The sequence below is a fragment of the Geitlerinema sp. PCC 9228 genome, assembly GCF_001870905.1.
Classification (GTDB): Bacteria; Cyanobacteriota; Cyanobacteriia; order Cyanobacteriales; family PCC-9228; genus PCC-9228.
On sequence record NZ_LNDC01000077.1, the window covers coordinates 1 to 46361 of the forward strand.

Sequence of the window (46361 nt, forward strand, 5' to 3'; positions counted from 1 at the left end):
GCTTCGCCACTGCGATCGCCGATTTCTTGTTTGATAGCTAAAGATTGCTGGTGGTACTCGATGGCTCGTTGGTACTGTCCTAGGGATTGGTAGGCAAGGCCCAGATTGTTCAAAGATTTGGCTTCGCCACTGCGATCGCCACCAAATGAGGGATTTGGCCCCTCGTTCTCTTGATTCTGAAAACCTGTCATTGTCGTCCTGGCAGTAATCTCCAAGTTGGCTGGGCTGGAACTGGGAACGATGCCGGTGGTTCCATGCCGGATGTCGTTACAAATTCCAGAAAGGTGGCTGTTTGCCCATGGGTAATGTGGGCGATTTTCATGGCTAGTATGCCACAAGAAATAGGAATTTGTCCAAAAAGCGAAGAAATGCGATCGCGATCGAATCTATGCAAAAAAGCGATCGCGCCCATCCCAAAAAAATTATGTAGTTCTTGCCAAATAACAATGACAGTTCGGCTTTTCTATCAAAGAAGCCGCCATACGATTCAACACGACCGCTGCCAACAAACCACCCCCTAACGCCCCTTCAATCGTGACATAGGGAATTTCCAACTGCATCAGCCGTCGTTTTGCTGCCGGCGCGTGGCTGAATCCCACCGGCAATCCCACCACCAAAGCCGGCTGGCAACCCCGATGTTCCACCGCCTCGCAAATTTTCACCAACACCGAGGGGGCGTATCCTACCACCCAAATATTGCCATCGATCGATTCTGCCAACCGTTCCTGCCAGTTGCTATCCTGCCAAAACCGTTCCTCCGCTTCGGCGGCATTGCAGATATGGGGGTCTTCAATTAACGTCGTCGATTCGCACCCCAAGTGAGCGAGGCGGGGTTTATCTAAGGTTTCCACCACGGGAGGTATATCACCCACAACGGTACATCCCGCACGCAAATGCGCGCGACCTGCCTTAATCGCATCCCTGCTCAAACGCACAAAAGCCGCCAAACTAACATCCCCGCAGGCGAGAACCAAATTCGATAAAATATCCACTTCAATTTCCGGGCGTTGGGATAAGTCGGGTAACAATCGCTGCAACGCCTCCCGAAAGTTCTCCGGATGGTTCGCTACCCCGGCATCCAAATGCTGCCAGAGTTCTTCGCTTAAAGATTGCGCCGTTTGGGTTTCTACTTCTAATAATTGCAGTTGGGCAAATGCCTCCGCTTGTTTTGATTCGCAAAAGCGATCGCGTCCAATCAAACCTTCCAGCGCCGTTGCCGTTTGCCGCAGCTTCACCAACTTTTGCACGACATTTTGGTACTGCTGCTGCAACCTTGCCACCAAAACATCCGCATCAGTGTCCTTTTCCTGACTGGCTAAAATTTCCTTAATATGGGCAAGCTGAAACCCTTGTTCCTTGAGAGCAACAATCCGCTGCAACCGCTTCACATCAGCTTCGCTGTAGAGACGATAGTTGCTGGCAGAGCGTTCCGGCGGCGGCAGCAAGCCAATTTGGTGGTAGTGCCGCACCATGCGCGGGGTAATCCCATGACCGACGGTTTGGGTAAGTTCTTTAATCGTCAGCATACCCAGCCAATTAACCAATACCTTGACTTTAACACCAATGTCAACGTTTAACCTAAAAAAAATAGTTCTATAGGGGTACATTCTATGGCAAATTTACTCTTCATCCACCGAAAGCAGTTGTATGCTTGGTGGCAAAGCTATCCCGATGCCTTTGCAGCCGTTACTTGTGCCGTTTTGACCTTTCTCGGCTGGCTATCTCTTAACAGCAACTGGGTTGGCGGCGGTATTTGGATTTTGCTGGCAGCCTACATCATTGGTGGCTACGAAAGCGCGCGGGAAGGCTTAACCACCCTCTGGCAGGAAAAGGAATTGGATGTGGATTTGCTGATGGTGGTGGCGGCGCTGGGGGCATCGATTTTGGGATTGTGGCAGCAGGAATACTATTTGTTGGTGGATGGTGCCATTTTAATTCTGATTTTTGCCATCAGCGGTGCCTTAGAAAATATTGCCATGCATCGCACGGAACGCAATATTCGCTCTCTCATGCAGCTAACTCCCGATACGGCAAGGATTTGGCAGCAAGGGCAAGAACAGATGGTTTCCACCGAACAGTTGCAAATCGGCGATCGCATTTTGGTCAAACCCGGCGAACTTATTCCCACTGATGGTATTATCCGACAAGGAAATAGTACCGCCAACCAGGCACCCATTACCGGAGAATCCATTCCAGTTGACAAAACCATCGATGACGAAGTATTTGCCGGCACCATCAACGGCAACGGGGCTTTGCTTGTAGAACTCCACAAGCCGCCAGAAAGCAGTTTGATTCAACGGGTCATTCGGCTAGTAGAACAAGCCAAAAGCACCGAACCCCCTTCGCAACAGTTTTTAGAAAGATTTGAACGGGGATACGCGCGAGTCATTGTGGTAGCTGGGATAATATTTGGAACGCTGCCGCCCTTTCTTTTGCAATGGAGTTGGGAAACCACTATCTATCGTTCCCTCACGTTTTTGGTGGTCGCCTCTCCCTGTGCGTTAATGGCAGCGATTATGCCTACCCTGCTGTCGGGGATTGCCCGAGGGGCGCGACAGGGGATTTTATTTAAAGATGGCGCGCAGTTAGAGCAAATTGGTCGAGTAAAAGCGATCGCATTTGACAAAACCGGTACCTTAACCACCGGCGTTCTTCAAGTCAGCAACTGCATCCCCGCCGCCGACACCACCCCAGAGCAACTTTTACAACTGGCTGCCTCCCTGGAAGCCTACTCCGAACATCCCATTGCCCAAGCCGTGGTGCAAGCAGCGAACCAGCAAAATCTTGAATTTTTAGAAGCCATTGACCTGCAAGCCAACGTCGGTTTGGGGGTTTCCGGTACGGTGGCAGGCACTCCCGTCAGGGCAGGCAAACTTTCTTTTGTCACGGAAGCCGTCAAAGCATCCATCGAACCTGTTTTATCTGAAAAGGCAGAAAAACTGGAAAAAGAAGGCAAAACCGTTATCTGGATTGCCCAAAACCAGCAAGTTATGGGACTTGTAGCGGTTGCCGACCAAGTACATCCCCAAGCAGCCCAGCTCCATGCTAACCTAAAAAAAATGGGCATTACCACCACCGCCATGCTCACAGGAGACAACGCCGCTACCGCCGAATCCGTCGCCAAAGCCGTAGGTGTCGCTCAAGTGTATGCCAATTTGCTACCGGAAGATAAGGTAAATGTCATTCAAAAATTGCAGCAACAGCATCGTTTTGTTGCCATGGTGGGAGATGGCATTAACGACGCACCAGCTTTAACCCAGGCTTCCGTAGGCATTGCTATGGGAGGCGCTGGCAGCGATGTGGTTTTGGAGACGGCGGATATTGTGTTGATGGCGAATCGATTGGAAAGGCTGGAACAGGCGATTTCCATTGGCAAAAGGTCGCAACGCATTGTTCGGCAAAACATTACCCTGGCGCTAACATCGATTGTTTTGTTAATTGTGGCTAACTTTTTCGGCGAACTGACGCTACCGGCTGGCGTGTTGGGTCACGAAGGTTCGACTTTATTGGTTACTCTGAATGGGATGCGCTTGTTGCGAGGATAAAGGAAAGGCAATTTTTATATCTTTCTAGCAATTTCTTCAGCAAACTTTCAGGGAAGTGCGGTACAAAGGTTAAAAATCCTGTAGGGGCAATTTGCAAATTGTCCCTGCGAAAAAACGTTATATTGGGATTTGGTTGTTGAATAATGGCTATCCAGCATGACACAAGACATGGAATTTTCCCCTACCAAATGGTGGCAAACGGGAATCATCTATCAAATTTATCCTCTGACCTTTGCAGATGGCAACGGCGATGGCAAAGGCGATTTGCAAGGAATTATCCAGAAATTGGATTATCTCAACGATGGCAATCCGGAAAGCAATCATTCCCTCGGGATTGATGCTATTTGGCTGTCTCCGATTCACGAATCTCCCATGGTGGATAATGGCTACGATGTCAGCGATTACTATCGGATTGCGCCTGTATTTGGTACGTTACAAGATTTTGAGGAGTTGCTGGCAGAAGCCCACAAACGAGGGATAAAAGTTATCATGGATCTGGTTATCAACCATACGTCTACGCAACACGATTGGTTTTTAGAATCCAGTTCCAGTCGAGACAATCCCAAAAGCGATTGGTATTTGTGGCAAGACCCAGCGCCAGGGGGTGGGGTTCCTAACAATTGGCTTTCTTATTTTGGTGGTAGCGGTTGGACTTTTCACGAAACCAGAGGGCAATATTATTACCATACATTTAATCAAAACCAACCCGATTTAAACTGGCAAAATCCAGAGGTCAGAAAAGCCATTTATGAGGTGATAGAATTTTGGCTGCAGAAAGGGGTAGATGGATTTCGGTTGGATGCTTCCAGCGTTTATAGCAAAGACCCCTATTTTCGTCCCAATCCGACAAAATTTGGAGCCAGCGATCGCAACGCTTATAACAACCAACACCACATTTACAATAAAAATTTACCGGAGAACCATCAAATTGTCAAGGAAATCAGAGAAATTTGCGATCGCTACAAAAATCGCGTTTTAATTGGCGAAACCTTTATCGACAACCAATTATTCGATTCTGCCAGCTTTTACGGTGTTAACAACGACGAACTCCATTTAGCCTTTAACTTTGAATTTCCTTTTAGCACTTGGTATCCCGGCTATTTGCAACGAGAAATTGAAAAAAAAGAACTCATCACCCCACCCCAAGCCTGGCCAACCTATTTTCTAGACAACCACGACATCCCCCGACATTTATCCCGTTGGGTAGAATGTAGTTTGTGCATTGACTCCCAAGAAATTGCCCTCGCCGCCGCTACAATTTTATTAACCGTACGCGGTACACCAGTTCTATATTATGGGGAAGAAATTGGCATGGTCAACAATGTCGATATCCCCGAAGAGAAAGCCCAAGATAAAGTTTTGGCACCGCACATCGGCGGCGAATTTTTACCTTCACGAGATGGCGCTAGAACGCCCATGCAGTGGGATACTTCTGCCCATGCTGGTTTTAGTTTTGGTCGGGATATCGAACCTTGGCTTCCCGTTCATAAAAATTATCCCCAGGTGAATGTTTCCACACAATGGCAAGACCCCAATTCTACCCTAAATTTCTACCGAAAATTAATTGAAATTCGCAAACATAGCGAGGCTTTAATTCGCGGTCGTTGGCGTTCTTTAATTCACTATCCCTACGAACATTTGGCATACGTGCGCGAAACCCGACAGGAACGCGTTTTGGTGGTCATTAATTTTTCCTACGAAAAAGACCTAACCACCGACGAACATATTGTTCCGAAAGTTTGGGAGGTTTTGCTCTCCAATCGGTTAGAATCCGGGCAAACGATTAAACTACCAAAGCGATTGGAACCTTTTGAAATTTTCATTGTCAAAGCCGATTTGTCGTAATTATGTTTTGTGCAAATGCTGTTGCAATTGTTCTACATTTCTTGGCATCGGCGTCGGCTTGCCCAAACTTTCCCAAACTTCCCACAATAGGGGAACCCCCAATTGTACTTCCCTGAGAAGGTCGCGCTGGGAAAATACATCCTCCGCCTTACCTTGCAGGATCAGCTTCCCCTGATGCACAATAAAAAACCAATCCGCCCACGCATAGGCTAAATCCAAATCGTGGGTTGCCATCAGCAATGTGGTACCATTTTGCCAAATGCGATCGAGTTCTTGCAGCAAATGGTGGGTTTGCAGTCCATCCAAATAAGCGGTGGGTTCGTCTAAAAGCAGCAAATTCGGGTGCAAGGCGATCGCACCCGCCAGGGCAACCCGCCGTTTTTGTCCCATGCTAAGGTGATGTAAGGGCGACTCCCATATTTCTTCTAAAGAAAAATCGGCAATAATTTGCCGCAGTCGCTGTTTTATATCCTTTTCCGGCAATCCCAAGTTGTACAAACCGTAAGAAATATCTTCGGTTACCGTACCCGCCACCAATTGTTCGTTGGGGTCTTGAAAAGCCAAACCAATCGATTTGCGCCAGCGGTTTAGAGAACGGCGATTGTAGCGCAAGCGCATTTGCGGCATGGCAATTTCCCCTTGTTGGGGTTTGTACAAACCATCCGCCAAAAATAAGAGGGTGGATTTGCCGGAACCGTTTTGACCGATGAGGGCGCTTTTTTTGCCCTGGGGAATGGATAAAGTGAGGTTGTCAATGGTGGGTTGGGTTTGCCCGGGATAGGTATAAGTAACGTTTTGAAACTGCAAAAACCAATCTGTCATTTCAGAAGATACCATGCTTCCAACGCTAGCAACCCACAACAACCCACTATCGATTCTAGGGCATATCGCCACGAATATGCCGTTGTTTCTGGGGAATATACCCGAAATTCGCCGGAAAATCCCCGCGCGGCTATGCTATATTGAAACTGACGGTAGCGCCCCAGGGTACGCGCCAGCAATTGCCCGGCTAGCAGGCTGACGCTTTTGAAGGTTCGCTGTCTGGTACGATAGCCGCCTCTGGCTTTTTGTGCTAAATGCAACTGGGCTGCTGTTTCTAGCAAGAGAAAAATAAAGCGATACATTAATAATAACAATTCTGTGACAATGGCAGGACAGTGCCAGCGGCGCAAAACTTGTAGCAAATGGGTAAAAGGAATGGTAAACAGTAGGAAAAATAAGCAGGAAGTACAGGCGGCGGAACGCCCGACCACATCAATGGTTTGTTGCAGGCTTTTGGGCGTGATTCCTAAGTGCCAAGAACCGATTTGCCAGGTTGCCCAAGATGGGGAAGTGGCGAAAATGTTGGTATTGGGGGAAATTTGAATTAGAAAGGCTGGCAAACTGGCGAATAAAAAAAAGGAGGCGATGCCTACCAGCAACAAATAGGTTTTGATGGGGATGCGGGCATATTGTACGATCCAAACCGCCATCCACAGTATAATGGCCAATTGTACTGGTAGATGCCCCAATAATGCTAGCAACCAAACCGCGATCGCGAAAATTAGCTTTTGTTCGGTAGCCAGCGATCGCAATCGGTTGTTATAAGCTAAAGTATCGATACGGAGGGTCATTACTCGGTAGGCTGGTTGTGATGGTTTTGCTGGTTTCTGGTTTGAGAACGCCCTTTATACAAACCAATGGCAAATCCCAAAATGCCAGAACCCACCGCCGCTTGCAAGGCAAACAGCATGGATTCGGTTTCGCCGCCAGGCGGGGTAATCACTGGGGAAAACCAAGGTTGGTAGTTTGGTTCTACTTCTGCAATGGCTGCTTCCGCTTTGCCATCTGCCCCGCCGAACTGGGAATCTTTGACGGCGACCAAGGGAATGACTGATAAGGCGACCACACCTGACAGCAGAAGCAAGTTTTTCCAGCCGGAATTTGTCGTTTGCATCATTTTTCTCCTCAATTCAAAACAACGTTGCTAGGAACTGGGATTTTGCAAGGCATGAAGGCTTTGTAAATCTTCTTGGTTGTATGCCTGCAACCAATTCCAAACCAATACTGTCAGCAATCCTTCGCTAATGGCTAGTGGAATTTGGGTGACGGCGAAAATGCCAGCAAATTTGATGAATGACCCCCAAATCCCAGTGGTTTCCTCGGGAAAAGCGATCGCTAGCTGCCCGGAAGTCACCACATAAGTGGATAAATCTCCCAAAGCCGCCGCCAAAAACAAAGCAATTCCTTGCTTGCCGCTAACGCGAACGGTCAAACGATAAATTCCATAAGCCACAAAAGGACCAACCACCGCCATCGACATGGCATTGGCACCTAACGTGGTAATCCCGCCGTGTGCCAGCAACAGAGCTTGGAATAACAAAACCAAAGTGCCCAACACCGACATACTGAGAGGACCAAACAAAACCGCCCCCAATCCCGTTCCCGTGGGATGGGAAGAACTCCCAGTCACCGAAGGTACTTTCAACGCCGACAGCACAAAACAAAAAGCCCCCGATAGCGCCAACAAGAGTTTTAATTCTGGGTTTTGGCGGGTAATTCGCGTAATGGAACGAATGCCCAAAATCAAAAATGGCAGGAACGCAACCCACCAAAAAATCGCCCAACCAGCTGGCAAAAAGCCTTCCATAATGTGCATGGCTCTGGCTGGTGCAGCAGAAACCATCACTAAAATACAGCTACAAGCCGCCATAACCGCGAGATGTATAAGCTTCGATTTGCTTCTCATCACTACGAACCTAGAAAGAACAACAAAAATAAGAAAGAAATCCCCGAACGAACCGCCAAAGTGCGGCCACTCCCTGAATTTCTGGAGTTTCTATGGCAATTGGGAATTTTTTAAAAAACGACTTTCCCAAGCGCAGTCAACTCAGCATCGATCGAGAAATCCAACGCCAGAACCTTCTGGAAACGCCCACTCGATGGTTTTCCACCTGCGTAGCGATGTTCCGCTAAATTGGTTTCTCCAAAATCTTGTTAAAAAGAAATTCTCTGCATTCTCTCGTTTCCCTGCCATCTCCAACTGGGAAGCGTGAGAATTCCTTTGTGAAAATATTCTTCTCGGACGAACTGAAAATCGAATTGCTTTCCAATTGCAATCAACCATCCGTACCTCGCAGATGCGTTTGCTAACTTTTGAGCTGGCGGGCATTCTGACTTAGGGAAACCAACATTTCCCATTACAGCTGCGGGACAGCGTCGGACTTGCACCGAACTTTCCCCTTTGCATCTAATGGCTGTTCCCCATTAGAACCAACTCGATTTATCGACTATACCACAGAACAGAAATTCTGTTTGCCCCCTCCCACGTAAAGATATATTACTCTATTTTTTAATATTGTATTTTCTCCCACACTCGATACGCTCCCTTCACCCGTGCCAAACGGCTTTCAACGCAAACTTGGGCAAAGCCAGCATCCGCTTCCAACGCCAGGGTTCCCGATACAGACGATATGCCCACTCTAAATGATTGTCGCGCAGCCAAGCAGGAGCGCGTTCTTTTACTCCTGCCCAAATATCAAAACTACCGCCAACCCCGATCCAAATGGCTTCTGGCAGCAAATGGCGGTATTGGGCAATCCAAAATTCCTGTCGGGGAACTCCCAACCCTACCAAGACCAATTGCGGTTGTTGCTGTAGCAAGGTTTGGCAAAATCGATCCATATCCTTTCTCCCTAGATAGCCGTGTTGGCAGCCAGCAATTTGAATTTGAGGAAAACGAGTTTGTAAGTTTTTGGCGGCGATATCGGCAACTCCTGGTTGACCGCCGAACAAAAACGCTCTATATTGTTGTTGCAATAATGCTTCTGCTAGGTCGATGCCGGGATAGCGTTGCACTTGCTTCCCTTTCCAGCGCAAGTATAAAACCACGCCAGCCCCGTCGGGAATTACCAAATCGGCAGCTTTGATGATATCTGCCAGTTTGGCGTTGGATTCTGCTTGCATACTCATTTCGGCGTTGAGGGTGACAATATGCCCTCCTTGCCCTTGGTAAATGCGATCGCGGATCCAAGCTAAATAATCTTTAGCCAGATGTACGGGATATCCCAAAACTGTTTGTTTTTCCAGTACCTGCGACATAGCCATCCAGCCAAGCACGGTTTCCCTTTCTTATTATTCATGAAAATTGCTGAAAGACAAGTAGGAAAGTAGCCAATCGACAAAATAGACCCATCAATGGGGCGAGGGGTTGCAAACGGCAGCGTTTGCGATCGCCCTATCAAAAATTTCTCAATTTGAGAGCTTTCCCATAGGGATCCTATCAGAATCAATTCTATATTTTTCTCGTATGTTCCCATGTTTCCACGAACCCACCTGGTGGTACAACTGGAAATATGCTATTGTTAAATGAAATTTAACTTCCTACCTCATGTGCCAGTACGCCATTCCATTTGAGACTTCGGATTGTACCGAAACTTTGGCAATCAAAATCCAACTATTGTTTACCGATCTACAACTGGGTTGCATTCGTATAAAAGGTATTATAATCTCGTCCCATGCCTATCAGTGCTCAACAAAGAAAAGTCAAGCTGGAACGTTACTACAACCTAATCCAGCAAACCATCCTTTCCCGCCAAAGTCCTCTCACGGGTTTGCTGCCCGCCAGTACCGCCATTAACAGCCACGGCGACTATACAGACGCTTGGGTGCGGGATAATGTCTACAGCATTCTGTGCGTGTGGGGATTGGCGCTGGCTTACCGCAAAATCGATGAAAATCAAGGCAGAACCTCCGAACTGGAACACAGTACGATTAAATTGATGCGGGGGTTGCTGTTTGCCATGATGCGGCAAGCCGATAAAGTGGAACAGTTCAAGCAAAATCAATCGCCCCCCTATTCGCTACACGCCAAATACGATACCGATACGGGAGATACGGCGGTTGGCGACGATGAGTGGGGGCATTTGCAACTGGATGCTACGTCTATCTTTTTGTTAATGTTAGCGCAAATGACGGCATCGGGGTTGCAAATTGTTTATACCATCGATGAGGTGAATTTTATTCAAAATCTGGTGTATTATATTGGGCGTACTTATAGAACACCGGATTATGGTATTTGGGAGCGGGGAAATAAAATTAATAAGGGCAATGCGGAGTTAAATGCTTCTTCGGTGGGGATGGCCAAAGCTGCTTTGGAAGCGTTAAATGGGTTAAATTTATTTGGGGTTCGCGGCGGTCAGGCGTCTGTGATTCATGTTTTGCCCGATGAAATTGCCCGCGCCCGGATTACGCTGGAATCGCTGCTACCACGGGAGTCTAGTTCAAAAGAAACTGATGCGGCGTTGTTGAGTATTATTGGTTTTCCGGCGTTTGCTGTGGAAAATGTGGATTTGGTGAGACGCACGCGGGATAAAATTATTGATAAGCTGGAAGGGAATTATGGCTGCAAGCGTTTTTTGCGCGACGGACACCAAACGGTTTTGGAAGATACCGATCGCTTGCATTACGAACCTTGGGAGTTACAGGAATTTGAACATATTGAATGCGAATGGCCGTTATTTTTTACTTATTTGGCTTTGGATGGCCTTTGCCGTCGGGATACGGAACAAACGGAGAACTACCTGCAGAAATTATCGGGTTTGCTGGTAGAAAAGGACGGTCAAAAATTATTGCCGGAGTTGTACTACGTACCGACGGTGAATATTGAGGCAGAACGACAAAATCCCCACAGCCAGCAGCGTTTGCCCAATGAAAATGTGCCGTTGATTTGGGCGCAAAGTTTGTATTGGTTGGTGCAACTGTTGCAGGAACGGTTGCTGGAGGTGGGGGATATTGACCCATTAGGAAGATACCAGCGTTTGGGTAGCGATCGCCAGCCGGTGGTACAGGTAGCCTTGCTGGCGGAAGATAAAAATTTGCAAGCGGATTTGGCTGCTTACGGCGCGATCGCGCAAACCCCCCAAGAAGTGGAACCAATTCAAATTCGGCGATCGCGAGAATTAGCCGCTGCCTACACGCAAATTGGCCGCAACGATAAACTAGGATTGACCGGACGTCCCATTCGTCGCCTGCGCAGCTTGACAACTTCCCGCATTTTCCGCATTCGTGGCGAAACCATGGTGTTTTTGCCGTCATTTTTAGAAAAAGAAGAGTTCTATCTTACCTTTGACTATCACTTTCTCGTCGCGCAAATTAAAAGCGAAATTGCCTACGTTCACCGCCATTGGAGCGAACTAGGGCGTCCAACTGTGGTTTTGTTGCTAACGCGCAAGATGCTAGAGTCAGGAAGAGAGGCGGTTTTAGCCTTAGCCCAAGAACTCCGTCAAGGAAATTGCGGGGATACCCCCGTTCATTTGGGACGTTTGCAACAACTTATCCTTACTTCTGGGGAAGAACGATTTGAAGAACTGCACGAGTTTGCTTTTCCCCAACCATCGATTCAGGAAGCGCCTTCCAGCCAGTATTACCTTCTGTTTGACCCCACCCAAACCAAGCCCTTGCCAAAAACCCAAGAATTTAGCTTGGAGTGCGAAACCGATATTTACTGCTTGTTAGAGCGATTGCGGCAATCGGCAAACTTGTACGAACAAGTGCAGATTTTGCAGGCGATGGCGCGTTTGCAGGGGTTGCAGTTTGATACTGGTATGGGTGGACCCCAAGTACCGGTGACGGTGGCAGATTTGCTGGAGGAAATTTATTTTAAAGCCGGTCAGGGAGTTCCCCGAACCAGCGATTTTCCCGCTTCTAGTCTGCCATTTGCCCCCTACTGGGCGGTGGTTCGTTATGCAGCAGGCTTGTTAAAGAAAGTGGATATTAGTTTATCCGATGCCGTAACCGATATTTTAGTGCGTCAGAAACAGATTGCGGTGGGGAAAGCTTACAGCGATCGCTCTTTGATTACCCGCCCGCGATCGCACCTGGAACTGTTGGAACTCATTTGCGAGTTGTGCAGCGAAGACGTACGCGATCGGGTTTTAACCCAAGAAATCTTAGTGTACCTAAGCGTATTGCTAAAATCAGACCCACAACTATTCGACGGCTTATTAACCTTGCGCGTCAGCTATTTAATTTTGCTATTAACCAGCGAATTGGCACAAGAAAATCAACTAACCCAAGATGAAGCCTACGAAGCCCTCATGGAAATCAGTCCATTTGAAATCAAAACCCGCTTGCGACAAGTCTTGGAAGGCTATGCCAGCATGAACCAATTGCTGAAAAAACAAGAATCTCTCCATCTCAACCAAAAATCCGCCGATATCGACTGGGTGATTTTTCCCGAAGAAACCCCCCAAACTCCTCCCCAAGGGGGATGGTTGCGCCACCGAGAGTTGGAAGGCGCTGCCGGTAGGGTTCCAGAGGATTTTTATCCCCAGGTATGGTTGTTGATGAAACATTGCAAGGGATTGGTGATTGGCGATAAATTAGAACGACGCAACCGCATCGATAGCGCTACCATTCTCTCGGAAATGACACCAGGGGAAAAGAATTTTGCCCTGCAAGTGGAACATTTGCTCAATAAAATTGTGGCACCGGCTTACCGTCAGGTTAACATTGAAGCTTTAATGGAGTTAGCCGCGATCGCGCAGCGCAATCCCCAACTACAGGTAGAAGAGTATCTAGTTCTAGATATCATTATCGGTCATGCGGTGCGTTTGGCGTGGTTGGAACGCTATCCGGAACGAGAATCTTGCTACGACAACGACAAATCGATGGCTTGGCGTTCTTTTTACGAAACCTCTCCCCACGTCTGCGCCAGCTACATTGCCAAAGCTTTCCAATTCCTCACCGAATTAGGCAAAACCACAGCTGCCTAACCGGGAATTACGGGAAACCAAAATTGCTGGTTCCATCACTAAGTCTGTTTGAATAATACGAAATCCGATGTACATACACCCACAAAAATGTAGGGGTAGTGCCCTTCTACCCCTACAAAAGGAACCCCCAACAGGGGTTGCCCCTACAGAAAAATTGTGGTTTTGCGTCGCGGATTTGGTATGAAACGTCAAACAATTGCTCTAGGGTGGGGATTGTCTGAACTCCGCCCTATTTTTTGTGGCTTTTATTATACTATTTCTGAAAAACAATGAGTTTCTGGAATTCTCTAATTGCCCTGGTAGAGGGATTCGCGAAGTGCCTCTACGAAAATACACCGATTATTTATTACAAGCTTTTAAGAAAATGGTATAAGTGCAATTTCGTACAAGCCACCTATAGATCGTACAATGTTCTGAACCAATTAACAAAAGATTGTGCCCGAGGATGGGTAGGATCGAGGATTTTCTCCATCACAGCATTATGCAATTGTCTTCCTGGTGGATTTTGCCAAGCCAACCAAGTATAAATACATGCTTTTTCAAAGTGATTTTCTATGAAACTAGCTCCTTTATTGGAAGCCTCTTGAGTCACGTCTCTGGCGTACTGCCAAAGGTATTCTTTGGTATTTGGAATTAGATATGTTAAAAAAGTTTCTAGCATTCCCTGGGTTTGGTTATCTGGCATTATCCAAACGCCAAATTTAATCCCAGAGTCTGTAGGGTGAATAAGTCCGGTTGCTGGTAATTTTTGAGGAATATCGGGAATACTTGCTAAGCAAGCATTTCTCACACTTTGCCAACGTACATTTAAATCGTTATCGGCATCTACAATTAATCCCAATGAAGTTCGTCCAGATGCTTTCAGTTCGGTGGAAATAAAAATTTCATCAATAAAGCGATCGCTACCATACGCTTCAATATCAACCACCGCTGTTTCTCTTGTATTTCCCCAAGCAATTCCATTTGCTTCCATTAGTTCTGGTATCACCCTTTTATCCTGGTCGCCTTCAACAATTAACTTCTTAGGGTTATACCTGCCTGCCATTCTTAACGTACCTCAATATCTCTTTGGGCAGCCATGACAATTTCGTCTTGATGAAAGGCGACACTCGTATGCTTCTCTGGTTCTATTCTTTGAATGGTAATTCCATCTTCTTCTATATCTTCTCGGTTAGCAAGAGTGGCTAAACTCATCCAACAATCGCTGCTATGTGTGGTTGCAAAAACCTGTACGTTTAATTTTTTTGCTACTTTCCAAATTAATGCCCACATATCCGACATTGTACTAAAATGCAGACCAGTATCAATTTCATCAACAATTAAAATACCATTGGATGCACCTACAGTTGCTAGTGCTAATCCTAGCATGCGCCATATGCCATTCCCCATACTACCAATAGGAATTCTCCGATTACTATCAGAGAGACTAACAAAGAATCCTCCCCTCGATCCTGAAACTCGATCGGAACCTACTGAGGCAATACGCTCAATTTTGGGTTCAATAGTTTGAAGTGCTTCCTCTATTAAATTTTCTTCAGGTGTTAAAACAACTCGATCGAATAGGTCCATTGTTTCTTTAACAGTCAGGGAAGAAGGAGTAACAAACTGAGTTTGGGTCTCAATTCTTTTCGATTGTGTCCTTGAAAGGAATTTTCTTTGCCTGTCACGAATGTATTTGTATGGATAAGACAATCCCCCATTCTCAGACAAAGGTGATTTCCAGATTTCTTCTTGTGTTCCAATTTCCCATTTAAGAATAAATTCAAGTATATTAATATCATCTATACTGTTGAAATCGGAAGTTTCTCGATTGCCTTCAAATAATTGCAACTGGCTATAAGAATCGTCAGCATCATCATGCACTTTTATAGATGCAGTAACTTTTTCTTCTGAGTGATTTCTGTTTATTCCTAATATTGAAAACTGACTACCGGGTTCAATTTTACGATCGTAGAATAAATGACGTATATCAAACTCTGGTTCTTTCTCGCAATCTCCCCAAAAAAACTCACCTCGATTTCTTAGTATATCTATCAGAGGCTTGAGATGATTATGGGAACGTAGGAGTTGAACTGCTTCTAGTACAGAAGTTTTACCGCTATTATTTTTACCAACTAATAAATTGATTCTTCCCAACTCTGAAAGCTCAAAAGATTGGAATCCCCGGAAGTTTTCAATTTTTACTGTTTTTAGCATAAAACCAAGCCTATATATCGAAATAATAGACCCATCCTAATTGTCTACTTAAAAAAAACTTGGTCACCGTTAGCAAAGTACATTACATTTGAATTCGCATCTATAGACAAAATCCAATTTAATGAAAATAGTAATACAAGACAATTAAACATGCAACCCACTGTATCGAAACTTTATAAAATCTATTCAGAAGGTAGCAGCGTGGTTGGAACGCTATCCAGAACGAGAATCTTGCTACGACGAGGACAAATCTATGGCTTGGCGTTCTTTTTACGAAACCTCTCCCCACGTCTGCGCCAGCTACATCGCCAAAGCTTTCCAATTCCTCACCGAATTAGGCAAAACCACAGCTGCCTAAGGGAAATTACGGGAAACCAAAATTGTTTGTTCGGTTGCCTTCAATGTCAGCTAGCTGACAGTTTTGTACCGTAGAAAGTGAGGTCGAAAGGCGATAGGCTGTAGCGTTCTGACCCAAGGAGGTGAGACTCTATGGCTATCGTTCGTTGGAACCCTGCCACCGAAATCGAACCCTTACGCCGTCAAATGGATCGCCTGTTTGACGAAATTACGGGGTACGATCGCGGTTTAACTTCCACCCAAACCCCGTGGCAACCAGCGATCGAACTACGGGATAACGGGGATGCCCTCCACCTCCGCGCTGCAATGCCTGGCATGAAAGCCCAAGACCTCGATGTTAACGTCAGCCGGAACGCCGTCACCATTCGTGGCGAACATCGTCAGGAAGAAGAAAACCAAGACAAGGGCTTCTTCCGTTCCGAGTTCCAATACGGCAAATTTGAGCGGGTGGTAGACCTGCCGATTGCTGTCAACAACGAACAAGCGGAAGGCAAGTTTGAAAACGGGATTTTAAACCTGTACTTGCCCAAGCTAGAACAAGAGAAAAACAGTTCCGTGCGCGTTAACATCAGCTAAGGTGTCTCCGGTTCGTAGCCACCGAACACCTTCTCTTGTAACCAAATAAAAGCATCCCCGAAACTTTCACCCCCATTTCGCCCAAGCCAACCTCCCTTGGCTTGGGTAAGTTTTTAGTCATTTTGAAAAACCAAAAATTAAACCAACGGCAAAATCACATTGCTGGAACCACTTACCGGCGATATCTCGCACTACCAAAACCCAGAATTGGATAAAAAATGAATGGTAGAAACAAAAGTCCCAAACCATAGCCAGCACCTTTTCCAAATTTGCTAGCAATATCAAAAGGAACTACAATGAGGATGAGATTCACCAATGGAATAAAGCTTAAAATTAGCCACCAACCTGGTCTGCCAGCTACTTTTAACATGACGTACACATTATAAAAGGGGATGATAACAGCCCATCCCGGTCGCCCAGCTTTTTCAAAAACCATCCAATTGCCAGCGATGGCAACAATAACTACTGCTAACTGTAATAAAAAAACAAATGTATCCATGCTAACTTCTCCTGGAAGATCCTGAGGTTAACAGAGATTTATAACTTCATGTTCCTCGAAAAGCTATAGATCCATGCGTAGAAGCTTTAAGTTGCCTCTGAGTTTGCTGGAATCATAATGCAACTTTGCTCAAAGACACAAGCAAATTTATCAAAAGTTAACGCTGCTTTTTCTTAATTTCCTGGCCATGTATAGAGCGTTTTTATTTCAATTGGACTGTATAGTAGGGGCGGTTCGCGAACCGCCCCTACAGGGTTTCCAAATTTCTAGACATATTCCGTTTATATTTGATGTGAAATTGCTATATAGGATGTCATTGCTAGGTAGTGTTCGCGAACACTACCTACAGGGTTTCCAATTTTTTAGAAAATACTCCGTTTATATTTTATGTGAAATTGCTATAGCAGGAAATTTTGTTAGCTTTTTTGATTGCGATACGAATAGATATCCAGTAATTATATTTTCGTAGCGATCGCAACATAACCGTAGCTTGCCACTGCTTCCAGAATTAAGGGAAACCAAAATTGTTTGTTCGGTTGCTTTCAATGTCAGCCACCTGGTATGTATGCGACGGTAAAAATGAGGTCGAAAGGCGTTAGGCTGTAGCGTTCTAACCGAAGGAGGTGAGAGCGTATGGCTATCGTTCGCTGGAACCCCATCACCGGCGTCGATCCCCTGCGTCGTCACATGGATCGTCTGTTTGACGAAACCACAGGCTACGACCGGGGTCTAACCGATACCCAAGCCCCATGGCAACCAGCGATCGAATTACGCGATAACGGAGATGCTTTCCACCTCCGCGCTGCATTACCTGGCTTAGAAGCCCAAGACCTCGATGTTAACGCGACTCGGAACACCGTTACTATTCATGGCGAACACCGTCATGAAGACCAAGACCAAGACCAAGGCTTCTTCCGTTCTGAATTCCAATACGGTCAATTCAAACGGGTTGTGGAGCTACCTGCTGACATCAACAAAGAAGCTGTAGAAGGCAAGTTGGAAAACGGGATTCTTAACCTACACTTGCCCAAGCTGGAACAAGACAAAAACAGTTCTATCCGCGTTAACATCAGCTAAGAATCTCTAATGCGATCGCTGAGTAACAGCAATCCCTAAAGATTTCTACCTGTCAGCTTGCCCAAGCTAACAAATTGTTGGCTTGGGTGTTTTTTGTAGGAAGAGGGGGAAGAGGGGGAAAAGGGGGAAGAGGGGGAAGAGTGGGAAAATAAACTGTTAATTTCTCCCATGCCATGCCCCCATGCTCCCATGCTCCCATGCTTCCATGCCCCCATGCTCCACTAGTTCGGTTTAATAAAATTTCCCATCAAATGCCGGAAGGAAACCTCACCCATCTTACCAGGGGTATCGCCGTGAGTTTGGTCGTCAGCGTGGTAGGCAATGCCTAACATGTCATAATCGTTGCCTTTGGGAACAGTAACCGTTTTGGTGGCGTTGCCCTGTTCGTCAGCGCGAAATTCGTTTTCAGGCGTGCCACCGGCAGGACCCATGTCCATGCCCACCAATTGATTTTTTACCCACCAGACGGTGTACAATCCGTTGGGCACCAAATTGCTGGCTTCAATGGTGATTTCATAGCTGTTTTCTTGGATATCGGAGACATAAACTTCGGCGTTGGCTTGCAGCCATTCTTGTTCGGTGAATCCTTCGGGAGTGCCTTTGCCAGCTGTAGCGTCTAATTTGATAGAATTTTGAGAATTTTGAGCGATTAAGGTTTGGTTTTGACCAGGGGAAGCGGTATTGGAATTGCCGCGCACGTCTTTTGCTAAAACTAGCGATAGGCTACCTACAGAGACGGTAGCAGCTAGAACCATTAAAGAGGTTTTCCAGGATAGACGCTTGGGGATACTCATAGCAAACTCCTAATTGTTTGTGCCTTTGCCAGTTAAAAAACCAGGGAAATCTGGTTTGCTATTTTCTAGTATCTGCTCGGTTTCTTAACGAACTCTGAGAACCCGATAATTTGCCATTGAGCAACCCCTGAAAAACACCATAGAAAATTCATCCAACGAAATCTCCATCCCTATGGTTCCAAGTTCCCGAACCACGCTTGCCGTAGCATTTGCTATAGTATCAAAAGTTAATTGTAAAGAAATATATCGATGTACGTCTCTGCTGGTACTGGGCAACGCATCAAAGCAACGGTCAAAGAAAAAGTATTTCTCGGTCATCAACCCACCCCAGAACTGGTTGCCATCCTGCTGGTGTATTTCGTACAGGGAATTTTGGGGTTGGCGCGGCTGGCGGTGAGCTTCTTTCTCAAAGACCAACTCAATATGAGCCCTGCGGAAGTATCCGCCATGATGGGCATTGTATCTATTCCCTGGATGGTCAAGCCTCTGTTTGGATTTCTTTCTGATGGTTTGCCCATTTTCGGATATCGCCGACGCCCCTATATGATTCTGGCAGGAATTTTGGGTGCCCTTTCCTGGATAGCCATGGCAACCATTGTCACAGTTCCATGGCAAGCCACCGTTGCCGTCGCTCTCAGTTCCCTTTCTATTGCCATCAGCGACGTCATCGCCGATTCTTTGGTGGTAGAGCGCGCGCGTAGCGAAAACCTTGCCGATGCCGGTTCCCTACAATCGTTATGTTGGGGAACTTCTGCCATTGGTGGTATTATTACTGCCTATTTAAGTGGCTTCCTGTTGGAATATTTTTCCGCGAGCAATATTTTCTTCGTTACCGCTACTTTTCCCCTGATTGTTACCGGTGTTGCCTGGTTGATTAGCGAAACGCCAGTAAAGCAGGGAGAAACCCAAAATGTCAAACAGCAGGTGAAGCAGCTACGCCACGCTTTTACCCAACGTTCGATTTTGCTGCCGACGCTATTTCTATTTCTGTGGCAGGCAACTCCCAACTCCGATGCTGCTATGTTTTTCTTTACCACCAATGAGTTGGGCTTTGAACCGGAGTTTTTGGGGAGAGTGCGATTGGTTACTAGCGTTGCTTCTTTGGTGGGGATTTGGTTGTTTCAACGGTTCTTCAAACAGCTCCCGTTTCGCAAGATTTTTGGTTGGTCTACTGTTATTTCGGCGGCGTTGGGGATGACGACGCTACTGTTGGTGACCCATGCCAACCGCGCTATTGGTATCGACGATCGCTGGTTTAGTTTGGGGGATAGCCTCATTTTAACGGTTATGGGGCAAATTGCTTACATGCCTGTTTTGGTTTTGGCGGCGCGTTTGTGCCCTCCCGGTGTAGAAGCGACGTTGTTTGCCTTGTTAATGTCGATTACCAATTTAGCTAGTGTGCTATCCCACGAGTTTGGCGCTGTGTTGATGCACTGGTTGCAGATTACCGAATCCAATTTTGAGAATTTGTGGCTGTTGGTGGTCATTGCCAATGGTTCTACGTTGTTACCGCTGGTGTTTCTCCGCTGGGTTCCCAATGGAGATACCAGTCAAGTTTCTGCGGGGGATTCTTCGGAAGCGATTGATGCTCAAGCTCAGGAGGCTTGATAAAAAGAACAGAACAGCAGCAGCCCAACATTTAACTATAACTTTTCCCACGCTCGGTATGCTCGGTACGCTCAATTTGGACAGTACAAGCGATCGCCGCTACACTACTCAAGATAAGATGAGAGTGCTGTAACTTTTTGTAAGGAGAATCCATGGTTACCCCCGAACAAGTTAAGGAAATGATTTCATCGGAGATTCCCGATGCGCAAATCCAGGTACAAGACCTAACCGGAGGTGGCGACCACTACCAGGTTACCGTGGTTTCTTCGGAGTTTGAGGGCAAAGGCTTGGTCAAACAGCACCAAATGGTTTATAAAGCTTTACAACAAGCCATGTCTACCGAGGCTATCCACGCGCTGGCTCTGAAAACCTATACGCCCGAACGTTGGTCGCAGGTAACGCAAACTGCATAATCCAACGAACAGCGTTAGAGTATATACAAATAGAATCTTTTGGCATTGCTTAGAGCGATCGCTAGCAAGGCCAAAATTTCCCATCAAGGGAAATTCGCTTGACAGCCAACTTGGGCTGCTATTACACAACGTGTAGTTTCCTTAAAAACGGCGGGTAGTAGCATTCAATGGCTCTACAACGCTTTTGATTTTGATTTCGATTTTTTGCACACCTATTGCAATTTTAGTGGAAGGCTTATGACACCTGAAGTGAAAGAACGTATTGAAAACGCCATCAACAGCAACAAAATCATGGTTTTCATGAAGGGCAACAAACTCATGCCCCAATGCGGTTTCTCCAACAACGTGGTTCAAATCCTCAATGCCATGGGTGTTCCCTACGAAACCGTTGATGTTCTGGAAGATTGGGATATCCGTCAAGGCATTAAGGAATATTCTAACTGGCCTACCATCCCCCAAGTATACGTCAACGGGGAATTTTTGGGCGGTTCCGATATCATGATTGAGCTGTACCAAAGCGGCGAACTAGCTCAAACTTTAGAAGTGGCCCTGGCCTCGTAACGACCACCCACAAATCACCTAGAGAAATCCAATAGAAAAAGGAGGAAAAGAAGCGCCCCAGCAGGCAATTGCGCTTTTTTCCTCCTTCGTTTTTATATACCTACTTGGTGGTTGTACGAATTAATAGCCTCTCTCTGGTTCTGGTTGCACTTCGGGGGCATTCCCAGCAACCATATCTAGAAGAAAGCGATTCGCTTGTTCTTCCAAACGATTCACTAAATAGCTGTCGAGGGCATAGGCATTGCGCAAAGCTGCCATGTAGCCGTTGAGATACATGCGCAGTTCATCGTACCGATAGCCTCGGCTTTGGAAATCCGAGAGGGCATCTGTAAGTCGCTGGTAATGGCGAATGGTTTGGGGATCGTCAAGCATAGACCAACCTCTCGATAGCGTACAAAACAACAGACGTTGGAAACGACAAAAATTTCCACCAAACGCCTTGCCCACCTATTCTAGGAAGACCAGGTCAGTTCGGGATGGCGGGCAGCTTTTACTTCGTCCACCCGACCTACCGGTAAATTGTGGGGCGAGTGGTTGACAAATTCCGCATCTTCTGATACTTCTTTAGAAATTTGTTTGAGAGCGGCAGCAAATTGGCTCAAGGTTTCTTTGGTTTCGGTTTCGGTGGGTTCGATCATCAGCGCTTCTGGCACAATGGCAGGCCAGTAAATGGTAGGCGCGTGGAACCCGTAGTCGAGCAAACGCTTGGCTACACCATAGGCGGAACTGCCCATTTTTTTCACAGCCGACCCCGATACCACAAATTCGTGCATGCAGGGACGGTCGAGGTGGGAAGCTGGAAATGCTTCGCGAATGAGGTGTCGCAAATAATTGGCATTGAGAATGGCATCCTGACTGGATTGCCGCAGACCATCAATGCCCAAAGTGGTGATGTAGGTATAAGCACGGACCATCACCCCAAAGTTGCCCCAAAACCCTTTAATGCGACCGATGGATTGGGGATAATCGTGTTTGAGGTGGTAGCGATCGCTTTCTTTAACCACCCGAGGTTTTGGTAAAAACGGAACTAAGTGTTCTTTGGCGGCGACGGGCCCGCAACCCGGACCGCCTCCTCCGTGGGGGGTGGAGAAGGTTTTGTGCAAGTTCATGTGGATCACGTCAAAGCCCATATCCCCAGGACGGGCCAAACCCGCGATCGCATTGAGATTGGCACCATCGTAGTATAGCTGACCGCCCACTTGGTGGACCACATCAGCAATCTCTAAAATATCCTCCTCAAACAGTCCGATGGTATTGGGATTGGTCAGCATCAAAGCGGCGGTGCTTTCATCAACCATCTCCCGCAATTGCTGCAAATCCACCAAACCATTTTCATTGGCAGGAATTTCTTTCACCTTGTACCCAGCCATGGTTGCTGTCGCTGGGTTGGTACCGTGGGCAGAATCGGGAACCAAAACCACGCGCCGCTGCTGGTCTTCGCCGTTGGCAGCATGATAAGCCCGAATCGTGAGAATTCCCGTTAACTCTCCGTGGGCCCCCGCTGCTGGCTGCAGGGTGGTTTCGGTCATGCCGGTTAAATCGCACAAAGCCTCGGAAAGCTCGTGCATCACCTGCAACGCTCCCTGGACGGTTTCTTCCGGTTGGTAGGGGTGCAACTGTGCCATTCCAGGCAGCATTGCCGCCCAATCGTTAACCTTGGGATTGTATTTCATGGTACAAGAGCCCAAAGGATAGAAACCGGTGTCAATGGAAAAATTTTCCTGGGACAGGCGGGTGTAGTGCTTGATGACTTCCCGTTCGCTGACCTGGGGCAAAGCTGGTGGTGTGTCCGCTACCAAATGCTCTGGCAGCCACTGGGTGACCTCGCCGTCGCCATCGGTGGGAACGTACTGGTTGGCAAAATTAGAGGTACTCTTTTCGTAAATGGATGTTTCTGGCATGTAGTCTATTCCACGAGACAGCAGAAAACTCTATATTATTGTAACGGCAAGTTCATAGACTGGGAAACGGGCTGGATGAATGGAAAATCCTGTCGGCCACCAAAATTCCCTATTCAATTGCGCCACAGAGTTCGCTCAAGTACGCCCAACTTTCCTATTGACAGCGTTCCCAGTTTTCATATTTTTTCCACACAATTGGAGAAATCCGAACTGCGCGTAGCACAGGTTACAAAATCTTGACCGAAAGCTTTGCTACGCTTACTTTCAAACGATGCAAGGAATGAAAAACACCCGCTGGTGCTGGATGGTTTGGAAACTGCAAAGAGAGCCATCAATAGGTTGGTAGCGCGGCTCCTCAGCGTCGTTCCAGCGGCGACACCAGGAGGGCATCAAACCGATTGGTTCTCCCGGCAACAGCTAAAATATGCTTATCCAGTACCAGCTAGGTGTTTTTTTGACCGACGCCAGGGAATTTTCTGCATCAAGAAAAAAACTGGCAGTCGATTTTCCAAGCAAGGCTGTAGTTGCGGGGCTGTGGTGCTCTGACAAACTCCAGTTTCCGTTTCTTTCCATGCAGGCAACCTCAAGCGTTCCTAGGAGGCTTACGTGACGGCTATTGGTATTCAAATTGTCGAGGGCAACCCTCACTTGCGATCGCTTTTGGGATGGCACTTGCAGCAACTTGGCTACGTGGTTTATCAATCCAACTCCCTACGCCAAGGCCGGCAAGTCTTCGAGCAGCGCCAGCCTACTCTGGTGATTTTGGACTCGGACCTTCCCGATGGCGATGGGTTGGAATTTTGTAGTTGGTTGCAACAGCAGCAGCGATCGCTGATTTTAATGCTCTCAGCGCGCAATGCGGAAACAGATGTGGTCGCCGGACTGCAAGCGGGTGCCGACGATTACATTAGCAAACCCTTTGGCATGCAAGAGTTTATGGCGCGCGTGGAAGCTCTGTTGCGCCGCTACCGTGTGGTGCGCCCGCCCACTAGTTTGGAGCTGGGAGATTTGCAAATTAACCCCATCCAACGACGGGTTTACTTTCAGCAGCAGCCCATCGATCTCACCCCCCAAGAATTTAGCCTGCTCTACGTGCTGGCCTCAGCCAACGGACTGCCCCTCAGCCGGACGGAATTGTTAAAAAAAGCCTGGCCGGAAGCCATCGACAATCCCCGCACCATCGACACCCACATTCTATCCCTACGCAAAAAAATGGAAACTGACCCCCGCCAACCCCATCTCATCCAAACCGTACGTAACGTCGGCTATCGCTTTAACGTGGAAGCGTTGGAAAACGGACAAACCCATCCCCCTTCCCAACGACCCCCCACCTACACCAACAACCGCAAACGCAAAACCAACAACCGCCAGTCCGCCTCTGCTATCCCCGTTGCCACCTCTAAGGAAGCCTAAGCTCCAGCGGTGGCGCGATCGCTGGCGAAACCGGGTGCCTACAATCAGTAGCAACCATGGTTTGAGTGTTTTTTGAAGAAACTTCAGCAAGCACGGGCCAGCTCAAACCAGATGCCCATTTCACTCCCCCAGGTTCTGCCCAGGGAAATATTAGCGAGTGTCCCACTCCCACTCCGTTCCCACCACCAGACCAAACCCTAAGAAAAACCAAATTTTTCCCCTTTTCCGTTTGCTGCCTCTTGCAGTCGGTGCCAGCCTTTGTCAAAATTCTTTGGAAAGCACGTACTTTTGCCCAATAAAATGCTATTAATGAATAGTAAAGGTTGCTGCTGCAAGCAGACCAGCAATGCGGTTTTCCCTTCGCCAAAAGTAGCTGTGGTGTAAATTTTTGGGCACCCTATCCACAGATACAATTCATTTTGGCGTTCTATTGTACGAATTTGGTTTATGACACTGCTTACCGACACCACACGTCGCCGTCTGCAACAACTTCCCCAATCGCCGAATGTGTGGGAAGGTGACCGTCGCTATATATCCGCCCAGTCCTACGGTTCGTCGCGCGGCGACGCCGTGGGAGGAGACTGCATTCTTTGGGTAGACGGCGCTCAAGGGGTGGTGCGCTCGATGGAAATGGTTGCTCCGGAGGTGGGTCATGAAGCGGTGGTTCGCTCTCTCATCCAGGCAATTGAATCCCCACAAAGTCCAGTGTCGCCTACACGACCGCAAAAAGTAGTGGTCAAAGACCGGGAACTGCATTTTTTCTTGCGCCGGGTGTTGCAAGAACTGGATATTGCCGTTGAGTACGTGCCGAATTTGCCCCTCATCGATGAAATTTTCCGCAGTTTTTCGGAGGCGTTGGAAAATATTCCCCCGAAAGTCTCCCCCGAGTACTTAGAAGCTTTGGAAGAAAAAGCTGGGGAACTGTGGGAACTGGCACCCTGGGAAATTTTAGCCGACCACCAGATTTTAGCCATTGAAATGAACAAATGGGGCGTTGAAACCCTATACGCTTGCATTTTAGGCATGGCTGGGTTGGACTATGGGGTGGTTTTGTACCGTTCTTTAGATTCTATCAAGCAGTTTCGCCGCAAAATCCTCAGCCACAGCGAGCGGGAAATGCCTCAGTTGGAGGAAGCGTTTTTAGAACAGGATTGCTGGTTTTTAACCTACGAAAGCCAGGAAGAAGATGAAGGCACCTCAGAAGACGACGATGGCGACCTCGGAGATCGACCATTTTCGGAAATTCAAGCTACTTTCGGCAATTTACACCCTTTAGAAGGATTGCGTTCTTTTTTATACGAAGAGGAAGCGATCGCAGTTTGGGTAGCATTGGAAGCCTTTTCCCGTTTTTGCCAAGCCCACTACCGGCATTTAAGCGTTGACGAAATGGCGGATCTATCCAGCAAATACCGCCTGCAACTGCCCCAAAAAGAAGCAGACACTTCCGGAAAACCTAAAACGGTTTCGGTGAAAGTATCGACCCTGCCTCAACTGGCAGAAGAGCTGCAAGATATGGCGTTTGAGGCGGCGGCGGAAGAGGAAATGGGGTTGTTTCCGGAGAATGTGCCCATGGTGGCTGACGATCTAATTCCCGAGAAATCCCTGGTCAGTTTGGGGGATGTTCCCCAGGAATGGATCGAGCAGTTGCAAAATACGAAAAAATTTCACAACCAGGAACAAATCGATTGCAGCGGTCAGGATTTACCGGTGGTGTTAATTCAGACCACCCGACCCAAAGCCAAAGAGGCGATCGAACAAATCCAAGCGGCAGGTGGGTTGCGAGGGGTATGTTTTCAAAAAGGAGAAGTTCTCTGGGAACAAGAAGAATATCAGTTGGGGATTTTGCAGACGGAAGATAATCGCTTCCATTTATTTGGAGAATACGCACAAAGCGATCGCAGACACCGACAAGCCAAGCAAAATTGGGACCGCCGCTGCCAAGAAACCAACGGCATTTGCAGCGTAGCTATTGCCATGGGGTTGACTGGGGCTTCCCGGGGGCAGCCACAGCCTAAGGATATCATGGGATTGTTTGTGGTGCGCGCCATTGACCCGGACGATGCGGGTTTGCCTACGTTGCGCCCCCATCCGGTTTTTCGGTTTGAAGGTACTACGTAAACGCGATCGCGCAGCCATCCCCTGGAGCATTCCTGAAAAGATACCTGCATAAGTTGGTTTTTGGGGAGAATTATTTTAGGGTAAAGGTCGAGAGAAAAATTATTTTTGCTTCAGGAATTTCATATGAAAAAATCCATATCGTTTTCTCTATGGTTGGCAACCAGCGCGATCGCTACGGCAGTAGGAACGCCGTTACTATCGCTACCCGCAGTTGCCACTGACAACAACTTTTTGGTAGCTACAGACGCAGCAACCGAAGCACAAAGCAGCTCTACAGAAGAGAAGGAACGGGAAGCAGAGGCGGAGTCGCAGGAAGAATCCCCCCTAAAACCCTTTGCAGAGATTGTGGAAGACAAAGAAGTATTGAAAGGCATCTTTACCCTGTATCGCGATCGGGAAACGGGGCAAACCTACTTAGAAATTCAACCCGAACAACTCAACCAAAACTTCCTGTACGCAGGCACCTTAGCTTCCGGAATCGGCGATTGGGGGATTTACAGGGGCTGGCCCTTAGAAGATACCATATTTCAGTTTCGCCGCCACCGCAAGCAAATTCAACTGGTCGTTCCCAACCATTATTTTCGCGCCCAACCCGGCGACCCACAGCGGCGTTCGGTGGCGCGATCGTTTAGCGATTCCATCATTCAAACCTTACCCATCAAAAGCATCCATCCAGAACGAGATTCTGTCTTAATTGAAATCGACAGCAGTTTGCTAGGTTCTCTTTCCGGTTTGGGTTCCCTTATTGGATTTATGTCTGGCGGAGGTGAAGCTGCCAACACGCCGACAACTCCCAATGCCTATCTAGATACGGTAAAAGCCTTTCCCCTCAATCTAGAACTAGAGTCAGTACATCACCTTGGTGGTGTGGCTAGCCCCTTTTTCTCCTTCGATGCCTTGCCCGACAGCCGCGGTTTTAGCTTGCGAGTACATTCCAGCTTTTCCAAACTGCCGACAAACGGTTACCAACCCCGACTGGCTGATAACCGGGTGGGTTATTTTATTTCTGCCCATCAAAATCTCTCTCATGAGGGGAAAGATCCCTTCGTTCGTTACATCCAACGCTGGCACTTGGAAAAGAAAAATCCCAATGCTGCCATTTCTCCACCCCAGGAACCCATTGTATTTTGGATTGAAAATACGGTTCCTGAAAAATATCGCGATGCCATCCGCCAAGGCGTTTTGATGTGGAACCGAGCATTTGAGCAAGCAGGCTTTCGCAATGCCATTGAAGTAAGGCAAATGCCAGACGATGCTGAGTGGGACCCCGCTGACATCCGCTACAATACCATCCGCTGGTCCAATTCTTTCTATCCCATGGCTTACGGAATTGGTCCTTCCCGGGTGAATCCCATCACCGGACAAATTCTGGATGCTGATGTAATTCTAGATGCCGGTGCGATTCGCAGCTTGAAAAATTACTATAGCAGTTTTTTGGATCGCTCCGGTACGGATGGCGACGCAAGCGGGTTGAACGAAACTGGGTTTTCTTCTTTATTGTGTAGCTTCCGGCGAATGGGTGTGAGCGATCGCCAAATGGAAGCTTTGCAAAACCGGCTGCCAGAAAACATTTCCCCACAGCAAAAACAGTTCTTGCAAATGTTTGCCAACAGTCGCCAACACCAACACGGCGGAAAATCTTGTTTTCATCGGAGCATTGCCCAAGAAGCTGCTTTTGGGGCTTTGTCTTTGAATTATTTGCGAGGGGTTATGCCCAGCAGCGAAGAGATGGAAACTTTTATCCATCAATTCTTGCAGTCGTTGGTGGCTCACGAAGTGGGGCATACGTTGGGTCTACGGCATAACTTCCACGGCAGTACCATGCTCTCTCCGGAAGAGTTAAATAATCAAGAAATTACCCGCGATCGCGGCATGGTGGGGTCGATTATGGATTATTTCCCGCCCAACATTGCTCCGGAAAAAGAACAGCAGGGCGATTATTTCCCCGTGGTGGTCGGTCCTTACGACGAATGGGCCATTGAATACGGCTACAAACCCATTGATGCCATGACCCCTCAAGGGGAACAAGACGAACTGGAAAAAATTGCCGATCGCGCCAACAATGACGAGTTGGCTTATGCCAGCGACCACGATGTCTTCGATCCGGTATATCCATACATGAATATGTGGGATCTGAGCAGCGATCCCCTAGCCTACGCGCGTACGCAAATGAAGAACGTGCAAAAAATTTGGGAACGCTGGCAAAAAGGTGGCTCTGGTGGTTCTGGAGACAGTTACAGCAAGCTGCGCGATCGCTTTCAAACCAGTTTACGCCAGTATTTCCGCCAAGCATACACCCTAACCCGCTACATCGGCGGACAAACATTTCACCGCTACCATCCCGACAACCAGCAACAGTTGCCTTTTGCTACCATTCCTGCGGCCAAACAAGAGCAAGCGTTGGATAACTTGTTGGAAACAGTCTTTGCTGCCGATAACTTCCAGTTCTCCCCAGACTTGTTAAACAAGTTAGCTCCGGCTCGCTGGTCTCACTGGGGTAGCCGACCCAATATGCGGCGGTTGGATTATCCACTTTACGACCAAGTATTGTTTTACCAATCCTTGATTTTAGGCGATTTACTATCTGCCGAACGCCTGGAACGCATGCGGGATGTTGAAATGAAAAGCGGCGACAAGGATGTTTTGACCATGGCGGAATTGTTTGCTAGCTTGCAAGCCGATATTTGGTCGGAACTGGAAAATCAAGAGTCGGATGCTTTGGAAATTTCTACCTTGCGCCAGGGATTGCAACGCCAATATTTGCAAATGCTGACCAATCTCGTTTCCCAGGATGCCACACTTGGGAGTTTGACTTCCTTGCGAGACTTTATGGCTTCTTTGTTTACTCTGGGAGCGCCAGAACAAGCTAACGTTCTGGCTAGGCATCACTTGAAGCAATTACAAAAGAACATTGACCGAGCTTTGCGCAAACGAGATGATGAGATGAATTTGGCGACCAAGGCGCATTTGCAAGATACCCGCGATCGCATTGAGGAGGTGTTGAACCCGAATTCGCGATCGCGGTAAAAGCCAGATTAGCTGGGAACTTCCATCCCCCGTTGTACGGCAGGTCGTTGTTGGATGGTTTCTAGCCAGCGTTTGAGGTTGGGGTATTCTTCCATGGATACGCCCAACCGTTCGCAAATGGCAATCCAGGGATAGGTACTCATATCAGCAATGGAATACTCACCGCAAATATAATCGCGATCGCTGAGTTGTTTGTCTAAAACCCCGCACAGGCGCGATGCTTCTTTTTCGTAGCGTTCGATGGCGTAGGGAATATTTTCCTGGGCAAAACGCTTAAAATGGGCAAGTTGCCCAAACATTGGACCCACACCACCCATTTGGAACATGAGCCATTCAATGACTTGGTAGCGGGATTTGGTATCTGCCGGCAGAAATTTCCCCGTTTTTTCCGCCAAATACATCAAAATGGCACCGGATTCAAATATGGTTAGGTCAGCGTCTTGGTCTACAATCGCCGGAATTTTGCCGTTGGGATTGATAGCTAAATATTCTGGTTTTTTCTGTTCTCCTTGGGTGAGATCGACTTTGTGGACATTGTAGGATAATCCCACTTCCTCCAGCATAATGGAGGCTTTGCGACCGTTGGGAGTTGAGAACGTGTACAGCTCAATCATAACTATTTAACCATTCAGTTGAAAAACGCCTACTTTCTATTCAAACAGCCCATGGGGAAAAATAGCAATCCCAACGAGCCATCTACAGGTTATGCTAGAAGGTAGACAATCAGCCTAGTTTGGAGGAACTGTCGGTGGGAACTTGGCGCGATCGCATGAACCAATGGCAAGGACGTACTCGTTTCGTCGTCTGTCGCATTTTCATCCATTTAGCGGGGGCAGAAGTAGCCCCCATACTAGGAGTTCTCAACCGTGCCGCCCAAGAAGCCGTAGACGCGGAAGGAGATATAGAAGTTTTGGGGAAAGGATTGACAGACATCTGCCAAACCTTAATCCAAAATCAAGTTTACTGGCGCGCCGCTGCCAACGAAGGGGATGTTTTTTGGCGGGAAGAAGAAGCCGGCGACTACGTGGAAGAACTTTTCACCGATTCCGCCCAAAGATATCTGAGTGCCCCCCTATCCGAACCGCCAGATAGCGGAGAACCCCTTTCCCTGCCAGCTACTCATAACCTCGTCGTTATGATAACTGTAGCTGCAACTGGGGAAACCCCCGAACTAGAAACAGATTTAGCCGACTGGGAAGCCTTGCAAGAAGGTCTAAAAACCCTAATTACCCTGCACCACCAAGAAAGACTGCGTGCCATTCAAGTTCATTTCTCCCCAGCACGTTTTGGTGAAGAACTTACCGAAGAACAAGTTCTCAGCAATTTTCCAGAACTAATTCCCTTATAAATCGTTCCATTTCATTGTCCAATTCCAGCATAAAAATTGTTGCTATCCTGGTGAAATATAATCAAAGCCTATGTTAACCACAACCTTTCGTCAAACCATCGCTTTACTCATGGTCGTACTGCTCAGCAGTACAATGAGTGCTTGCGGCGGCAGCCCTTCTCAAAGCGAAATGAAAAGCGGTACCCCCGTTGCCAACCGCAGTAGCGCCCCCACCCAACTGCAAAATGGCGAATATCCAGTCCAACAGGCATCTTACGACGATGCCACCGGCGAATATACCATATTTTTGCTCAACGCTTCTCCCCCCATGGTTCGCACCAGCGACCTAAAAATGGCAGCCTTAACTGAAGAAGAACGCAACCAAGGCAAAAGTTCTTATTTAAAAGTAGAGGGAAACGAAGTTTCCTTGCACTTAACCCCAGACTTTCGCATTGAGTACGTTCACGCCGTAACCGAAACCCGCAACGACCCACAAACCGGGCAGCAAGAAACCGTTGTTGTACGTCGGGAATCTAACTTTTGGGCACCATTTGCCGGAGCTTTAGCCGGTCAAGCCATAGGCAGCATGCTATTTTCCCCCAGCTACTACGTACCACCACCGTACCAACCAGGTTCCGTTATGACCGGATATGGCGGTTCTGGGGATACCTATCGCAGTGCCGTACAAAGCTACCGCCAGCAACATAAAGAACCCCCAGCTGCCGTCAAAAATCGTCAAGCCAACCTGCGAACCACCGGTCGTATTGGCTCCCCGAGCAGCACCACCCGTACCAATCGTTCCACTGGTTCCAGAGGTACAGGTTCCGGCTACGGTGGCAACACCCTGCGACGCTCTGGCGGTTCTTCCCGAGAAAACATCCGCAAACCCAGTTCTCGGCGAGGCTTTGGTAGCAGCGGTTCTTCCCGTCGTTCCGGTGGCAGTCGCCGCCGTCGTTAGGGAGCGTACCGAGCGTACCGAGCGTGGGGGCGTACCGAGCGTGGGAGCATGGGAGCGTGGGGGCGTGGGAGCGTGGGAGCTTGGGAGCTTGGGAGCTTGGGAGATATAATTGGTTGTTTTCTCCGATGCCCCGATGCTCCGATGCCCCGATGCCCCGATGCCCCGATGCTCCGATGCCCCGATGCTCCGATGCTCCGATGCCCCGATGCTCCGATGCCCCGATGCTCCGATGCTCCGATGCTCCGACGCCCCGATACTACCATACGGAAACCCGACCGAACAGCAACATTTTTCCCGGAATCACGTCGGTTAATATAGAAACAAATAGAAAAATGCAGAGCCATGGGATTGGTTCTGAGAAAATTATATTGTTCGTTCTGCACTCACCAAAGTTATCATGTCTCATCCTTTCTCCATTCAATTCTATAAATCCCCAACCCGACGTCGTTGGTTGTTGCCGGTTTTATCGGTAGCCACGGCTAGTAGTTTGGTACTCGGTTCCACTGCTGAAGTACAAGCCTTTTCCTTGGGTGATTTGCTGCGCGGGGGCGTTCAAGTCATTCAAGGGATTCAACTTTCTAATATGTCCCCGGAAAAAGAAGTGGAACTGGGCAAAGATATCAATGAATATCTTATTGAAGAAGAAAATTTGGCTATCTCTGATAACGAGAGGCTAACTCGATACGTGAACAATATCGGGCAAAGACTAGCGAAAAAAAGCGATCGCTCCGATATCCCCTACACCTTCCAAGTAGTCGAAGACGATAGCGTGAACGCCTTTGCCACCATGGGTGGTTATGTCTACGTGCACACTGGCTTAATCCGCGAAGCCGACAACGAAGCCCAATTAGCTAGTGTCATCGCTCACGAAATCGGGCATATCGCCGAAAAACACGCTCTCAAACAAATGAGCAACGCTGCCATTCAACGGGGCATTATCACCGCCTCGGGGATTGACCACAGCACTGCCGTGCAGCTGGGTGCCGAATTTGCCCTACGTCGCCCCAGAAGCCGCGAACACGAATACGAAGCCGACCGTTTGGGTGTGGAAACCCTCGGTCGCGCTGGATATGCCCAGTGGGAAATGATTCAATTCTTTGAAAAACTAACCGGCGGGGCTTCTATCCCCGAATTCCTCAGCACCCATCCCGATACGGAAAAACGCATCGAACGGCTTAAAAGCATGCTCGACCCACAAACAGCGAAAAACGGCTATGGTACCAATCGCAATACCTATCAGTCCCGTTTAAATTCCCTTATGTAATGGTAGGATATAAAATTGGGGTATAGGAACATAGGGAAAACCAACCCTATCTCTTCCCCCTATTCCCCTTCTTCCTATCATTCCATCGCCATGCGCACCGTTTGCACTGCTACCTACTCACCAGATTGGTATCGCCAACAGATACAAACGCATCAATTGCAGCTGGTGGCTGCAACACCGCAAGCTGCCAAAACGGTGAGACTGCCCTACCAACCCTACTATACGTTGGAACGTCTCGCCCAAAAACGTTTGTCTCGCGTCGGAAAAGCGATCGCACCTCCTTTAATCGCCCATCAGGCGCTGTGTTTGGCTATCGAACAAGTATACAATTGCAGCGATATACCGGGAACTGCCCGGGCAATGATGCCCACCGTTAGAGACTTGCTGCGTTCCGGGGGTGACCTTCAACTTGATTCAGGGCAAGCTTTTGAAACCAACGCGGTGGATATGCCTTCCTGTGTGTCTTTGGTTCCCGCCTACCAACAACAGCTACATGCCAATGGTTGGGTAGACCAAGCGGAACAGTTTTGGCAGGCTTGTCAGCAGGAAAATCAAACTTTCCACGTCGGGGCGTTTGGCGAAACGCCCTTATTTATTTACGGATATTTTTATTTAACTCCCGACCAATTGGCGTTTGTCGATGCCATAGCCGGCGATGGTAGCATTTTGGTCTTGCCTAGCGGCGATGCAGATTGGTTTGCCGACAATCGAGATGCCTTGGCGCAGTTACAACAACAAGGTTGGCAAGTTGAAAGCGAACCCGCCACATCTGCTACACCTAACCTAGGCACTCGCTTGCAGGAAAAATTTTTAGGCAACAGTTCCCCACCGGCGGAAGTGCCTTGTTATGCCTATCCCCATCTAGAAGCTGAAGTTCGCGGCATTATGGGCAAAGTTAAAAGCCTGCTGCGTCGGGGGGTTTTGGCACGCGATATTGCGATTGTTGCCCGCAATGATGCTTTTTACGGAGATACCATCCTCGATATTGCTACAGAATACCAAGTTCCCGTGCGGGCGTTGTATGCTGTTCCTCTATCGGAAACTAGATTGGGGGCTTGGATGCAGGATTTGCTGCAAGCTATTGACCAGGATTTTCCCTTCGAACTGACGGCGAGGGTGTTGCGCCATCCCCTCGCCGGGCGTTTGTCGCCGGATGAATGGCAACAAGTGCGTCAATTCCATCCCCAAGGGATTTCCCAATGGCAAAAAGCCGGTGTCGATTTATCTTTGTTGGCAACCAACGAACGGGATACCTATGAAAATTGGGTTTCCCGATTGCAGCAGATTTTAACCGATTGGCAAATTCGACAAAGGGCTGCCCGTTGGGCGCGGGAAATCGTTGCTTTTTATCAATGGAAGGAGGCATTAGCCCTGTTGCAAAAACGTCGGGAAAATATTGTGGTTTCCCGTGCGGAATTTATTGAAGAAGCGATCGCTACTCTTAATTTAACCACAGTTCCCGCCCAACCAGGTCGCGGCGGCGTGGCATTGCACAATCCCATTTCCCTATTTGGTGCCCAATACCAACATATTTTTGTGGTGGGAATGGCTTCGCGCCTGCTTCCTCAACCCATTCAAGACGACCCCATGTTGGATTTTTGCGATCGCAAATGGTTGCGCCAACAAGGAATTCCCATCAACACTGCTCCCCAATATGCCCGCCAGGAAGCTTTTGCCTTTTATAATTTATTGGGAACCGCCACCGAAAGCCTCACGTTTTCCTATCCCAAGCTTATCTCTCAAGAAAACTACGACCCCAGCCCCTATTTAGAATCTTTAGAAATATCACCCAGCGAACCGCCTCCCCTCGCGATCGCAAGTTGGGAAACCGCCCGTCGCATCGCTTTGCAAAACCAGCAGCTTGTTCAAAAACTATCCAAACGCGATCGCATTTTACCCACCATCCAACACGCCTGGGAAGTAGAAAAACAGCGAGAAAGCACCGCCCCTTACAACGAATACGACGGTGCCATCCAAATTTCCATCGACCCCAACCGACGAAAATTCAGCGCCTCCCAACTCACGCAAATCGGTCATTGCCCCTTCCAGTGGTTTGCCAGCCGCCTGTTGAAACTGGAAGAACTAACAGAAGCCGATACCGAGTTAAGCTATTCTTTGAAAGGCAAACTATATCACAAAGTCTTAGAAAAATTTGCCCAACGAGTATTGAGCGAAATTGAAAAGGAAACCCTAGAAACGACCTTAGAAACCGCCTTCGATGAAGCCGAAAAAGACGAAAAAATCGCCGCAGAAATTGCCGCAGTGGAAGGTTGGCAAGCCAGGCGTCAAGAACATTTGAATACATTGCGCCACGCTATTTCCCAAACTGACTTTCTCCCACCGGGTGCCACCATTCAAGATACGGAAAAACGTTTTGAGGGCACCTGGCATGACTTGCAAATTACCGGTTATATCGATCGCATAGATTCTACCAAAGACGGCTTGCGCATTGTCGATTATAAAACCGCATCTAACCCTCCCAAAGGCATCAAAGACCAACAAGGGCAACTAAAAATTGACATTCAATTACCCCTCTACGCCCAGGTAGCTGCCCCAAGTTTGTTTCCCAACCAGCCAGTCGCAGCAACTGTTTACTATTCTTTGACCAAAGGCAAAATTTTCAACAAAACGAAAAAGGCAACAGCGCAAGAGGACATAGCACATTTTGCTGAAAAAGTCAAGTATTATTTGCAAGCTGGATACTATCCCGTCAACCCCGATAGAAAGCAAGAAGCCTGCGAGCAATGTTCGTTTGATTTGGTATGCCGTCGGGGCAATCGTTTGGCGAGGAAAACGGAAGAGACATGAATTGGGGGGGCAACCACGGGGGGTTGCCCCTACAGTTGCGGATAAAAAATGAGGGGCATTTCCAACTGAATTGGAAAACCTTTCTACAACTTTTGCCCGCGAATGGATAAATCCAATAATTCCATCGGATGCATCAACGGCATTTCCTTCCCTTGCAGGCGCATGTGTTTTTGAATTTGCAACGAACAACCGGGATTGGGCGAAACAATTAACTCTGCCCCCGTATCGAACAAATTCTCTACCTTCTGTTCGCCCAACTCATCTGCTACTTGCGGCTGCAACATATTGTAAACCCCCGCACTGCCGCAACACAGTGCCGCATCCACAGGTTCGCGCAAACGGATATTGGGAATTTGTTGCAAAACTTGCCGGGGTTGCAGGCTAATTTGTTGCCCGTGTAGTAGGTGACAGGCATCTTGAAAAACAATGGGCAATTCTTGGTCGCTGACGGGATGCAAATCCGCCGTCATGCCTACTTCTGCCAAAAATTCCTGCACGTCGCGCACTTTGGCGGCAAAATTGGCAGCTTTTTCCCGATATTCTGGGTCGTCTTCCAAAATATGACCGTATTCTTTCAATGTATGCCCGCAACCGGCAGCATTGATAATAACAGCATCCAAATCCATGCCTGCAAAAGAATCAATCAACTGACGGGCAAGGCTTTGGGCTTGGGCTTCTTGACCTTGGTGGGCGGGCAATGCCGCACAACAGCCTTGACTTGGCGGAATTACAACCTCGCAACCGTTGGCAGTTAGCACCCGCACGGTGGCTTCGTTGACGGGATGGAAAAACAAACGCTGCACGCATCCTAGAATAACACCAACCCGATAGCGTTTTTCTCCTTGGGCGGGAATCACCGTGGGGAAATTGTCGCGAAAGGCATCTGGCGTTAGTTGCGGCAGAATGGATTCCATGGCACCCAGGCGGGGGAAGATTTTGGGTAGCAAACCGGTGGCGCGCACTAGTTTTTGCAATCCCAGTTTTTGATATAAAAATAAGGGGGCTAGCAGCCAACGCAGCCGGCGGGGGTAGGGAAATAGGGAGAAAATCAACCCCCGAATGAAGCGATCGCGCCAAGAACGTTCTACGTTACGCTCTACTTGGGGTCTAGTGGCAGCAATTAAGCGATCGTAAGCCACCCCGGAAGGGCAGGTAGTGACACAGGCAAGGCAACCCAAACAGGTGTCAAAATGCTGGGTGGTAGCGGGTTCTAGAGGCACATCTTCTTTGTTGATGGCATCCATCAAATAAATACGCCCCCGGGGAGAATCCATTTCTTTGCCGATGACGCGATAGCTGGGGCAGGTAGCCAAACAAAACCCGCAATGCACGCAGGTATCGATGATATCTTGCTGGGGGGGATTTTTGCTGTCAAAGGTAGGAAATTGTAAGGGGGCTTCGTGGGTGGGAATTTCTGGAGATTCTTCTGTTTGGATATCCTCTAATTTGGCTGGTCTGGTTTGGGGATTTTCCGATTGTGTCATATGAAATCCTATTTGAAAAGTGTGAAAAGTTTTCTAGAACCAAAATTTTCTAAATGCCACCGACAAAACGATAGGGATTGAGAATTTTGCGATCGTCAAATTGATTTTTAATTTTCTCCATCCAGGAAAAGGCGTTTCCCGAATAGCCCCAAACATCGATTTGGTTTTTGAGTGCTGGAGGAGCTTCTAAAATGGTCAGAAAACCGCGTTCGGTTTCGCAAAAAGCTCGCAAACGTTTAATTTCATCGCTGGTTGGCTGCCCCTCTTGGTAGGGAAAACGAATTCTTCCCAAACCGCTGCGACCCCGCATACAAGCGATCGCGCCTTTTGGAATTTGGTCGAGACAAGCCACCGCTGATGTAGGTTTTACTCCTATTTTGCCGAGAATTTCCCATCCTGGGGACGGTGATTCCATAAAAGTTGACAATCTTTTCCATAAATCGCTTTCATTAGCATCCCCATAAATTTGGGCATTTATACTTACATTTTCCAGGATTTTAACGGTATTTTTAGCCTGTTCTTCCACGCTTTCTGGTGTGCTTTGAAACCGCACCCACAATCCCATCTCATTTCCCATGTCTAATTGAGCCATTGCACTGGCAGATACGTATTCCAAAGCCGTTGGAGTAAGCGTTGAAGCCAACAGCATTTTGCCAGCTTCCGCGATTTGGGAGACATCGCCGCTAATCACAACTGTGGTAGCTGCCGGTGGCATGGGATAAGCGCGAAATGTCACTTGGGTTAAAATTCCTAAGGTGCCGTAAGAGCCGGTAAATAATTTCATCATGTCGTAGCCGGCAACATTTTTGACGACGCGCCCTCCCGCTTTGGCAAAAACGCCATCGGAACGCACAAAGGAAATGCCAATCAACTGGTCGCGCACACCGCCATACCGCTGTCGTAAAAATCCCGAATCTGCGGTGGCTACCATACCTCCTAGGGTAGCGCGATCGCGGTAGGTTGGATCCAGCGCCAAAAACTGATTTTCTGCCGCCATCGTCGCCTGCACTTCCGCAAAAGGCGTTCCCGCAGCCGCTGTCAGCGTTAAATCACCCGCCGCATGTTCCACCACGCCGCACAAACGCTCGGTGCTAACAATTAGTTTGACACCGGATGCCAAGCCTCCCCAATCAATTTTGCTGCTGTTGCCGGTGGGTAAGATGCCCCAGCCATTTTTATAAGCCAGGGCAACCACTTCCGCCAAAGCTTCCGGCGTTTGGGGAACAACCATACATTCCGGCAAAGATGCCCTAGGTGAGAGCGCCTTTTTTATCTTTTGCTGGCGCTGTTGGGGCAACTGTTCAAAAGCGACAATATCCGCCGCATCTACAATTGTTTCTAAACTGTTGACAACCATTGCTTATTTATTTTGAACTACTGCAAAAACAAACGCGGGGGGGAACCAAGCAAGCACTGAGACTTACTCCTAAGATGGCTCCCTATCCCGCAAACCAACTGCCGTGCGCAAAATTTGCCCAGCCAGAATCGCTGCCCCAAAGCCGTTGTCGATGTTGACCACGCCAATCCCGGGGGCACAGGAGTTCAGCATGGTCAGCAAAGGTGCCAAACCGTTAAAACTAGCACCATAACCGATACTGGTGGGAACAGCAATCACGGGAGAATCCGCCAAACCAGCTACTACGCTGGGCAAAGCCCCTTCCATACCAGCTACCACAATTAAAACATCTACAGAAGCGATCGCTTTTCGGTGGTTGAGCAAGCGATGGATACCAGCAACGCCAACATCCGTAAAACGCCGTACGGAAAAACCGCATAATTCTGCCGTCACCGCTGCTTCTTCCGCTACAGGCAAATCAGAAGTACCCGCACACAAAACAGCAATTTTCCCGGGTTTGGGGCTGGGATAGCAAGGAATGGAACAAATGCGAGCAGTTTCGTAGTAATGCAGTTCCGGAATTTTGGGTTGAATTTGCCGATACACTTCTGGCGAGATTCTGGTTGCCATCACCAGGGGAGATTTCTGCCGCATTGCCAGCATAATTTCTACAATTTGTGCGGGGGGTTTCCCAGCGCCGTAGACCACTTCTGGAAATCCGGTGCGCAGGCTGCGGTGGTTGTCAATCTGCGCGAAATCTCCTACAGCTTGCACGTTGAGAAATTTTAGCTGTTCTTGGGCTTGTTCCGGGGGTATGTTGCCTGCTGCTACATTTTCTAAAAGGTTTCTGATAGATTCGTTTTGCTGCATAGGGAAATGGAGAGGTTGGTAGAGGGCAGGATTTGTATGTTGTTTTATAGCATTTTTTTTCGATGGTGAAAATGAAATTTGGTGGCTGTTACGAGGGTTCCCGTGGATCCAAATTACGGTAGTCTGCCCGAATATGATTCATACCAAATCCGATGTGTGTAAATCATATTTGAGATAGAAGAGGGGGAGGAGGGGAAAACCACCAGAAGTTGTAGCCTTAGCCTGGGGAATTTATCGGGTTTTCTCAGTACGGATTTGGTTTTATATAGCAATTTCACATCAAATATAAACGGAATATATCTAGAAATTTGGAAACCCTGTAGGGGCGGTTCGCGAACCGCCCCTACCAATTGCATCATATACACGCCAAGTGAAAACGCTATATAGCAATTTCACATCAAATATAAACGGAATATATCTAGAAATTGGGAAACCCTGTAGGGGGGGGATGAGCGATCGCTGGCGCTGGAAAATTTTCCTAAGCTTGCAAATTTTCATGGTTGGGGATGGTGGAAATATCAAAGCTTTGATACAAATCCCGCAAAATTGCTGTAATTTTAGAACTGTAATCTTCGGATGGGGTCCATTTTCCGGCAAGGTCATCAATTGTTGCTGCAGAACCACGAGGTTGAACCAGGTCAAATCGCGGATCGACAATGGGTGGATTGTTAATTGGTTCGGTGGTTGCGTAAGCTTTCAGATGCTGGATATGAGCTTTTACACCAGTCTTGGTATCGGGGAAGGAAGCACCTTGTTTGTTCTCGTTAATAGCTCCCAATCCAGCAAAATTGTTTTGGCTGGCTTCTACTATACCATGAAAGGCTAAATAACCGGTTTCCAGACACATTTGACAGAAGGCAATATCGTGATTGATTCCTTCTTTTTCTGCTTCTTCTACATATACCTCAGCGATGTGGGGAAAGCGATCGACAAATTGTCCGGAGTTATGATTTTTGAGAAAATTCGTTAGTTGTGCGGCACTGGCTTTTCCAGTTCCTTGAATGCGTTCGAATTGGGATGGAAAATTGATAACAACGGTGTTGCGATCGCGTTGGAAGTGAACACCAACATTTAGCGAAACCAGACTATTGGCACGAATGTAAACAACGTCATTTTGTTTTTTTCGGGGAATGCTTTGGTCTGGTTCGTATCCTAGCGTTTTGACTGCTAGGTCTTGTTTTACATAGGGTTGCTTGTTGGCGACAATGGCGGCTTCGGCAAACTTTTTGCCGTTGATTTCTGCATCAATTTTGGTATACTGTTTGTTTGGGTTGATAAAGCGTAGTTGGGATAAAACTGCGAGCGCGGCATCTCCAGGACAGTCGGTTTCGTCCACATCTCGATGGGCAAAAACTTCGCGATCGCTATGGTTCGGTGTTACAGTTCCTAGATGGGATAGTGGTGCGTAGGGTCCGCCATAATTGCTAGCATTGGGGTCAAATTTTAGCCAACCCAAAAACTGAGAGATTAAATCGGTATAGGGGTGGAGATCGAGGTTGTAGTTTTCAAAGTCTCCCTGCAAGGCAATACCAATAGCGCGATCGTTAAATCCCCTGGTATGCGCTCCGGAACGGTCTTCTCCGCGACCTTCACATACATAGATGGATGGGGTTTTTGTATTCATTAAAAAGACCACAAAGTTATAAGGGACATCGTATCCCAAATCCGGTCGAATGGTTTGTAATTTTTGCATTTGGTTGATAACATGGCTTTCTGTTTCCCACAAGTTTTTCGATGGGTCGGAGTCAACAATAACGGTGTGGTGAATGAAAACGCGATCGCGATAGCTTCGGGGAACAATATCACCGCGACGGGGAAAGTTAGGGTCGGCGGACCAACTGTCTCGATCGAGATAAGTAACCCCCGGTGCAATATCGATTTTTGCCATTGTTTGTTTCCTCAATATAATCTTTCAAAATGTATAAGCTCAAGATGCCTTACAGGGGGTATTTCTGTGGGAAAACGCATTCGTCAGGAAATTTTGGGAAATACCACCATAAAAAAAACAGATATGTACAAGCAATGAAATCTTAATGATATTTCAAATTATTTTGTAGATAAAATTCTAATTTCGTTTTTTAAAAATTCGGTTATTAAAAAATATAGATAGCTAAGAATTTAAGAATTTATAGCTTGCTTGGGGAGATTTGTGTCCGTGCCAGCCGAGCGAGGCGTGCCATGGTTGGCTGCAGGGGTAGCCAATTGGAGCGAAAGTACGCTATAATAAAATGTTTAACAACTCTCCCACCTAACAGCATATCGCTTCGCAGTTGGGAAAACGGAAAGCGTCGTTTGCAATTTTGGCAATGTTTCTATGGCTTCTTCACCCCATCGTTCCCCATCCAAATCAAAAGCCAAACCCCCCCATCAATCCCACCACAAAAAATCTGCCGAACCGGCACCATCTGAAAGTTCTCAAAAAGATCTTGTGTTTGGACGCCACAGCGTTTTGTCTTGTTTGGAACAGGGAAGACCCCTCGATCGCATTTGGTTGGTCGCCTCCCTGCAAAAAGATTCTCGATTTCAACCCCTTTTGCAACAAGCCAAGCAACAAGGAACCGTCATCCAAAAAACCGATCCCCAACATTTAAACCGCCTCAGCCAAGGGGGAAACCATCAAGGGATTGTGGCGCAAATGGCTGCCTACCAATATCAAGATTTAGAAGACTTGGTGGCTGCCGCCAAAGCCGCTACGGATTTTCCAGTCTTAATCGCTGCCGACGGCATTACCGATCCCCACAATTTAGGCGCTATTATTCGCACCGCCGAAGCTTTCCGAACCCAAGGTGTGGTGATTCCTCAACGGCGTTCCGCATCGGTTTGTGCAACAGTACCTCACCATACGCGCTCCCATAACTGGTACAGTTTTAGCAGACGGCAACTTGGATTTGCGAGAAGGAGATTTAATCGAACCCAACGCTTCCCAACCCACCGCTTTGATGACAATCGCCAACCTCCAACAACTGGTCGCCAACGTCAAAATTCGCCAAGAAGATATCCAATTTGTGGAAGCAGGCAAATCCGTTAGCTTCCGTTCCAAACAAGATAAACTCGATCCCTACCCCGCCGAAGTTCACGCCATCGGCAAAGAAGTCACCACCGACCAAGAAACCAAAAAGCGAGTCATCCCCGTACAGGTCATCGTAGACAATCCCCAAGGAGAAGACCGACTGCGACCCGGAGGTACCGGCTATGCCAAAATCCATTCCCAGGATATGTTCCTATACCAGCGATTGGGTCAAGAATTGGTCCGTCTCCTGCCAGCCAGACTGTTCCCCAGCGGCAACATGAACGACAAGCAAAATCCATCGGAAAGTTAAGAAGCATCGGGATGAAAATAATCGTAAATTTGTTTCGCCAAATGGGGACCAATGCCTGGCGCTTCTGCAAGTTGTTCCGGCGTGGCTATGCGAATGTAGTCCACCGAACGAAAATGAGCCAACAATTGTTTCTGCCGTTGGAAACCTAAGCCGGGAATATCTTCTAAAAGCGATCGCTTCATACGTTTGTCCCGTCGGCTGCGATGGAAACTCACCGCAAACCGATGCGCCTCATCCCGCAAACGTCGCAATAACTGTACCCCCGGTTGTTCGGCATCTGTTTCCAACGGCAGCGACTCCCCTGGCAAAAAGATTTCCTCCCGCTGCTTTGCCAACCCCACAACGCGCAGGTGTTGCAGTAAATTCATCTGCTGCAAAACATCTACCGCCGCCGATAGCTGACCTTTGCCGCCGTCAATTAACACCAAATCGGGAAAATCATCCGGATGCGACATTTCCACATCCATATCCCGATACTGGCGAAACCGCCGTTGGATAACTTCCGCCATACTGGCAAAATCGTCGGAATGACCCCCTTGTACATTGGGATTTTTAATTTTATAGTGGCGGTATTGCTGGTTGGCTGGCAATCCATCCAGGAAAACCACCCGCGAAGCTACGGCATCCGACCCCTGAACGTGAGAAATATCGTATCCTTCAATGCGATGGGGAACTTTGGGTAAATCTAAGATTTCCGCTACGTCTTGCAAGGCGGCTGTATTGCGATCGCTCATTCGTTGCAGCCGTTGCAGTTCGTATTCCGCATTTTGTTTCACCATCGCCAGAACCGACCCACGATTGTTCCCACCATTTCTCACTTGCCGTTGGGGAACCACAAACGATACCTGCTTGCCTTTGCGGCTACCCAACCATGCCGCCAGCATTTCTCGGTCTGGCAAATCTGTTTCCACCACAATTTCCGTGGGAATTTCCACCGCATCCACATCGCGATAGTGTTCCGATAAAACCCGCGAACAAATTTCCCCGGCTTCCCCGGCATTCGCCAAAAATCCCAAACGTCCTACCAATTGTCCGGCGCGAAACTGGAATAATTGAATGCAGGCGCGTTGGTCGTCGCTGGCAATCGCGATCGCATCCCGCGAAACTCGGTCGTCTGGTAAAGTAACCTTGCGGTCTACCCCTAATTTTTGCAAACCGCGAATTTGGTCCCGCAACCGCGCCGCTACTTCAAAATTTTGCGCTGCTGCTGCTGTTTCCATCTGTTTTTGCAGGCTGTTAACCAATTCTTCGGTTCTCCCCTGGAACACCATCGCTACCCGTTGGACGATTTCTCGATATTCCGATGGGGAAATTAACTGTTGGCATACGCCAGGACATCTGCCAATGTCGTAGTTGAGGCAAGGACGGTCTTTAAATAGGGGTTTGGGACGCTGGCGCAGGGGAAAAATTCGTTTTAAGAGGTTTAGGGTACTGTAGAGTTGGTGCGCGTCTACATAGGGTCCGTAATAGCGGTCCTGGGGATTTTGCCGGCGTCGCTTGCGGGTGGCGAAAATGCGGGGGTAAGTTTCCGACCAGGTAATGCACAAATAGGGATATTTTTTGTCGTCTTTTAATAAAACGTTAAAATAAGGTTGGTGTTGTTTGATTAGGTTCGCTTCTAAAATCAGCGATTCTTCTTCGGTGTCGGTGACGATAAATTCTATGTCGGCGACTTGGCGCACCATGAGTTGGATGCGATCGCTTAATTGTTGGGATGGGCTAAAATAGGAACGGACCCGCGATCGCAATTTTTTGGATTTGCCGATATACAGAATGCGATTTTCCCCATCCCGCATGATATACACGCCGGGAACTGGCGGAATTTCCCGCAAACGGCTTTCCAAGCGTTCCCTATCTTCGATTAAAGGAGAGAATTCTGTTTGCGTGCCCCTCATCAGTTTGCCGCTATCTGGTTTCTCCGTTTTCTAGTTTATCGCGGGGTTGGCGTAGGCGTTGTGAAAACTGTCCAGAATTGTTTCCCCATATCGGCTACAGAAATTATATTCTAGAAGGGAGTGGCAAATTTTTCCGAATTTGGGGTTTTAAGCGTGGATAAGATTCCCCCTCTGGATTTGGCGCAGCAATACGAAACCATTAAGGCAGAAGCTGCCCAAGCCGTGGCTGAGGTGCTAGCATCGGGACGTTACATTGGCGGTACGCCGGTAAGCGAGTTTGAGGCGCAATTTGCGGCTTACCACCAGGTGTCGTCATGTGTGGCTTGCAATTCCGGTACGGATGCGCTGTTTTTGGCGTTAAAGGCGTTGGAAATTGGTCCTGGTGATGAGGTGATTACGACGCCGTTTACGTTTATTGCGACTGCAGAAGCGATTGCGATGGTTGGCGCAACGCCGGTTTTTGTGGATATTGACCCGCGTACGTTGAATTTGGATCCGCAATGGATTGAAAAGGCAATTCGCGATCGCACCAAAGCTATTTTACCAGTGCATTTGTTCGGACAACCGGCGGATATGAGCGCTATCAATGCGATCGCTAGGGCCTATAATTTATATGTTATCGAAGATTGTGCCCAAGCAACTGGCGCTACCTGGGGCGGACAAAAATGCGGCAGTATCGGCGATATTGGCTGTTTTAGTTTTTTCCCCACCAAAAATTTAGGCGCTTGCGGCGATGGTGGTGCTATTGTTGCCAACAACCCCAATCTCGCTGCTAAAGTACGCATGTTGAAAGAACACGGCAGCCGTTGTCGCTACTACCACGAAGTGACTGGTACCAACAGCCGCCTGGATGCCATTCAAGCGGCGATTTTAAATATTAAACTTCGCTATTTGGATAGTTGGAACCAGCGGCGGCGGGAGTTACAAGCCAACTATCAGGATTTGTTGCAAAATGGCTGTGGCAAAACCATGTTGGTGGGGAAGGAACTGTCGGAAGCTATGCCAGCCAACCAACCTGCGGTGATTTTGCCTCAAGAATTGTCTGACGGATGTGGCGTTTGGAATCAATATACTATTCGCGTTTGGGATGGTTCCAGCTATAGTAGCGAATTTCGCGATCGCATTCGCCAGCAGTTACAAGCTGCCGGTGTCGCTACCATGGTTTATTATCCTATTCCTTTACATTTACAACCGGTCTATCAATCTTTGGGGTACACAGCCGGTTGTTTCCCCGTCGCCGAATCAACAGCCAAAAGTGTTCTATCCTTGCCGATTTTCCCAGAAATGACCTTCGCACAGCAGAAAAAAACGGTTTGTGCTTTGCAGGATTGCGTCACTGACCCCGCGCTAAAGCGACGGGGCTTGGGAACAGCCAGGTTCCCGTAGTAGTGGCTAGACCAAGAGCCGATAGTAGT

General features: G+C 48.0%; 38 protein-coding genes, 1 pseudogene and 1 riboswitch. Of the genes and pseudogenes, 20 read left to right on the forward strand and 19 right to left on the reverse strand.

The genetic code is table 11. The features are described from left to right. Positions 1–191 (reverse strand): tetratricopeptide repeat protein (locus AS151_RS06210; protein ID WP_211517543.1); only part of this gene is annotated, 191 nt, incomplete at its 3' end. A gap of 231 nt (positions 192–422) precedes the next feature. Beyond that, entirely contained in the window at positions 423–1526 is a 1104-nt protein-coding gene (locus AS151_RS06220; RefSeq protein ID WP_071516222.1) for a precorrin-8X methylmutase, read from the reverse strand. A gap of 84 nt (positions 1527–1610) precedes the next feature. Between AS151_RS06220 and AS151_RS06225 the strand changes: the two genes are divergently transcribed. Together AS151_RS06225 and AS151_RS06230 are read left to right on the forward strand one after the other, a co-directional pair. Further along, complete coding sequence (locus AS151_RS06225) at positions 1611–3545, forward strand: heavy metal translocating P-type ATPase (RefSeq protein WP_071516186.1); 1935 nt, start codon at positions 1611–1613, stop codon at positions 3543–3545. 156 nt (positions 3546–3701) lie between these two features. Then, positions 3702–5390, forward strand: a complete 1689-nt coding sequence (locus tag AS151_RS06230) for an alpha-glucosidase (RefSeq protein WP_071516187.1) — start codon at positions 3702–3704, stop codon at positions 5388–5390. Here the strand turns inward: AS151_RS06230 and AS151_RS06235 are convergent, their stop codons facing one another. Genes AS151_RS06235 through AS151_RS06250 form a run of 4 tightly spaced genes read right to left on the reverse strand, consistent with a single transcriptional unit; the run spans position 5391 to position 8082 of the window. Beyond that, positions 5391–6227 carry an ABC transporter ATP-binding protein gene (locus AS151_RS06235; RefSeq protein ID WP_244532912.1) on the reverse strand — a complete coding sequence of 279 codons (837 nt, stop codon included), beginning with the start codon at positions 6225–6227 and terminating at the stop codon, positions 5391–5393. After that, positions 6209–7003 (reverse strand): cobalt ECF transporter T component CbiQ, encoded by a 795-nt coding sequence (gene cbiQ, locus AS151_RS06240; RefSeq protein WP_071516189.1) that lies wholly within the window; start codon positions 7001–7003, stop codon positions 6209–6211. Before cbiQ ends, AS151_RS06235 begins: the two co-directional genes overlap by 19 nt. Then, on the reverse strand, positions 7003–7326 hold the full coding sequence (locus AS151_RS06245) for an energy-coupling factor ABC transporter substrate-binding protein (protein ID WP_071516190.1): 324 nt from the start codon (positions 7324–7326) through the stop codon (positions 7003–7005). The genes cbiQ and AS151_RS06245 overlap by 1 nt, the downstream gene beginning before the upstream one ends. A gap of 30 nt (positions 7327–7356) precedes the next feature. Further along, on the reverse strand, positions 7357–8082 hold the full coding sequence (locus tag AS151_RS06250; protein WP_071516191.1) for an energy-coupling factor ABC transporter permease: 726 nt from the start codon (positions 8080–8082) through the stop codon (positions 7357–7359). A 128-nt stretch (positions 8083–8210) separates the two neighbouring features. Between AS151_RS06250 and AS151_RS23045 the strand changes: the two genes are divergently transcribed. Further along, complete coding sequence (locus AS151_RS23045) at positions 8211–8345, forward strand: hypothetical protein (RefSeq protein ID WP_275527974.1); 135 nt, start codon at positions 8211–8213, stop codon at positions 8343–8345. 169 nt (positions 8346–8514) lie between these two features. Continuing rightward, a riboswitch (cobalamin riboswitch) is annotated at positions 8515–8662 on the reverse strand. A 97-nt stretch (positions 8663–8759) separates the two neighbouring features. On the opposite strand, the gene AS151_RS06255 is transcribed toward AS151_RS23045, so the two are convergent. Beyond that, positions 8760–9470 carry a WecB/TagA/CpsF family glycosyltransferase gene (locus AS151_RS06255; RefSeq protein WP_071516192.1) on the reverse strand — a complete coding sequence of 237 codons (711 nt, stop codon included), beginning with the start codon at positions 9468–9470 and terminating at the stop codon, positions 8760–8762. Between the two features lie 416 nt (positions 9471–9886). Between AS151_RS06255 and AS151_RS06260 the strand changes: the two genes are divergently transcribed. After that, positions 9887–13144, forward strand: coding sequence for a glycoside hydrolase family 15 protein (locus AS151_RS06260; protein WP_071516193.1), 3258 nt, complete (start codon positions 9887–9889; stop codon positions 13142–13144). A 394-nt stretch (positions 13145–13538) separates the two neighbouring features. Here AS151_RS06260 and AS151_RS06265 read toward each other — a convergent pair whose 3' ends face one another. Further along, the gene (locus AS151_RS06265) at positions 13539–14189 is read right to left on the reverse strand and encodes a DUF3226 domain-containing protein (RefSeq protein WP_071516194.1); all 651 of its coding nucleotides are present in this window, start codon (positions 14187–14189) and stop codon (positions 13539–13541) included. A gap of 2 nt (positions 14190–14191) precedes the next feature. Beyond that, positions 14192–15340: an ATP-binding protein gene (locus AS151_RS06270; protein WP_071516195.1), complete on the reverse strand. Its 1149-nt coding sequence runs from the start codon at positions 15338–15340 to the stop codon at positions 14192–14194. Between the two features lie 205 nt (positions 15341–15545). Between AS151_RS06270 and AS151_RS22740 the strand changes: the two genes are divergently transcribed. Together AS151_RS22740 and AS151_RS06275 are read left to right on the forward strand one after the other, a co-directional pair. Then, the gene (locus AS151_RS22740; RefSeq protein ID WP_275527975.1) at positions 15546–15698 is read left to right on the forward strand and encodes a hypothetical protein; all 153 of its coding nucleotides are present in this window, start codon (positions 15546–15548) and stop codon (positions 15696–15698) included. Positions 15699–15829: 131 nt separating this feature from the next. Further along, entirely contained in the window at positions 15830–16273 is a 444-nt protein-coding gene (locus tag AS151_RS06275) for an Hsp20/alpha crystallin family protein (RefSeq protein ID WP_071516196.1), read from the forward strand. A gap of 172 nt (positions 16274–16445) precedes the next feature. On the opposite strand, the gene AS151_RS06280 is transcribed toward AS151_RS06275, so the two are convergent. Next, on the reverse strand, positions 16446–16772 hold the full coding sequence (locus tag AS151_RS06280) for a DUF5684 domain-containing protein (protein WP_071516197.1): 327 nt from the start codon (positions 16770–16772) through the stop codon (positions 16446–16448). A gap of 633 nt (positions 16773–17405) precedes the next feature. Between AS151_RS06280 and AS151_RS06285 the strand changes: the two genes are divergently transcribed. Further along, positions 17406–17849, forward strand: coding sequence for an Hsp20/alpha crystallin family protein (locus AS151_RS06285; protein ID WP_071516198.1), 444 nt, complete (start codon positions 17406–17408; stop codon positions 17847–17849). 221 nt (positions 17850–18070) lie between these two features. Here the strand turns inward: AS151_RS06285 and AS151_RS06290 are convergent, their stop codons facing one another. Beyond that, the gene (locus AS151_RS06290; protein WP_071516199.1) at positions 18071–18643 is read right to left on the reverse strand and encodes a hypothetical protein; all 573 of its coding nucleotides are present in this window, start codon (positions 18641–18643) and stop codon (positions 18071–18073) included. A 249-nt stretch (positions 18644–18892) separates the two neighbouring features. On the opposite strand from AS151_RS06290, the gene AS151_RS06295 reads away from it, so the two are divergent. The 3 genes from AS151_RS06295 to grxD all read left to right on the forward strand — a co-directional run bounded on the left by AS151_RS06295 (position 18893) and on the right by grxD (position 21225). Further along, the gene (locus AS151_RS06295) at positions 18893–20251 is read left to right on the forward strand and encodes a folate/biopterin family MFS transporter (RefSeq protein WP_071516200.1); all 1359 of its coding nucleotides are present in this window, start codon (positions 18893–18895) and stop codon (positions 20249–20251) included. A gap of 152 nt (positions 20252–20403) precedes the next feature. Beyond that, a complete protein-coding gene (locus tag AS151_RS06300; RefSeq protein WP_071516201.1) occupies positions 20404–20664 on the forward strand; it encodes a BolA family transcriptional regulator in 261 nt (86 codons plus the stop codon). A gap of 237 nt (positions 20665–20901) precedes the next feature. Then, positions 20902–21225 (forward strand): Grx4 family monothiol glutaredoxin, encoded by a 324-nt coding sequence (gene grxD / locus AS151_RS06305; RefSeq protein ID WP_071516202.1) that lies wholly within the window; start codon positions 20902–20904, stop codon positions 21223–21225. Between the two features lie 120 nt (positions 21226–21345). Here grxD and AS151_RS06310 read toward each other — a convergent pair whose 3' ends face one another. Both AS151_RS06310 and gcvPB read right to left on the reverse strand, forming a co-directional pair. Continuing rightward, on the reverse strand, positions 21346–21597 hold the full coding sequence (locus tag AS151_RS06310; RefSeq protein ID WP_071516203.1) for a DUF6761 family protein: 252 nt from the start codon (positions 21595–21597) through the stop codon (positions 21346–21348). Between the two features lie 80 nt (positions 21598–21677). Next, complete coding sequence (gene gcvPB / locus AS151_RS06315; protein WP_071516204.1) at positions 21678–23126, reverse strand: aminomethyl-transferring glycine dehydrogenase subunit GcvPB; 1449 nt, start codon at positions 23124–23126, stop codon at positions 21678–21680. Positions 23127–23732: 606 nt separating this feature from the next. Here gcvPB and AS151_RS06325 point away from each other — a divergent pair. From AS151_RS06325 to AS151_RS06340, 3 genes are all read left to right on the forward strand, one after another. Beyond that, the gene (locus AS151_RS06325) at positions 23733–24539 is read left to right on the forward strand and encodes a response regulator transcription factor (protein ID WP_071516206.1); all 807 of its coding nucleotides are present in this window, start codon (positions 23733–23735) and stop codon (positions 24537–24539) included. Between the two features lie 447 nt (positions 24540–24986). Further along, on the forward strand, positions 24987–26657 hold the full coding sequence (locus AS151_RS06335; RefSeq protein ID WP_071516208.1) for a hypothetical protein: 1671 nt from the start codon (positions 24987–24989) through the stop codon (positions 26655–26657). A gap of 123 nt (positions 26658–26780) precedes the next feature. Continuing rightward, entirely contained in the window at positions 26781–29684 is a 2904-nt protein-coding gene (locus AS151_RS06340; RefSeq protein WP_071516209.1) for a zinc-dependent metalloprotease, read from the forward strand. Positions 29685–29692: 8 nt separating this feature from the next. Here the strand turns inward: AS151_RS06340 and AS151_RS06345 are convergent, their stop codons facing one another. Continuing rightward, positions 29693–30298 carry a glutathione S-transferase N-terminal domain-containing protein gene (locus AS151_RS06345; RefSeq protein ID WP_071516210.1) on the reverse strand — a complete coding sequence of 202 codons (606 nt, stop codon included), beginning with the start codon at positions 30296–30298 and terminating at the stop codon, positions 29693–29695. Between the two features lie 134 nt (positions 30299–30432). On the opposite strand from AS151_RS06345, the gene AS151_RS06350 reads away from it, so the two are divergent. The 4 genes from AS151_RS06350 to AS151_RS06365 all read left to right on the forward strand — a co-directional run bounded on the left by AS151_RS06350 (position 30433) and on the right by AS151_RS06365 (position 36041). Beyond that, on the forward strand, positions 30433–31032 hold the full coding sequence (locus tag AS151_RS06350; protein WP_071516211.1) for a DUF1517 domain-containing protein: 600 nt from the start codon (positions 30433–30435) through the stop codon (positions 31030–31032). Between the two features lie 70 nt (positions 31033–31102). Beyond that, the gene (locus AS151_RS06355; RefSeq protein ID WP_071516212.1) at positions 31103–31969 is read left to right on the forward strand and encodes a hypothetical protein; all 867 of its coding nucleotides are present in this window, start codon (positions 31103–31105) and stop codon (positions 31967–31969) included. 397 nt (positions 31970–32366) lie between these two features. After that, the gene (locus tag AS151_RS06360; protein ID WP_071516213.1) at positions 32367–33233 is read left to right on the forward strand and encodes a M48 family metallopeptidase; all 867 of its coding nucleotides are present in this window, start codon (positions 32367–32369) and stop codon (positions 33231–33233) included. 90 nt (positions 33234–33323) lie between these two features. Further along, complete coding sequence (locus tag AS151_RS06365; RefSeq protein WP_139240537.1) at positions 33324–36041, forward strand: PD-(D/E)XK nuclease family protein; 2718 nt, start codon at positions 33324–33326, stop codon at positions 36039–36041. A gap of 83 nt (positions 36042–36124) precedes the next feature. On the opposite strand, the gene AS151_RS06370 is transcribed toward AS151_RS06365, so the two are convergent. From AS151_RS06370 to AS151_RS06385, 4 genes are all read right to left on the reverse strand, one after another. After that, positions 36125–37525, reverse strand: coding sequence for a heterodisulfide reductase-related iron-sulfur binding cluster (locus tag AS151_RS06370; RefSeq protein WP_084639435.1), 1401 nt, complete (start codon positions 37523–37525; stop codon positions 36125–36127). Positions 37526–37574: 49 nt separating this feature from the next. Further along, complete coding sequence (locus AS151_RS06375) at positions 37575–38882, reverse strand: FAD-binding oxidoreductase (protein ID WP_071516215.1); 1308 nt, start codon at positions 38880–38882, stop codon at positions 37575–37577. A 69-nt stretch (positions 38883–38951) separates the two neighbouring features. After that, the gene (gene larB, locus AS151_RS06380; protein ID WP_071516216.1) at positions 38952–39731 is read right to left on the reverse strand and encodes a nickel pincer cofactor biosynthesis protein LarB; all 780 of its coding nucleotides are present in this window, start codon (positions 39729–39731) and stop codon (positions 38952–38954) included. A gap of 478 nt (positions 39732–40209) precedes the next feature. After that, complete coding sequence (locus AS151_RS06385) at positions 40210–41619, reverse strand: glucosaminidase domain-containing protein (RefSeq protein ID WP_071516217.1); 1410 nt, start codon at positions 41617–41619, stop codon at positions 40210–40212. A 426-nt stretch (positions 41620–42045) separates the two neighbouring features. On the opposite strand from AS151_RS06385, the pseudogene AS151_RS22745 reads away from it, so the two are divergent. Then, positions 42046–42546: pseudogene (locus AS151_RS22745) on the forward strand (RNA methyltransferase substrate-binding domain-containing protein); the annotation flags it as partial. A 7-nt stretch (positions 42547–42553) separates the two neighbouring features. Then, a complete protein-coding gene (locus AS151_RS22750) occupies positions 42554–43051 on the forward strand; it encodes an HlyD family secretion protein (protein ID WP_084639437.1) in 498 nt (165 codons plus the stop codon). Here the strand turns inward: AS151_RS22750 and uvrC are convergent. Continuing rightward, entirely contained in the window at positions 43048–44946 is a 1899-nt protein-coding gene (gene uvrC / locus AS151_RS06400; protein ID WP_071516220.1) for an excinuclease ABC subunit UvrC, read from the reverse strand. The genes AS151_RS22750 and uvrC overlap by 4 nt on opposite strands. A 120-nt stretch (positions 44947–45066) precedes the next feature. Here uvrC and AS151_RS06405 point away from each other — a divergent pair, with 120 nt between their 5' ends. Continuing rightward, on the forward strand, positions 45067–46332 hold the full coding sequence (locus AS151_RS06405; RefSeq protein ID WP_071516221.1) for a DegT/DnrJ/EryC1/StrS family aminotransferase: 1266 nt from the start codon (positions 45067–45069) through the stop codon (positions 46330–46332). Positions 46333–46361 lie beyond the last annotated feature (29 nt).

Bases quoted from the DNA above. Each gene is read 5' to 3' on its own strand.
- AS151_RS06220 (WP_071516222.1), bottom strand. From the start codon at position 1,526: ATGCTGACGATTAAAGAACTTACCCAAACCGTCGGTCATGGGATTACC.
- AS151_RS06225 (WP_071516186.1), top strand. From the start codon at position 1,611: ATGGCAAATTTACTCTTCATCCACCGAAAGCAGTTGTATGCTTGGTGG.
- AS151_RS06230 (WP_071516187.1), top strand. From the start codon at position 3,702: ATGACACAAGACATGGAATTTTCCCCTACCAAATGGTGGCAAACGGGA.
- AS151_RS06235 (WP_244532912.1), bottom strand. From the start codon at position 6,227: ATGGTATCTTCTGAAATGACAGATTGGTTTTTGCAGTTTCAAAACGTT.
- cbiQ (WP_071516189.1), bottom strand. From the start codon at position 7,003: ATGACCCTCCGTATCGATACTTTAGCTTATAACAACCGATTGCGATCG.
- AS151_RS06245 (WP_071516190.1), bottom strand. From the start codon at position 7,326: ATGCAAACGACAAATTCCGGCTGGAAAAACTTGCTTCTGCTGTCAGGT.
- AS151_RS06250 (WP_071516191.1), bottom strand. From the start codon at position 8,082: ATGGCGGCTTGTAGCTGTATTTTAGTGATGGTTTCTGCTGCACCAGCC.
- AS151_RS23045 (WP_275527974.1), top strand. From the start codon at position 8,211: ATGGCAATTGGGAATTTTTTAAAAAACGACTTTCCCAAGCGCAGTCAA.
- AS151_RS06255 (WP_071516192.1), bottom strand. From the start codon at position 9,470: ATGTCGCAGGTACTGGAAAAACAAACAGTTTTGGGATATCCCGTACAT.
- AS151_RS06260 (WP_071516193.1), top strand. From the start codon at position 9,887: ATGCCTATCAGTGCTCAACAAAGAAAAGTCAAGCTGGAACGTTACTAC.
- AS151_RS06265 (WP_071516194.1), bottom strand. From the start codon at position 14,189: ATGGCAGGCAGGTATAACCCTAAGAAGTTAATTGTTGAAGGCGACCAG.
- AS151_RS06270 (WP_071516195.1), bottom strand. From the start codon at position 15,340: ATGCTAAAAACAGTAAAAATTGAAAACTTCCGGGGATTCCAATCTTTT.
- AS151_RS06275 (WP_071516196.1), top strand. From the start codon at position 15,830: ATGGCTATCGTTCGTTGGAACCCTGCCACCGAAATCGAACCCTTACGC.
- AS151_RS06280 (WP_071516197.1), bottom strand. From the start codon at position 16,772: ATGGATACATTTGTTTTTTTATTACAGTTAGCAGTAGTTATTGTTGCC.
- AS151_RS06285 (WP_071516198.1), top strand. From the start codon at position 17,406: ATGGCTATCGTTCGCTGGAACCCCATCACCGGCGTCGATCCCCTGCGT.
- AS151_RS06290 (WP_071516199.1), bottom strand. From the start codon at position 18,643: ATGAGTATCCCCAAGCGTCTATCCTGGAAAACCTCTTTAATGGTTCTA.
- AS151_RS06295 (WP_071516200.1), top strand. From the start codon at position 18,893: ATGTACGTCTCTGCTGGTACTGGGCAACGCATCAAAGCAACGGTCAAA.
- AS151_RS06300 (WP_071516201.1), top strand. From the start codon at position 20,404: ATGGTTACCCCCGAACAAGTTAAGGAAATGATTTCATCGGAGATTCCC.
- grxD (WP_071516202.1), top strand. From the start codon at position 20,902: ATGACACCTGAAGTGAAAGAACGTATTGAAAACGCCATCAACAGCAAC.
- AS151_RS06310 (WP_071516203.1), bottom strand. From the start codon at position 21,597: ATGCTTGACGATCCCCAAACCATTCGCCATTACCAGCGACTTACAGAT.
- gcvPB (WP_071516204.1), bottom strand. From the start codon at position 23,126: ATGCCAGAAACATCCATTTACGAAAAGAGTACCTCTAATTTTGCCAAC.
- AS151_RS06335 (WP_071516208.1), top strand. From the start codon at position 24,987: ATGACACTGCTTACCGACACCACACGTCGCCGTCTGCAACAACTTCCC.
- AS151_RS06340 (WP_071516209.1), top strand. From the start codon at position 26,781: ATGAAAAAATCCATATCGTTTTCTCTATGGTTGGCAACCAGCGCGATC.
- AS151_RS06345 (WP_071516210.1), bottom strand. From the start codon at position 30,298: ATGATTGAGCTGTACACGTTCTCAACTCCCAACGGTCGCAAAGCCTCC.
- AS151_RS06355 (WP_071516212.1), top strand. From the start codon at position 31,103: ATGTTAACCACAACCTTTCGTCAAACCATCGCTTTACTCATGGTCGTA.
- AS151_RS06360 (WP_071516213.1), top strand. From the start codon at position 32,367: ATGTCTCATCCTTTCTCCATTCAATTCTATAAATCCCCAACCCGACGT.
- AS151_RS06365 (WP_139240537.1), top strand. From the start codon at position 33,324: ATGCGCACCGTTTGCACTGCTACCTACTCACCAGATTGGTATCGCCAA.
- AS151_RS06370 (WP_084639435.1), bottom strand. From the start codon at position 37,525: ATGACACAATCGGAAAATCCCCAAACCAGACCAGCCAAATTAGAGGAT.
- AS151_RS06375 (WP_071516215.1), bottom strand. From the start codon at position 38,882: ATGGTTGTCAACAGTTTAGAAACAATTGTAGATGCGGCGGATATTGTC.
- larB (WP_071516216.1), bottom strand. From the start codon at position 39,731: ATGCAGCAAAACGAATCTATCAGAAACCTTTTAGAAAATGTAGCAGCA.
- AS151_RS06385 (WP_071516217.1), bottom strand. From the start codon at position 41,619: ATGGCAAAAATCGATATTGCACCGGGGGTTACTTATCTCGATCGAGAC.
- uvrC (WP_071516220.1), bottom strand. From the start codon at position 44,946: ATGAGGGGCACGCAAACAGAATTCTCTCCTTTAATCGAAGATAGGGAA.